Origin of the sequence: Actinomycetospora aurantiaca (assembly GCF_037401875.1) — a bacterium.
GTDB classification, from domain to species: Bacteria; Actinomycetota; Actinomycetes; order Mycobacteriales; family Pseudonocardiaceae; genus Actinomycetospora; species Actinomycetospora aurantiaca.
The window spans coordinates 1-46,105 of the sequence record NZ_JBBEGN010000029.1; the positions used below are offsets into that span (position 1 = coordinate 1).

General features: G+C 74.7%; 47 protein-coding genes. 28 read left to right on the forward strand and 19 right to left on the reverse strand.

From position 1 onward, the window contains the following. From WCD74_RS28955 to WCD74_RS28965, 3 genes are all read right to left on the reverse strand, one after another. A partial coding sequence (locus WCD74_RS28955) for a pyridoxal phosphate-dependent decarboxylase family protein (RefSeq protein WP_337698396.1) occupies nucleotides 1-1,391 on the reverse strand: 1,391 nt, incomplete at its 3' end. Beyond that, complete coding sequence (locus WCD74_RS28960; protein ID WP_337698398.1) at nucleotides 1,384-2,670, reverse strand: MFS transporter; 1,287 nt, start codon at nucleotides 2,668-2,670, stop codon at nucleotides 1,384-1,386. The genes WCD74_RS28955 and WCD74_RS28960, both read right to left, overlap by 8 nt. Before the next feature lie 8 nt (nucleotides 2,671-2,678). After that, nucleotides 2,679-3,161, reverse strand: a complete 483-nt coding sequence (locus tag WCD74_RS28965) for a flavin reductase family protein (RefSeq protein WP_337698399.1) — start codon at nucleotides 3,159-3,161, stop codon at nucleotides 2,679-2,681. Nucleotides 3,162-3,330: 169 nt separating this feature from the next. Between WCD74_RS28965 and WCD74_RS28970 the strand changes: the two genes are divergently transcribed. The 9 genes from WCD74_RS28970 (at nucleotide 3,331) to WCD74_RS29010 (ending at nucleotide 10,664) form a co-directional block, all read left to right on the forward strand. Then, nucleotides 3,331-4,053 (forward strand): alpha/beta fold hydrolase, encoded by a 723-nt coding sequence (locus WCD74_RS28970; RefSeq protein ID WP_337698400.1) that lies wholly within the window; start codon nucleotides 3,331-3,333, stop codon nucleotides 4,051-4,053. Further along, nucleotides 4,050-5,240, forward strand: coding sequence for an FAD-dependent monooxygenase (locus WCD74_RS28975; RefSeq protein ID WP_337698401.1), 1,191 nt, complete (start codon nucleotides 4,050-4,052; stop codon nucleotides 5,238-5,240). Before WCD74_RS28970 ends, WCD74_RS28975 begins: the two co-directional genes overlap by 4 nt. Next, nucleotides 5,237-6,103 carry a dioxygenase family protein gene (locus tag WCD74_RS28980; RefSeq protein WP_337698402.1) on the forward strand — a complete coding sequence of 289 codons (867 nt, stop codon included), beginning with the start codon at nucleotides 5,237-5,239 and terminating at the stop codon, nucleotides 6,101-6,103. The genes WCD74_RS28975 and WCD74_RS28980 overlap by 4 nt, the downstream gene beginning before the upstream one ends. A gap of 3 nt (nucleotides 6,104-6,106) precedes the next feature. After that, nucleotides 6,107-7,021, forward strand: a complete 915-nt coding sequence (locus WCD74_RS28985) for a LysR family transcriptional regulator (RefSeq protein WP_337698403.1) — start codon at nucleotides 6,107-6,109, stop codon at nucleotides 7,019-7,021. Continuing rightward, entirely contained in the window at nucleotides 7,018-8,118 is a 1,101-nt protein-coding gene (locus WCD74_RS28990; protein WP_337698404.1) for a mandelate racemase/muconate lactonizing enzyme family protein, read from the forward strand. Before WCD74_RS28985 ends, WCD74_RS28990 begins: the two co-directional genes overlap by 4 nt. Nucleotides 8,119-8,127: 9 nt before the next feature. Further along, complete coding sequence (gene catC, locus WCD74_RS28995) at nucleotides 8,128-8,406, forward strand: muconolactone Delta-isomerase (protein WP_337698405.1); 279 nt, start codon at nucleotides 8,128-8,130, stop codon at nucleotides 8,404-8,406. A gap of 61 nt (nucleotides 8,407-8,467) precedes the next feature. Beyond that, nucleotides 8,468-9,226 carry a 3-oxoadipate enol-lactonase gene (gene pcaD / locus WCD74_RS29000; RefSeq protein WP_337698406.1) on the forward strand — a complete coding sequence of 253 codons (759 nt, stop codon included), beginning with the start codon at nucleotides 8,468-8,470 and terminating at the stop codon, nucleotides 9,224-9,226. Next, nucleotides 9,223-10,026, forward strand: a complete 804-nt coding sequence (locus tag WCD74_RS29005; RefSeq protein WP_337698407.1) for a CoA transferase subunit A — start codon at nucleotides 9,223-9,225, stop codon at nucleotides 10,024-10,026. The genes pcaD and WCD74_RS29005 overlap by 4 nt, the downstream gene beginning before the upstream one ends. Continuing rightward, a complete protein-coding gene (locus tag WCD74_RS29010; protein WP_337698408.1) occupies nucleotides 10,023-10,664 on the forward strand; it encodes a CoA transferase subunit B in 642 nt (213 codons plus the stop codon). The genes WCD74_RS29005 and WCD74_RS29010 overlap by 4 nt, the downstream gene beginning before the upstream one ends. 83 nt (nucleotides 10,665-10,747) lie before the next feature. On the opposite strand, the gene WCD74_RS29015 is transcribed toward WCD74_RS29010, so the two are convergent. Together WCD74_RS29015 and WCD74_RS29020 are read right to left on the reverse strand one after the other, a co-directional pair. Further along, nucleotides 10,748-11,413: a class I SAM-dependent DNA methyltransferase gene (locus WCD74_RS29015; RefSeq protein ID WP_337698409.1), complete on the reverse strand. Its 666-nt coding sequence runs from the start codon at nucleotides 11,411-11,413 to the stop codon at nucleotides 10,748-10,750. Nucleotides 11,414-11,442: 29 nt separating this feature from the next. Beyond that, nucleotides 11,443-12,330 carry a hydroxymethylglutaryl-CoA lyase gene (locus tag WCD74_RS29020; protein ID WP_337698410.1) on the reverse strand — a complete coding sequence of 296 codons (888 nt, stop codon included), beginning with the start codon at nucleotides 12,328-12,330 and terminating at the stop codon, nucleotides 11,443-11,445. A gap of 166 nt (nucleotides 12,331-12,496) precedes the next feature. On the opposite strand from WCD74_RS29020, the gene WCD74_RS29025 reads away from it, so the two are divergent. Together WCD74_RS29025 and WCD74_RS29030 are read left to right on the forward strand one after the other, a co-directional pair. Next, the gene (locus tag WCD74_RS29025) at nucleotides 12,497-12,925 is read left to right on the forward strand and encodes a CBS domain-containing protein (RefSeq protein WP_337698411.1); all 429 of its coding nucleotides are present in this window, start codon (nucleotides 12,497-12,499) and stop codon (nucleotides 12,923-12,925) included. Between the two features lie 91 nt (nucleotides 12,926-13,016). Further along, complete coding sequence (locus WCD74_RS29030; RefSeq protein ID WP_337698412.1) at nucleotides 13,017-13,991, forward strand: aldo/keto reductase; 975 nt, start codon at nucleotides 13,017-13,019, stop codon at nucleotides 13,989-13,991. Nucleotide 13,992: 1 nt separating this feature from the next. Here the strand turns inward: WCD74_RS29030 and WCD74_RS29035 are convergent, their stop codons facing one another. From WCD74_RS29035 to WCD74_RS29060, 6 genes are all read right to left on the reverse strand, one after another. Then, nucleotides 13,993-15,732 (reverse strand): NAD-binding protein, encoded by a 1,740-nt coding sequence (locus tag WCD74_RS29035; RefSeq protein WP_337698413.1) that lies wholly within the window; start codon nucleotides 15,730-15,732, stop codon nucleotides 13,993-13,995. Nucleotides 15,733-15,742: 10 nt separating this feature from the next. Next, on the reverse strand, nucleotides 15,743-17,350 hold the full coding sequence (locus tag WCD74_RS29040; RefSeq protein WP_337698414.1) for an adenylate/guanylate cyclase domain-containing protein: 1,608 nt from the start codon (nucleotides 17,348-17,350) through the stop codon (nucleotides 15,743-15,745). Nucleotides 17,351-17,418: 68 nt separating this feature from the next. Further along, nucleotides 17,419-19,056 carry an adenylate/guanylate cyclase domain-containing protein gene (locus WCD74_RS29045; protein WP_337698416.1) on the reverse strand — a complete coding sequence of 546 codons (1,638 nt, stop codon included), beginning with the start codon at nucleotides 19,054-19,056 and terminating at the stop codon, nucleotides 17,419-17,421. Between the two features lie 55 nt (nucleotides 19,057-19,111). Beyond that, nucleotides 19,112-20,317 carry a fatty acid desaturase family protein gene (locus WCD74_RS29050; RefSeq protein WP_337698417.1) on the reverse strand — a complete coding sequence of 402 codons (1,206 nt, stop codon included), beginning with the start codon at nucleotides 20,315-20,317 and terminating at the stop codon, nucleotides 19,112-19,114. Nucleotides 20,318-20,369: 52 nt separating this feature from the next. Continuing rightward, nucleotides 20,370-21,482, reverse strand: a complete 1,113-nt coding sequence (locus WCD74_RS29055) for a ferredoxin reductase (RefSeq protein WP_337698418.1) — start codon at nucleotides 21,480-21,482, stop codon at nucleotides 20,370-20,372. A 131-nt stretch (nucleotides 21,483-21,613) separates the two neighbouring features. After that, nucleotides 21,614-22,363, reverse strand: a complete 750-nt coding sequence (locus WCD74_RS29060; RefSeq protein WP_337698419.1) for a MerR family transcriptional regulator — start codon at nucleotides 22,361-22,363, stop codon at nucleotides 21,614-21,616. 133 nt (nucleotides 22,364-22,496) lie between these two features. Here WCD74_RS29060 and WCD74_RS29065 point away from each other — a divergent pair, with 133 nt between their 5' ends. The 3 genes from WCD74_RS29065 to WCD74_RS29075 are packed head-to-tail and all read left to right on the forward strand — an operon-like array spanning nucleotide 22,497 to nucleotide 24,393. Then, complete coding sequence (locus WCD74_RS29065) at nucleotides 22,497-23,567, forward strand: M4 family metallopeptidase (RefSeq protein ID WP_337698420.1); 1,071 nt, start codon at nucleotides 22,497-22,499, stop codon at nucleotides 23,565-23,567. After that, nucleotides 23,564-23,875, forward strand: coding sequence for a protealysin inhibitor emfourin (locus tag WCD74_RS29070; RefSeq protein WP_337698421.1), 312 nt, complete (start codon nucleotides 23,564-23,566; stop codon nucleotides 23,873-23,875). The genes WCD74_RS29065 and WCD74_RS29070 overlap by 4 nt, the downstream gene beginning before the upstream one ends. Beyond that, the gene (locus WCD74_RS29075; protein WP_337698422.1) at nucleotides 23,872-24,393 is read left to right on the forward strand and encodes an SMI1/KNR4 family protein; all 522 of its coding nucleotides are present in this window, start codon (nucleotides 23,872-23,874) and stop codon (nucleotides 24,391-24,393) included. The genes WCD74_RS29070 and WCD74_RS29075 overlap by 4 nt, the downstream gene beginning before the upstream one ends. 2 nt (nucleotides 24,394-24,395) lie before the next feature. On the opposite strand, the gene WCD74_RS29080 is transcribed toward WCD74_RS29075, so the two are convergent. Beyond that, nucleotides 24,396-24,824, reverse strand: coding sequence for a GNAT family N-acetyltransferase (locus tag WCD74_RS29080; RefSeq protein ID WP_337698424.1), 429 nt, complete (start codon nucleotides 24,822-24,824; stop codon nucleotides 24,396-24,398). 192 nt (nucleotides 24,825-25,016) lie between these two features. On the opposite strand from WCD74_RS29080, the gene WCD74_RS29085 reads away from it, so the two are divergent. The 5 genes from WCD74_RS29085 (at nucleotide 25,017) to WCD74_RS29105 (ending at nucleotide 28,778) form a co-directional block, all read left to right on the forward strand. Continuing rightward, nucleotides 25,017-25,487, forward strand: a complete 471-nt coding sequence (locus WCD74_RS29085; RefSeq protein ID WP_337698425.1) for a hypothetical protein — start codon at nucleotides 25,017-25,019, stop codon at nucleotides 25,485-25,487. A 110-nt stretch (nucleotides 25,488-25,597) separates the two neighbouring features. Then, nucleotides 25,598-26,158, forward strand: coding sequence for a YceI family protein (locus tag WCD74_RS29090; protein WP_337698426.1), 561 nt, complete (start codon nucleotides 25,598-25,600; stop codon nucleotides 26,156-26,158). 108 nt (nucleotides 26,159-26,266) lie between these two features. Further along, nucleotides 26,267-26,761, forward strand: a complete 495-nt coding sequence (locus tag WCD74_RS29095) for an inorganic diphosphatase (protein ID WP_337698427.1) — start codon at nucleotides 26,267-26,269, stop codon at nucleotides 26,759-26,761. Further along, entirely contained in the window at nucleotides 26,758-27,432 is a 675-nt protein-coding gene (locus WCD74_RS29100; RefSeq protein ID WP_337698428.1) for a DUF308 domain-containing protein, read from the forward strand. Before WCD74_RS29095 ends, WCD74_RS29100 begins: the two co-directional genes overlap by 4 nt. Continuing rightward, complete coding sequence (locus WCD74_RS29105) at nucleotides 27,429-28,778, forward strand: carboxylesterase family protein (protein WP_337698429.1); 1,350 nt, start codon at nucleotides 27,429-27,431, stop codon at nucleotides 28,776-28,778. Before WCD74_RS29100 ends, WCD74_RS29105 begins: the two co-directional genes overlap by 4 nt. On the opposite strand, the gene WCD74_RS29110 is transcribed toward WCD74_RS29105, so the two are convergent. Continuing rightward, on the reverse strand, nucleotides 28,745-32,275 hold the full coding sequence (locus tag WCD74_RS29110; RefSeq protein ID WP_337698430.1) for an indolepyruvate ferredoxin oxidoreductase family protein: 3,531 nt from the start codon (nucleotides 32,273-32,275) through the stop codon (nucleotides 28,745-28,747). The two genes, WCD74_RS29105 and WCD74_RS29110, sit on opposite strands and share 34 nt — an antisense overlap. Before the next feature lie 155 nt (nucleotides 32,276-32,430). Between WCD74_RS29110 and WCD74_RS29115 the strand changes: the two genes are divergently transcribed. Both WCD74_RS29115 and WCD74_RS29120 read left to right on the forward strand, forming a co-directional pair. After that, nucleotides 32,431-32,913, forward strand: a complete 483-nt coding sequence (locus WCD74_RS29115; protein ID WP_337698432.1) for an Lrp/AsnC family transcriptional regulator — start codon at nucleotides 32,431-32,433, stop codon at nucleotides 32,911-32,913. Nucleotides 32,914-32,990: 77 nt separating this feature from the next. Then, entirely contained in the window at nucleotides 32,991-33,188 is a 198-nt protein-coding gene (locus WCD74_RS29120) for a hypothetical protein (protein WP_337698433.1), read from the forward strand. A gap of 10 nt (nucleotides 33,189-33,198) precedes the next feature. Here the strand turns inward: WCD74_RS29120 and WCD74_RS29125 are convergent, their stop codons facing one another. After that, nucleotides 33,199-33,957 (reverse strand): Clp protease N-terminal domain-containing protein, encoded by a 759-nt coding sequence (locus WCD74_RS29125; RefSeq protein WP_337698434.1) that lies wholly within the window; start codon nucleotides 33,955-33,957, stop codon nucleotides 33,199-33,201. A gap of 363 nt (nucleotides 33,958-34,320) precedes the next feature. Between WCD74_RS29125 and WCD74_RS29130 the strand changes: the two genes are divergently transcribed. After that, the gene (locus tag WCD74_RS29130) at nucleotides 34,321-35,226 is read left to right on the forward strand and encodes a helix-turn-helix domain-containing protein (RefSeq protein ID WP_337698435.1); all 906 of its coding nucleotides are present in this window, start codon (nucleotides 34,321-34,323) and stop codon (nucleotides 35,224-35,226) included. A gap of 33 nt (nucleotides 35,227-35,259) precedes the next feature. Further along, on the forward strand, nucleotides 35,260-36,237 hold the full coding sequence (locus WCD74_RS29135) for a phosphotriesterase family protein (RefSeq protein WP_337698436.1): 978 nt from the start codon (nucleotides 35,260-35,262) through the stop codon (nucleotides 36,235-36,237). Between the two features lie 45 nt (nucleotides 36,238-36,282). Here WCD74_RS29135 and WCD74_RS29140 read toward each other — a convergent pair whose 3' ends face one another. Beyond that, nucleotides 36,283-37,077, reverse strand: coding sequence for a MerR family transcriptional regulator (locus WCD74_RS29140; protein WP_337698437.1), 795 nt, complete (start codon nucleotides 37,075-37,077; stop codon nucleotides 36,283-36,285). A 78-nt stretch (nucleotides 37,078-37,155) separates the two neighbouring features. Here WCD74_RS29140 and WCD74_RS29145 point away from each other — a divergent pair, with 78 nt between their 5' ends. After that, nucleotides 37,156-37,518: a nuclear transport factor 2 family protein gene (locus WCD74_RS29145; RefSeq protein WP_337698438.1), complete on the forward strand. Its 363-nt coding sequence runs from the start codon at nucleotides 37,156-37,158 to the stop codon at nucleotides 37,516-37,518. Nucleotides 37,519-37,531: 13 nt separating this feature from the next. Continuing rightward, entirely contained in the window at nucleotides 37,532-38,314 is a 783-nt protein-coding gene (locus WCD74_RS29150) for an SDR family oxidoreductase (RefSeq protein ID WP_337698439.1), read from the forward strand. Between the two features lie 7 nt (nucleotides 38,315-38,321). On the opposite strand, the gene WCD74_RS29155 is transcribed toward WCD74_RS29150, so the two are convergent. Genes WCD74_RS29155 through WCD74_RS29165 form a run of 3 tightly spaced genes read right to left on the reverse strand, consistent with a single transcriptional unit; the run spans nucleotide 38,322 to nucleotide 41,259 of the window. Beyond that, nucleotides 38,322-38,999, reverse strand: coding sequence for a LutC/YkgG family protein (locus WCD74_RS29155; protein WP_337698440.1), 678 nt, complete (start codon nucleotides 38,997-38,999; stop codon nucleotides 38,322-38,324). Beyond that, nucleotides 38,999-40,453 (reverse strand): LutB/LldF family L-lactate oxidation iron-sulfur protein, encoded by a 1,455-nt coding sequence (locus WCD74_RS29160; protein WP_337698446.1) that lies wholly within the window; start codon nucleotides 40,451-40,453, stop codon nucleotides 38,999-39,001. The genes WCD74_RS29155 and WCD74_RS29160 overlap by 1 nt, the downstream gene beginning before the upstream one ends. Before the next feature lie 17 nt (nucleotides 40,454-40,470). After that, nucleotides 40,471-41,259, reverse strand: a complete 789-nt coding sequence (locus WCD74_RS29165; protein ID WP_337698441.1) for a (Fe-S)-binding protein — start codon at nucleotides 41,257-41,259, stop codon at nucleotides 40,471-40,473. 331 nt (nucleotides 41,260-41,590) lie between these two features. Here WCD74_RS29165 and WCD74_RS29170 point away from each other — a divergent pair, with 331 nt between their 5' ends. After that, on the forward strand, nucleotides 41,591-44,251 hold the full coding sequence (locus tag WCD74_RS29170; protein WP_337698442.1) for a LuxR C-terminal-related transcriptional regulator: 2,661 nt from the start codon (nucleotides 41,591-41,593) through the stop codon (nucleotides 44,249-44,251). Here the strand turns inward: WCD74_RS29170 and WCD74_RS29175 are convergent. Continuing rightward, nucleotides 44,248-44,631: a helix-turn-helix transcriptional regulator gene (locus WCD74_RS29175; RefSeq protein ID WP_337698443.1), complete on the reverse strand. Its 384-nt coding sequence runs from the start codon at nucleotides 44,629-44,631 to the stop codon at nucleotides 44,248-44,250. The two genes, WCD74_RS29170 and WCD74_RS29175, sit on opposite strands and share 4 nt — an antisense overlap. Nucleotides 44,632-44,683: 52 nt before the next feature. Here WCD74_RS29175 and WCD74_RS29180 point away from each other — a divergent pair, with 52 nt between their 5' ends. Together WCD74_RS29180 and WCD74_RS29185 are read left to right on the forward strand one after the other, a co-directional pair. Then, entirely contained in the window at nucleotides 44,684-45,040 is a 357-nt protein-coding gene (locus tag WCD74_RS29180) for a DUF6841 family protein (RefSeq protein WP_337698444.1), read from the forward strand. An 80-nt stretch (nucleotides 45,041-45,120) separates the two neighbouring features. Then, nucleotides 45,121-46,105: DUF222 domain-containing protein (locus WCD74_RS29185; RefSeq protein WP_337698445.1), on the forward strand; the 985-nt coding region annotated here is incomplete at its 3' end.

The following is a 46,105-nucleotide window of genomic DNA, read 5'->3' on the forward strand; positions in this document are numbered from 1 at the left end:
CGCGTCAGCCGGTCCAGGAACGCGATCAGCAGCGCCTCCCGCAATCGCGGTGGCGCGGCGTCGAGCAGGGCGTTGACCGGCGCCATGCGATCGGGGACGGCGGCTCCCTCCAGGCCGGCGAGCGCGAGGAGCCCGTCGAAGTCGGCGTCGTCGAGGGTCGCCGGGTCGAGGGCCGCCGCGGCCGCGCGCAGCTCGGGCGCCACCGCCACCGGCCCGGCCGCGACCGCGGCGTCGACCGACTCCCGCAGCGCCGCCACCAGGTCGTCGAGGCCGGACGCGGTGGCCGCGCTGATCGTCAGGTGCAGGGTCGCCGGCAGGTCCCGGAAGGCCATCTGCGGCTGGACGAACCAGCCCCGGGCGGACAGCTCGTCGGCGAGGGTGAAGACGTCCAGGGCGTCGTCGGTCGCCACGGCCAGCAGCGACGAGTCCGGCTCGGCGGCCAGGCGCAGGTGCCCCGTCGCCCGCACGGCGTCCGCGACCGCCGCGGTCGTCGCGAGGGTCGTCGCCACCAGGGACCGGTAGCCCTCGACCCCGATGTGGCGGGTCACCGCCCACGCGGCCGCGAGCGGACCGCCGGAGCGCGTGGACTGCATCGTCGCGTTGAGCATCGTGTAGCCGGGCCAGTCCGCACTGGCGAAGAACTGCGGCCGGCGCAGCGCCGGGTCCCGGTGCAGCAGCAGCGACACGCCCTTCGGCGTGTAGGCGTACTTGTGCAGGTCCGCCGACAGGCTGGTGACGCCGGGAACGGCGAGATCCCACGGCTCCGGGTACGCGCTCCACGGCAGCACCCAGCCGCCGATGCAGGCGTCGACGTGGCAGCGGACCCCGCGGTCGGCGGCGAGCGCGGCCACCTCCGCGACCGGGTCGACCACCCCGTGCGCGTACGACGGCGCCGAGACCGCCACCAGCACCAGCCGGTCGGCCACAGCGTCCGTCGCCGCCGCCATCGCGTCGGGGGCCGCCCGCATCGTCGTCGGGTCCACGTCGACCGCCACCAGCTCCACCCCGAAGTAGTGGGCCGCCTTGTGGAACGCACCGTGTGCCGTCGTCGGGACGACCATCGCCGGCCGGTCCACCCCGGCCGCGTCCCGCGCGGTCTGCACCGCGAGCAGGATCGACTCCGTGCCCCCGGAGGTCACGGTGCCGACGGCCGTGTCCGGCGCGTGGAACAGCGGCCGCGCGAACGCCACCAGGTCGCGCTCCATCGCGGCGAGGCTGGGGAAGGCGGTCGGGTCGAGTCCGTTGGTGGCCCCGAAGGATGCCAGCGCCGCCCGCCCCACGGCGTCCGCCTCGGCGAGGCCGGAGTCGTAGACGTAGGCGAGCGTGCGTCCGCCGTGCGTGGGCAGGTCGTGGGCGCGGAGGGCCTCGAGCTCGGCCAGGACGTCACCCATGAGAACCCCCGTAACGACCGATCGGCATCAGGCTCACCGCGACGAGCACCGCGGGCACCACCGAGAACCCCAGCGCAATCGCGAGCAGCGCGGACGGTGACTGCGCAGTCCCGCCGGTGGAGGCGACGTAGCCACCCGCCGCGAGCACGAGGCCGTAGAGCCCCGGCCCGAGCGCCAGCCCGAGGGTCTCGCCCGCGGTCCACAACCCGGTGAAGACCCCGGTGCGGTTGACCCCGGTCGCCCGCGTGGCCGCGGCGGCCACGTCGGGCAGCATCGCGAGCGGGCACAGCTGCGTCCCCGCGTAGCCGATCCCGGCGACGCCGGCCGCGACGTACGCGAGCGCGGCGACGTCACCTGCCGTCGTGACCAGCGCCAGGGACCCGACCACCAGCAGGACCGTCGAGGCGACGTACCCGGAGCGTTTGCCCCACCGCCGCGACCAGCGCTCCCACAGCGGGCTGACCAGCAGCGCCGGCCCGACGAACGCCGCGAACAGCACCGACGACGCGGCCGGGTCCGCCAGCAGGTACCGCGCCACGTAGGCCACCCCGGCGAGCAGCGTGCCCACCCCGAGCGCCTGCGCGACGAACGCCAGCAGCAGCCGGCGGAAGTCCGGGACGGCGAGCGCGACACGGAGCTGGGCGCGCAGCGGGCCGGTCGGCGCGTCGGTCGGGTCCTCGGCCACCCCGCACGTCGCCGCCCAGGCTCCGAGCGTGCCCACGAGCAGGAGCACGCCGACGTAGACACCCATCACGCGGTGGCCGGCGGCGTCCACGACCAGCGGCGCCGTGCCCCCGGCGAGCAGGATCGCCACCGCGATCACCGCGACCCGCCACGACATCATCCGCGTGCGCTCGTCGGCGTCCGGCGTGATCTCGGCGGGCATCGCGTTGAACGGCACCTGGAAGAAGGCGTAGGCGGTCGCGCACAGCAGGAAGGCCACCACCACCCAGGTGGCGGCGAGCGCGGGCGGCGCCGTCGGCCCGGCGAAGATCAGGGCGAACGTCACCGCCAGGGCGACCCCGGCCCGCAACAGAAACGGTCGCCGCCGGCCGCGGGGCGAGGTGCTGCGGTCGCTGATGCGGCCCGCGACCGGATTGAGCACCACGTCCCACGCCTTGGGCACGAACACGATCAGTCCGGCGACGGCGGCCGCGACGCCGAGCGTGTCGGTGAGGTAGGGCAGGAGCAGCAGACCGGGCACCGTCCCGAACGTCCCGGTCGCGACGCTGCCGAGCGCGTATCCGCGGCGGACCCGGGCGGGCAGGACCGCGGCCACGGTCGGGGCTAGAGCGCGGCGTCGGTGCGCGCGTAGGCGCCGCGGTGGAACACCAGGGGCGGGAGTTCGGCGGTCGCGAGGTCCTGCACGGCGCCGATGACGATGAGGTGGTCGCCGCCGTCGTGCGAGGCGTGCAACGTGCAGTCGATCCACGCGGTCGCCCCGTCCAGGATCGGCGACCCCGACGGCGAGGACGTCCACCCCACCCCGGCGAACTTGTCCGTGCCCGACTTCGCGAACTGCGTCGAGAGCCCGCCCTGGTCCTGGGCGAGGACGTTCACGCAGAACCGCCCCGTGCCCTCGATCCGCGGCCACGACGACGAGTTCCGGCCCGGCAGGATGAGCACGAGCGGCGGGTCGAGCGACAGCGACGAGAACGACTGACAGGTGAACCCGGCGGGCTCGCCGTCGACGAGGCCGGTCACGATCGTGACGCCCGACGGGAAGTGCCCCAGCACCGAACGCATCGTGGTCGGGTCCGTGCTCGCCATGAGCGCCATCCTCCCCCGATCACCTCGCCCCGTCACGCCGAGCCCCGGGGCGAGCACCGGGAGATCGAGATGTGGTCGGTCTCAATCGTCCTCGACTTTGCGCTTTTTCCTCCTGGATGAGCTGTGTCACGCTGGCTCGCAAGACCTGCACGACGAGGAAGGGTTCACCGTGGAGACCTTCGTCCTGATCACCGGCGCCTGGCACGGCGGCTGGAGCTGGCGCCCCGTGGCCACGAAGCTCCGGGCGGCGGGACACCGCGTGTACACGGCGACGCTGCCCGGGCTCGACCTCGGCGACGACCCGCGCGGCGTCACCCTGACCGACTGCGCCGACGCGGTCGTCGGCCTCGTCGAGCGCGAGGACCTCACCGACGTGACGCTGCTCGGGCACAGCTGGGGCGGCTTCGTCCTCTGCGGGGCCGCACCCCGACTCGCGCCCCGCCTGCGTCGCAACGTCTTCTGGAGCGCCTTCGTCCCGCAGGACGGCGAGTCGCTCATGGACGCGGTGCCCCCGCACTACGCGGACCTCTTCTCCGCCCAGGCCGCCGCGAGCGGTGAGCAGAACACGGTGTCGCTGCCGTTCGAGGTGTGGCAGGGCGCGTTCATGCAGGACGCGAGCGAGGACGCCCAGCGCGCGGTGTTCGGCCTGCTCGCCCCGCAGCCGATGGGCACCTTCCGCGAGGAGCCGAACCAGAAGCCGTTCTTCGACCTCGACGTCCCCAGCGCCTACGTGCTCTCCGTCGACGACGTCGCGCTGCCGCCCGGCGAGTACGGCTGGACCCGCTTCCCGGAGCGCCTGGGCGTCACCGCGATCGAGGCGCCCGGCAGCCACGAGGCCAACTTCACCCGCCCCGGCGAGCTGACGGACGCGTTCCTGAAGGCCTGCGCGTGAGGGTCGCCGTCGTCGGTGCGGGGATCGGCGGCCTGACGCTCGGGCTCGCGCTGCGCGCCCGCGGCATCGAGGTCGACCTCTACGAACGCGCCGCCGAGCTCCGCGAGGTCGGCGCGGCGGTGGCGCTCTCGGCGAACGGCACGCGCGAGCTGGTCCGGCTCGGCGTCGGGGACGCCCTGGACCGGGTCTCGACGATGCCGACCGAGCTGATCTACCGCGACGGCCGGACCGGCGAGCGGATCGCCGCCCATCCCGGCGGCGCGACCTACCGGGAGCGCTTCGGTGCGCCCTACTGGGGCATCCACCGCGTCGACCTCCAGCAGGGCCTCGCCCGCGCGTTCGGTGAGGACCACCTGCACCTGTCGCGGACGGTCGCCGGCATCGGTGACGACGGCCGCTCGATCGCCTTCGCCGACGGCTCCACCGTCACGGCCGACGTCGTCGTCGGCGCCGACGGCGTGCACTCGGTGGTCCGCGAGTACGTCGTGCCGGGCGAGGGCCCGCGGTACTCCGGCACCAGCGCCTTCCGCGGGCTCGTGCCCCGCTCCGCCCTGCCGTCCCTGCCCGACCCGCTGGCCATCCAGTTCTGGGTCGGCCCGCACGCCCACCTGTTGCACTACGCACTCGGTGGAGGAGAGCGCGGCAGCAACGACGGAGACACCGTCAACTTCTTCGCGGTGCTCTGCGGCCCGGACACGTGGGACGGGGGCAACAGGGAGGTCCCCGACGGCGAGCTGCTCGCCGGCTTCGCGGGCTGGCACCCCGCCGTCGTCGAGATGCTCGCCGCCGTCCCGCAGAGCCCGCGCTGGCCGCTGCTCTCCCAGCCGCACCTGACCCGCTGGACCCGCGGACGCGTCGTGCTGATCGGCGACGCCTGCCACGCGATGCTCCCCCACCACGGCCAGGGCGCAAACCAGTCGATCGAGGACGCCGTCGTGCTCGCCGACCTCCTCGCCGCGCACGACCCCGACGAGGCCCTCGCGGCCTACCCCCGACGACGCCGGGCCCGCACCCGTGCCGTCTCCACCAGCGCCTGGGAGACCGGGACGCTCCTCCATCTCCCCGACGACGACGTCGACGGCCTGAAGGCGCGCGACGCGCGCTTCGCGGGCTACCTCGACGCGAACGCCTGGGTCCACGAGTACTCCGCCAGTGCAGTCACCCCCACCACGAAGGACACCGCATGACCACCACCGAGGACCAGTCCGTGTCCGACGCCGCCACCGCCGGCTCGCACGCCACCGACATCGCCCGCTCCGGCGCGGCCACCTTCCGCACCGGCGGCGGCGACGTCGACCAGGCCCGCGTCGCCACCGTCGTCGGCGCCGCGCTCGAGGGCATCCGCTCCGCGATCCGCGAGCACAAGGTCACCTACGACGAGTTCGACGCCTTCAAGCGCTGGCTGATCAGCGTCTCCGACACCGGCGAGTGGCCGCTGTTCCTCGACGTCTACCTGGAGTTCGAGGTCGAGAAGGTCGCCGCCGAGACCCAGGACGGCTCGGTCGGCACGATCCTCGGCCCGTTCTGGCTCGACGGGCAGGCCCAGCTCGACTCCCCGGCCACCCTGCCGATGCGCGACGACGAGCCCGGCACGCCGATGATCCTGGCCGGGCAGGTCACCGACACCGACGGGACGCCGCTCGCCGGCGCCAAGGTCGACATCTGGCACACGGACGAGGAGGGCTGGTACTCCGGCTTCGCCGCCAAGCCGCCGGCCGGGAACCTGCGCGGCGTCGTCACCACCGACGACCAGGGCCGCTACGAAATCCACACCCGCAAGCCCGCGCCCTACACGATCCCGCTGGACGGTCCGACCGGGCAGATGACGCTCGCCGCCGGCTGGAGCCCGTGGCGCCCCGCGCACATCCACCTGCTGGTCACCGCCCCGGGCCACCGCACGCTGACCACCCAGCTGTTCTTCACCGGCGACCCCTACCTCGGCAACGACGTCGCCTCGGCCGACAAGCCGGAGCTCACCCTCGACCCGCAGCCCACCGGCCACGGCGACGAGATCCGCTCGGACCGGGACTTCGTCCTCGAGGCCGAGTAGCACGTGGACCTCCGGCAGCTGCGCTACTTCGTCACCGTCGCCCGCACCCGGCACTTCGGGCGGGCGGCCGGCGAGCTGCACATCGCCCAGTCGCCGCTCTCGCAGGCGATCCGGCAGCTGGAGTCGCACCTCGGCGCCCCGCTGTTCGAGCGGACCACCCGCCGGGTCGACCTCACCGCCGCGGGCGAGGCGCTGCTGCCGGAGGCGGTCCGCATCCTCGAGTCGGTGTCCGCCGCCCGGGACCAGGTGTCGCGGGTGGCGGCCGGCGACCTCGGCGCCCTGCGGATCGGGACGACGGCCCTGGCGACCTACCGGCACGTCCCCCGGCTGGTCCGGCGCCTGGCGGACGAGCTGCCCGGGCTGTCGCTGACCTTCCGCACCGAGATGCTGACGCCCTCGCTGGAGTCCGCGCTCGCCGACCACCGGATCGACCTCGCCGTCCTGCGGCCCCCGGTCTCCGACGACGCCCTCGCCGTCCACCTGCTGGCGCGGGAACGGCTCGTGCTGGCGGTCGGCGCCGGTGTCGGGGTCGGACCGGCCGAGGGCCCGGTCGACCTGGCCGACCTGGCCGACGCGGACTTCGTCGTCTACTCCGCCCCGGGGTCGGTCGTGGGTGCCGCGGCCGACCGGGCCTGCCGCGCCGCCGGCTTCGTCCCCCGCCACACCCACGAGGCCGACCAGACCTCGATCGTGCTCGCCCTCGTCGCCGCCGGCGTCGGGGTCGCCCTGCTCCCGGAGTCCGTGCTCGCCGTCTCCGTCGCCGGCGTGGGATACCGGGAGCTCCGCTCACCCGCGCCCGTCACCGCGGACGTCGCCCTGGCGTGGCGCCGCGACGACCCCTCACCCGCGCTCGCGAAGGCCGTCGGCGTCCTCACCGCCGACCCGGCCGACCCCCAGCCTGGAGACCCGCCGTCATGAAGATCCGTACCGTCGAGGCGATCCCCCTCGCCGTGCCGTACCGGCGCCCGTTCGCCTTCGCCAGCGGCTCGGTGACCGCGGCGGACCACGTGCTCGTCCGGATCACCACCGACGACGGCCTCGTGGGCGTCGGCGAGGCCCCACCCCGGCCCTACACCTACGGCGAGACCGCGGCCTCGGTGGTCGCGGCCGTGCGCGACCTGTTCGCGCCCGTGCTCCTCGGCGCGGACCCGTTCGCCCGGGAGCGCATCCGGGCCGACCTGCACCGGACGGTCGCGAACAACGCCGCCAAGGGCGCCGTCGACACCGCGCTGTGGGACATCGTCGGGCAGGCCTGCGGGCAGCCGGTGCACGTCCTGCTGGGGCACGCGGCCGACGACGTGGCGGCGGCGCACATGATCGGACTCGGCACCCCCCGCGAGATGGTCGCCGACGCGGTCGAGATGCGCGACGGGTACGGCGTCGAGGCCTTCAAGGTCAAGGTGGGTCGCGGGCTCGGGGTGGACCTCGCGGCCGTCCGGGCCCTGCGCGCCGAGCTCGGCGACGCGGTCGAGCTCTACGCGGACGCGAACCGCGGGTGGGACGCCGACACCGCGATCGTCGCCGCCCGCCGCCTGGCCGACCACGGCGTGACGATGCTCGAGGAGCCGAACCCCGCCGACGACGTCCTCGGCCGGCGCCGGATCGTGCGCGCCTCCCCGATCCCGGTCGTCGGCGACGAGTCCACGATCACCCTCGGCGGCGTCGCCCGCTCCCTGCTCGACGGGGACGCCCAGTCGATCAGCGTCAAGGTCGCCCGCACCGGCTTCACCGACTCCGCCAAGATCGTCGGGCTCTGCGAGGGCCTGGGCGTGACGACGATGATCGGCAACCAGATCGACGGGATGGTCAACACGGTCGCATCCGTGGCGCTCGGGTGCGGCCTGACCGCGCTCGCCCGGCACCCGGTGGAGGTCACGAACTTCCTGCTCATGACCGACGACGTCCTCACCGAACCCCCGGTGATCACCGACGGGCGGATCGCGGCCCGGCAGGCCCCCGGCCTCGGCGCGACGATCGACCCCGACAAGCTCGCCCGCTACCGCGCCGACCAGTAGGAGCCCGACGTGCAGTTCCTCGTCCGCATGGACGTCCGCCTGCCCCACGACATGCCGCCCGAGGTCGCCGACGACCTCCGCGCCCGGGAACGCGACCGCGCCCACGAGATCCAGCGCTCGGGGAAGTGGCCGGAGCTGTGGCGGATCGTCGGGCAGTACGCCAACTACAGCCGCTTCGACGTCGACTCCGGCGACGAGCTGCACCAGCTGCTCTCCAGCCTGCCGCTCTTCCCCTACATGCAGATCGAGGTGACCGCGCTCACGCGCCACCCGTCGAAGCTCGACTGACGCTGCCGGTGATCGGAAGAGCCCGTGTCCTACTCGCGGGTCATGAGAGAGGGTGGCCGGTGTGCGTCTCCACCTGACCGACGAAGGACCGCGGGACGCTCCCGTGCTCGTCCTGCTGTGCTCGCTCGGCTCCACCGTCGACATGTGGGCCCCGCAGCGCCGCGAGCTCGCGGACACCTACCGGGTGCTCACCCTGGACACCCGCGGGCACGGCGCCTCCCCGGTGCCCGACGGTCCCTACACCGTGGAGGAGCTCGCGGACGACGTCCTCGAGACCCTCGACGGACTGGGCGTCGGCCGCGCCGTGTTCGCCGGGGTCTCGCTGGGTGGGGCGATGAGCCAGGCGATCGCCTTCCGCGCCCCCGAGCGGGTCGCCGCGCTCGGGCTGCTGTGCACCTCCGCGCGGTTCGCGAACCTCGACACCTTCGCCGAGCGCGCCCGCGTCGCCCGGGCCGAGGGCGTCGCCGGTCTCGCGGACGGCGTGGTCGCGCGGTGGTTCACCGACGACGTCGCTCCCGAGGTCCGGGACCGGATGCGCGACATGATCGCTGCGACCCCCGCCGAGGGCTACGCCTCCTGCTGCGAGGCCATCGTCGCGTGGGACTCCCGCGACCGGCTCGCCTCGATCGCCGCCCCCACCCTCGTGATCTCCGGCGCCGAGGACCCGGCGACGCCCCCGGACCACGGTCGGGCGATCGCCGACGGCATCCCCGGCGCGCGCTTCGAGATCGTGGACGACGCGGCGCACCTGGCCTCGTACCAGCGGCCCGAGGTCGTCACCCCGCTGCTCGCCGAGCTCCTGAAGGGAACTACTGCATGAGTGAGATCGACAAGGTGGTCGCGAGCGCCGACGAGGCGGTGGCCGACATCGCGTCCGGCGCCTCGTTGGCGGTCGGCGGTTTCGGCCTGTCGGGGGTGCCGATCGTGCTGATCGACGCGCTGAACCGCACCGACGCGACCGACCTGAAGGTCGCCTCGAACAACTGCGGCGTGGACGGCTGGGGCCTGGGCGTGCTGCTCGAGCAGCACCGCATCTCCCGGGTGGTGGCCTCCTACATCGGCGAGAACAAGGAGTTCGCCCGCCAGTACCTCGGCGGCGAGATCGAGGTCGAGCTCAACCCGCAGGGCACCCTGGCCGAGCGGCTGCGCGCCGCGGGCACCGGCGTCCCCGCCTTCTACACCCCCGCCGGGGTCGGGACGATGATCGCCGACGGCGGGCTGCCCTGGCGCTACGACGCCGACGGGAACATCACCGTCACCTCCCCGGCCAAGGAGGTCCGCGAGTTCGAGGTGACGCTGGCCGACGGCACCCGGGTGCGCAAGCCGCACGTGCTGGAGACCGCGCTGGACATCGACTACGGCATCGTCCGCGCCCTGCGGGGCGACCGGCAGGGCAACCTGGTGTTCAACAAGTCCTCGCGGAACTTCAACCCGCTCGCCGCGATGGCCGGCCGGGTGGCGATCGCCGAGGTCGAGGAACTCGTCGAGCCCGGCGAGATCGACCCCGACGAGGTCCACCTGCCCGGCATCTTCGTCCACCGCGTGGTCGAGCTGACCGCCGAGGAAGTCCAGCGCAAGCACATCGAGAAGCGCACGACGCAGGAGACGATGAACCGATGAGTCTCACCCGCGAGCAGATGGCCGCCCGCGCGGCGAAGGAGCTCCGCGACGGCTCCTACGTCAACCTCGGCATCGGCCTGCCCACCCTGGTCCCGAACTACGTCCCCGAGGGCGTGGGCATGGTGCTGCACTCCGAGAACGGGCTGCTCGGCGTCGGTCCGTACCCCTACGACGCCGACGTCGACCCGGACCTGATCAACGCCGGCAAGGAGACCGTCACGACGCTGCCCGGCGCCAGCTTCTTCGACTCGGCGCTGAGCTTCGGGATGATCCGCGGCGGCAAGGTCGACACCGCGATCCTCGGCGCCATGCAGGTCTCCCAGACCGGCGACATCGCCAACTGGATGATCCCCGGCAAGATGGTCAAGGGCATGGGCGGCGCGATGGACCTCGTGCACGGCGCCAAGACCGTCATCGTGCTCATGGAACACGTCGCCAAGGACGGCTCGCACAAGATCGTCGAGAAGTGCGACCTGCCGCTGACCGGCCAGGGCGTCGTCCAGCGCATCATCACCGACATCGCCGTCCTCGACGTCACCGAGGCCGGCCTGGTCCTGCGCGAACTGGCCGACGGCGTCACCGAGGACGAGGTCCGCGAGAAGACCGGCGCCGAACTCACCGTCGACCTAGCGGGCTGAGCAGGCCACCCCGGTTCTGCACGAACGGGTCGTTCGTCACGGTAGAAGGTGACGAACGGCCCGTTCGTACGTTCCGGGGGACCTCAAGCCACCCGCAGGACCACCATGCGGGCGCCGACCCCGGCCGCCTTGCGGTAGTCCACGAGGTCGGTGGACACGATCTCGATCATCGCCATCTGGGCGAGCCGGTCGACCTCGGCGCGGTAGCCGCCGGAGTCCCAGATGTCGTCGAGCACCGTCGCCACGATCGTCCCGCCCGGCCGGCTCAGCCGGACGAACTCGCCGAAGGCACCGGGCCCGACGTGGCCGTGGGTCAACGTGCCGACGCAGACCACGACGTCGTAGGAGTCCGCGGGCACCGGCAGCGCGCGCGAGAGGTCCGCGGGCGCGAGCCGCCGGTAGGCCCCCGTCGCCTTGGCCTTCTCCAGCATCCCGGGCGAGAGGTCGACGCCGTCGACCGTGGTGGCCCCCAGCGCCGCGAGCTCCACGCCCACCAGGCCGGTGCCGCACCCGGCGTCGAGGATCTCGCCGCCGACCCCGGCGGCGTCGGCCACGGTGCGGGCCGCGATCACCGGCGCCACGTAGCCCTGCGCGTCCCCGGCCAGCTCGGTGTCGTAGCTCTCCGCCCACTCGTCGTAGAGGTCGCGCGCGGCGTCCGGGTCGGCGAGCGTGTAGGCGCGCCGCATGTACGCGCTGCCGGCGGTGTTGGTCTCGAGCGGGTCGGGCGCACCGGCTCCTGTGTCGGCCATGCCCTCCATCCTCGCGTACCGGGCGCGGATCAGCCCGGGAACGCGCCCGCCCGAGGCAGCAGCGCCGGCACCCGGTAGCCCAGCGCGTCGGAGAGGTACTCCGCGATCGGGATCAGCGCCGCGAGGTCCAGCCCGGTCCGGACGCCCATCCGCTCGAGGGTGTAGACGAGGTCCTCGGTCGCGATGTTGCCCGTCGCGGCCGGGGCGAACGGGCAGCCGCCGATGCCGCCGTTGGACGAGTCCAGCCAGTCCACGCCCCACTCGTACGCGGCGACGGCGTTGGCGAAGCCGGTGTTGCGGGTGTTGTGGAAGTGCGCCCGGGTGATCACGTCCGGGGCCACCTCGCGCACGCCGTCGAGCAGGGTGCGCACCTGCGTCGGCACCCCGACCCCGATCGTGTCGGCGATCGCGATCTCCTTCGCCCCGGCCGCGGCCGCGCGCCGCGCCACCTCGACGACGCGGGCCGGGTCGACCTCGCCGTCGAACGGGCAGCCGAACGAGGTCGCGATCGTCACGGTCGCGAACAGCCCGGCCGACGCCGCCTCGGCCAGGACCTCCTCGGCCACCGCGGTGAGCTCCGCGGTCGTGGAGTTCTGGTTGGCCTTGGCGAAGCCGTCGGAGGCCGGCACCACGACGTTGACCTCGTCGACGCCTGCGGACACCGCGCGGTCGTAGCCGCGCCGGTTGAGCACCAGGCCGATGTGCGAGACGCCCTCCGGCCGCGGCACGCGCTCCATGACGGCCTCGGCGTCGGCCATCGCCGGGACCAGCTTCGGGTGGACGAACGACGCCGACTCGATCCGGGTCGCGCCGGCCCCGATCGCCTGCGTGATCAGCTCGACTTTCGCGCCCGTCTCCAGCACCGCGCGCTCGTTCTGCAGGCCGTCCCGCGGGCTGACCTCGACGATCCCGACCATGCCGCGTCCTCCCGTCGTGGGTGCACCGTCACCCGACCCTAGTCCCGGTCCGGCGTGTGGGCCGGTGGCCCGTGGCCGTCCGTGAACCCCCGTCGGGAGCCTTTCCGACGCGAACCGGACATGAGATCGTCGTCACTCCGCCGGTCGCCGGACGAGGGAGTCGACGATGCGTATCCGGGACGTCCTGAACACGAAGCCCGCCGGGGTGCTCACGGTCGGACCGACGACCCCGGTGCCGTCGCTGCTCGCGGCGCTCGCGGCGCGCGGGGTCGGCGCGGCGGTGGTGGTCGACGCCCAGGAGGCGGTCGTCGGGATGGTCTCCGAGCGCGACGTCGTGCGGCACCTGCACCACCGCGGGGCAGGGGTGCTCTCCGACACGGTCGAGACGATCATGACCGGGCCGGTGACCTCCTGCGGTCCCGACGACGAGGTCGACTCGCTCGGCGGGGTCATGACCGAGCGACGGATCCGCCACCTCCCCGTGCTCGAGGACGGGAGGCTGACGGGCATCGTCAGCATCGGCGACGTCGTCAAGGTCCGCCTCGACGAGCTGGAGGCCCACCGCTCGCAGCTGGAGGCCTACATCAACGGCTGATCCGGCCGGGCCCACCGCTCCACCTGCGCACGTCGCCGTACTGTGCCGAACATCGCCGGTCGGGGACAGGAGTCGCCGGGTAGCCGTCCGCATGAAGACGACGAGGCTCGGCAAGACGGAGCTCGAGGTGTCCCGCATCGCCTTCGGCACGTGGCAGGTGTCCGGCGAGTGGGGCTCCTACGACACCGACCAGGCCCAGCGCGCGATCCGCCACGCGCTCGACCTCGGGGTGAACTTCTTCGACACCGCGCAGGCCTACGGGTTCGGTGAGGCCGAGGAGGTGCTGGCGAACGCCCTGCGCAGCGAGCTCGACTCGCGCCGCGACTCCGTGGTCATCGCGACCAAGGGCGGCATCAACCCGGGCAGCGACAAGCCGCGCGACTCCAGCCGCGAGTACCTGCGCGCCGGGGTCGAGTCCAGCCTGAAGGCGATGAAGATCGACCACATCGACCTCTACCAGATCCACTGGCCGGACGACGGCACGCCGTTCGCCGACACCGCCGGCTACCTGCAGGAGATGGTCGACGAGGGCAAGATCCGCCACGTCGGCGTCTCGAACTTCGACGAGCGCCAGATGGCGGCGTTCGACCAGCAGCGCCCGGTGGAGACGCTGCAGCCGCCGTACCACCTGTTCCGCCGCGGGATCGAGCGCGACGTCCTGCCCTACGTGCGCGAGAACGACATCGGCACGCTGGTGTACTCGCCGCTCGGCTCCGGCCTGCTCACCGGCACGATGGACTCGTCGACGACGTTCGAGGACTCCGACTGGCGCTCGCAGGCCTCGGCCTTCCACGGCGAGCAGTTCGAGACCAACCTCGCCGTCGTCGAGCGGCTGAAGGAGTTCGCGGCCGACAAGGGCGTCGAGGTCTCGCAGCTCGCGATCGCCTGGGTACTGGCCCAGGAGGGCATCGACGTCGCGATCGTCGGCGCCCGCTCCGACCGAAACATCGAGCGTTCGCTGGCCGCGGTCGACGTGGACCTCTCGCCCGACGACCTCGCCGAGATCGAGCGCATCACCGCCGACGGTGTGCAGGTCTCCGGCGCGTCGCCGGAGGGCGTGGCGTAGCTCAGCGCCCGACGGCCGTCCGGGAGTCGCAGCGCTCCAGCACCGTCCCGAGCCCGCCGCGCGTGGCGACGACCACCAGCCGGTCGCCGACCTTCAGCGCACGGCGCGGCCGGGGCGGCATCTCCAGCACCGCGTCCGGCCCGGCGCCCCGGAACACCCCGACGACGCGGACCTCGCCGGGCTCCGCGAGCACGGAGACCGGCAGTCCGGTCACGAGCGACGCCCGGCCCACCGCCACCTCGGCCATCAGCAGGATGCGGCGGCCCACCGGGATGGTCGCGAGGACCTGGCCGTCGCGCAGGGCGGCCGCGAACACCGGCGCGGCCACGTAGGACACGCTGCGCGAGATGGCGTTCATGCTGCGCTCGACCCGGCCGGCGAGGTCGTCGTCGCGCAGCCGCAGCACCACGCGCACGGCCCGCTGGACCGAGCGGGCCGTCAGCGCCGCCTGCAGGTTCGTCGCGTCGTCGCTGGTCACCGCAACGAGCGCGCGGGCGTTCTCGACGCCCGCCTCGCGCAGCACCCGCTCCCGGGTCGCGTCGCCGAACACCACAGGCACCCGGGCCCGGGCGGCCGCCCCCACCCCCGCGGTGTCCTCGTCGCGCTCCACCGCGACGACCGGCACGCCGCGCTCGCGCAGGGTGGTGACGATGCGCTGGCCCACGTTGCCCAGGCCGACCACCACCACGTGGTCGCGCCGCGGTGCCCGGCGGGCGGTCCGGTCCACGGTCCGGGCGCTGACCGCGCTCTCGACCACCACCGCCGTCACGAGCGGGATGATCGCGATGCCGACGACGGTGACGAAGGCCTGGATCACCCGGACCGCGACGCTCGCCCCGGTGTCCGGCTGCGCGGCCCCCGCGGAGTCCAGCACCGCGAGGTACACGGCGTCGCCGAGGGAGTAGCCGCCGACCGTCGCGAAGGCCATCGTGCCCGCGACGAACAGCCCGACCAGGGCCAGCGTGGCGCGGGCGAGCCGCCGCGTCAGCGACCCGCGGACGAGCACCACGCTCCGCTCGACCGCGTTGCGCAGCCGCTCGGTCCGCGGCCGGGAGAGCTGGTCGGTCACCCGCGCCCGGGACTCGGCGCGCGCGAGCACGAAGTCGGCCGGGTCGGAGTCGTCGGGCAGGAGCCGGGGACCGCCGCGCGCGCCGGTCTGGGAGTTCGCGGCGAGCCCGCAGACGAGCGCCGCCTCCCGCACCTCGCGGCGCCCGGCCACCACGAACGTCCGCCCGGCGAGCCGCACGTGCTGGCGGGTGTTCCGTCCGATCGCCTGCGCCACGAACGACGGCGCGGCGGTCTCGGACACCGAGAGCACCGTCGCCGTCGGGAGGATGCCCTCGATGCGGGCCCCGAGCCCGGTGTTGAACAGCCGCACCACCAACCGCACCGACGGGTCGATCTCCTGCACGCGCAGGGCCCGGTGGATGTTCGTGACGTCCTCGCGGTCGACCAGTGCGACCGCGGTCGCCCCGAGCACCCCGGCGGCGAGGAACGTGCCGTCGTCGTCGTCGGACCGGCCGCCCTCGACCACCCGCACCCCGGGCGCGGCCTCGATCCGGGCGACGTAGCGCCCGGTCCGGTCGGCCACCACGACCACGATCTCGGTGCCGTGCCCGCGCTGGCGCCGGAGGGCCTCCACGATCCGGAGGGTCAGCAGGTTGTCGCCGCAGATGACGAAGCGCTCCGAGCGCGTCCCCCGCCCGCGCGCCCCGGACGGTGCCGCCCCCGCGCTCGTCACGAGCGGGACCCTAACGGTGCGTGACCTCGCCCGCGGCGTGATCGACCCGGTCGGCGCGCCCGACGTGGTGGTCGCGCGGCACTGCCACCTCGGTGTCGGCGATCCGCCCCCGCAGCCGCTCCGCGGACACGACCACCCAGCGCCGGGCCTCCTCGTCCCCGGCCCGCTCGAGCGCCGCGCCGGACGCGACCACCCCGCGCCAGCTCGAGCCCGTGCCGGCCGCGCCGCGCTTGGCGAGGTCGCAGAGCCGCGCGGCCTCGTTCACCGGGTCGCCGATGACGGTGTACTCGTAGCGGCGGGCGTCGCCGACGTTGCCGGCCACCGCCTCGCCCGCGGACACCCCGATCCCGGCGTGCGCGCCCACCCGCTCGAGCCGCCCGGCGAGCTCGCGTGCGGTCGCCAGCGCGCCGGCCGCCGCGTCGCCCACGTCCTGCGGCGCCCCGAACACCGCGAGCGCCGCGTCGCCCTGGAACTTGTTCACCCAGCCGCCGTGGCGCTCCACGGCCTCGACCACCTCGGTGAAGAACACGTTCAGCCGCTCCACGACCTCGGTCGGGGGGCGCGTCGCGGCGAGCGCGGTGGAGCCCACGAGGTCGACGAACAGCACCGCCACCTCGCGGACCTCCCCGCCGAGCTCCGAGGTCCCCGTCATCGCGGCGTCGGCGACGTCCCGGCCGACCTGCCGTCCGAACAGCTCCCGCATCCGGTCGCGCTCGCGCAGCCCCGCCACCATCGTGTTGAAGCCGGACTGCAGCAGCCCCAGCTCGGTGGTGTCGGAGACCTCGACGACGGTGTCCAGGTCGCCCTGCTCGACCCGGCGCAGCGCCCGGCGCACCGCGGTCACGGACGCGACGATCGAGGTGGACGACAGTGCCGTCACCAGGAACCCGACCGCGAACGCCATCGACGCCAGGACCAGCGTCACCCGGCCGAGACGGTCCACGGTGAAGTAGTCGGCATACACGAGCGAGGTCCCGGCGGCGATCATGACGCCGAGCAGGGGCACCCCGGTGCCCATCACCCAGGCGCCCAGCGAGCGGACCGCCACGCCGGGCAGGCCCCGCTCGGTCGGCGGTTCGCGGACGAAGACCTGCGCGACCTCGCGGCGCAGCGCCAGCTCGGAGCACCGGTAGGCCACCGTGACCGTGGCGATGCCGCCCAGCGCGATCATGCAGGCCACGGCGAGCGCGAGCGTCGTGGAGTACGCCGCGTCGACCACCGCGAACAGCCCGACCCCGATCGTCCACGGCACGGCCTGCACCACCGCGAGCCGGACGGGCGCCCGGAGCACGACCCGTCGGGCACGCCGGTGGTGGCGCGCCACGGCCTCGGCGCCCGCGGCCGGGCCCGGTGGATCGGGGACCCGCAACCACGCCCAGCCGAACCCGAAGGCGGCGAGCCCGGCGAGCGGGGCGTAGAGCCCCAGCAGGACGAGGTTCGCGCGCAGCGCGCTGGTCTCGTCGTCGACCAGCGCGCGGAAGGGCAGCACCCACGCGGCCAGCCCGACGAGGATCGCGGCGCCGAGGACGTTGGACACGACGACGAGCGCCCCGACCAGCACCTTGGTCGCCCACGCGACCTGGTGCGGGGCCTCCTCGTGCGCTCCGGCGCCCGTCACGTCCCCGACGGTAGCCACGGCCCGCTCACCCGCGCGGGTGATGTGGCCGGATCGACCCGGTGGCGCCCTCAGGCCTGGGCCGCCATCCCGCCGCTCCCCCGGGCGGCCTCCCCGGCCTCGTCGGTCCCGTCGGTGGCGGCCACGGGGTCGCAGGGGTCGTGGGACGCGAGCCGGTCGGCGGGCGCGGAGTACTCGGTCTCCTCGTGGCGGCCCCGCAGGCACTGCCGTCCGACCACCTCCCAGCGCGCCCGCTCCCCCGCGTCCGCGCGCGACACCGCCGCCCCGGAGGCCGCGACGCAGCCCGGCACGGTCTTCGCCAGGTCGGTGAGCCGGGCGGCCTCGTTCACCGGGTCGCCGATGACGGTGTACTCGTAGCGCCGGGCGTCTCCGATGTTGCCGGCCACCGCCGGACCGGCCGACACCCCGATGCCCGCGGACACCGTGCCCAGGGCGTCGAGCCGTGCCGCCAGGTCGCGGGCAGCGGCGAGGGCGCACCCGGCCGGGTCGGCGACGGCGCTCGGCGTGCCGAAGACCGCGAGGGCCGCGTCGCCCTCGAACTTGTTGATCCAGCCGTGGTGGGCCTCGACGGCGTCGACCACCCGGGCGAAGAACGTGTTCAGCACGTCCACGACCTCGTGCGGCGGCCGGTCGAGCGCCATGCGGGTCGACCCCACGAGGTCGACGAAGAGCACCGCGACCTCCCGGACCTCGCCGCCGAGCTCCAGGTCGCCCTCCATCGCCGCCTGCGCGACGTCCTCGCCCACGTGCCGGCCGAAGAGCGCCCGGATGCGGTCCCGGTCGCGCAGGCCCGTGACCATCGTGTTGAACCCCGCCTGGAGCAGACCGAGCTCCGTGGCGTCCGTGACCGGCACGGTGACGTCCAGCTCGCCGGACTCGACGCGCCCCAGCGCCCGCCGGACCGCGACGACCGGTCCCGCGATCGAGTTGGCGGTGAGCGCGGTGAGCAGGAAGCCCACCGCCAGGGCGATCGCGGCCAGGACCAGCACCACGGTGCCGAGCCGGGTGACCGTGTAGTAGTCCGGCACGATGAGGCTGGTGGCGGCGATCAGCGCCACCCCGACCACCGGGACCCCGGTGCCGAGCACCCAGCCGCCGACCGACCGCACGGCGACCCCGGGGAGGGTGAGCCCGTTCGGCGGGTCCTGGGAGAGCACCCGGGAGACCTCCCGGCGCAGCGCGATCTCGGTGAGCCGGTAGGCGACGGCGACCGTCGCGAGGCCCCCGAGGGCCACCACGCAGGCGACGACGAGGGCCAGCCGCGGCGAGTAGGCCGCGTTCATGCCCGCGAAGAGGACGACCGCCACGCACCAGGGCACGGCCTGCACGACGGCGAGCCGGAACGGCGCGCCGACCACCACGGCGCGGGCACGACGACGGTGCAGGCGCCACGCCTCGTCGTCGGCGTCCCGATCGGGGGGCGGGGGCACCCGGACCCAGGCGAGCCCCCAGGCCACGCCGACGACCACGGCGACCAGCAGGTAGGCGCCGAACAGCCCGACGTTGCGGGAGATCGCCCCGCTCTCGTCGGTGACCAGCGCGCGGGTGGGCAGGACCCACCCGGCGAGCGTCAGGACGATGGCCGCACCGACCACGTTGGACACGACGACGAACGCGCCGGCCGTGGCCTTGCTGAACCAGCGCACGTCCTGGCTCGACGCGTCCGCGTCCTGCGCGGGGGTGTTCACCGTCCCCACCTTACCGGTACTCGGAGTACCGGTAAGGTCGGATGAGGCCCGTCACCTATCCGGGCATCCCCGGGGTCGACGGCGGCGCCGGCGGCAGCGCCGAGTCCGGAGCGCCCTCCGGCTTGATCTTGCCGCCCTGGCGCGGCAGCCCGGCCTCGATGCGGCGCTCGTTCGCCTCGCGGATCTTCTTCGCCGGCAGCGAGAGCCGCCAGATCGACCGCGTGGCCTGCCAGAACTGCCGCGGGAACGAGCCCGTCGTGTAGGGCAGGTCGTACTTGTCGCACAGCGCCCGGACGCGCTCCGCGATCTCGGGGTACCGGTTCGACGGCAGGTCCGGGTACAGGTGGTGCTCGATCTGGTAGCCCAGCGACCCGGACATGACGTGCATCAGCCGGCTGCCGGTGAAGTTCGCCGACCCGAGCAGCTGGCGCAGGTACCACTCGCCCTGCGTCTCGTTCTCCAGCTCCTCCTCGGTGAACACCTCGGCGCCGTCCGGGAAGTGCCCGCAGAAGATGATCGCGTAGGACCAGACGTTGCGGATGATGTTCGCGGTGAAGTTCGCGGACGCGGTGTGCACCGCGTTGGGGCCGGTCAGTGCCGGGAACAGCACGTAGTCCTTGCCGACCTGACGGGCCTGCTTGCGCAGGATGTCGAGGAACTTCTTCTTGAACTCCTCCGGGTCCTCGAGCCTGAGCTTGACGAGGCCGTCGATGTCCAGGTCGTGCAGCGAGACGCCGTACTCGAAGAAGGTCATCAGCAGCGTGTTCACCACGGGCTGCGTCAGGTAGTACGGGTGCCACGGCTGGTCGGAGCGGACGCGGAGGATCTCGTACCCCACGTCCTTGTCCTTGCCGATCACGTTCGTGTACGTGTGGTGCAGGTAGTTGTGGGAGTGCTTCCACTGGTCCGCGGGGCAGACGTTGTCCCACTCCCACGTCGACGAGTGGATCTCCGGATCGTTCATCCAGTCCCACTCGCCGTGCATGACGTTGTGGCCGATCTCCATGTTCTCGAGGATCTTGGCCACGCCCAGGGTCAGCGCACCGGCCCACCACAGCTCCCGCCGGTGGCTGCCGAACATCATCACGCGGGCGGCCACGTTGAGCCGCCGCTGGATCGTGATCAGCCGGCGGATGTACGCGGCGTCGTCGTCCCCGCGCGACTCCTCGATGTCGGAGCGGATCTGGTCGAACTCCCGGCCGAGCGCCTCGACGTCGGCCTCGGAGAGGTGTGCGAACTCCTTGACGTCCCGGATCGCCACGCTGTCTCCCTCGGATCGATTGCGGTGGTCGGTGACTCGGTACTCGTGCAGGTCAGGCGTCGACGACGCAGTCGCCGGCCGCCGCGGTCACGCAGGTCTGGATCTTGACGGCGTCCCAGCTCTGCCCGCCGGTCCCGTCGGCCCGGTGCTCGGTGCCGTCGCGCAGGTCGCGCACGGTGCCGGAGCGCAGCGGCACGACGCAGGTGTGGCAGATGCCCATGCGGCAGCCGAACGGCAGCTGCAGGCCGGCCTGCTCCCCGGCCTCGAGCAGCGTCGTCGCGCCGTCGATCTCGATCTCGGCGTCGGAGGACGAGAACGTCACCGTGCCGCCCTCGGCCTCGCCCCCCGCGAGGTTCGCCGAGAACCGCTCCACGTGCAGCTGGTCGGAGGCGTCGGCCTCCTCCCACACCCGCTCGGCGTCGTCGAGCATCTCGTTCGGACCGCAGACCCAGGCCTCCCGCTCGGCCCAGTCCGCGCACACCTCGTGCAGCGAGTCCAGGTCCAGGTGACCGTCCTCCTGCGTATGGCGGCGGATCACGGTGAGCGTCTCGTGCCGGTCCTCGAGCTCGTGGAGCTCGTCGGAGAACAGGAAGTGCTCCGGGTCGGGCGCGGAGTGCACGACGACGACGTCGGGCATGGTCGAGCGCCGGTCGAGCGTGCGCAGGAAGGCCATGATCGGGGTGATGCCGGAGCCCGCAGTCAGGAAGAGGATCTTCTTCGGCGGCGGGTCGGGGAGCACGAAGTCGCCCTGCGGCGGGGCCAGCCGGACGATCGTGCCCGGGGCGACGCCGCGGACCAGGTGCTGGGACAGGAAGCCCTCGGGCTGGGCCTTGACCGTGACCGACAGGTGCCCGGCGTCGCGCTTGGGCGGGGAGGTCAGCGAGTACGACCGCCAGTGGAAGCGCCCGTCGACCTGCACCGCGATCCCGACGTACTGCCCGGGCTGGTGGTCGAACGACCAGCCCCAGCCGGGCTTGATGACCAGCGTCGCGGCGTCGTCGGTCTCCTGCACGACCTTGACGACCTTGCCGCGCAGCTCACGGGCCGACCAGAGCGGGTTCAGCAGGGTCAGGTAGTCGTCGGGCAGCAACGGAGTGGTGAACCGGGAGGCCGCGGAGCGCAGCCGCTGGACCGGTCGGGGGAGTTTCGCCGACGCCTCGTTCACGACCGCCTCCGTATCGCCACTGACCCCGTCGCCGTGTGCGTCCCCCCGGGTGACCCGGAGGTGGTGGCGCGGGGATGTCCTGTGTGAGGCAGATCAAAACATCTCGCGGAGTCATATGACATCCCGGGATGTCAGATGGTGCCGACGTCGCCGTCCTCGAGCACCTGCGAGGCCTCGCGCACCAGTTCGCCGACCGCGCGGGGCATGGTCTCCCGGAACGCCGACATCACGGTCCGGGCGGCGATGGGCTGCAGGCTCGCGACCGCGTGGCGCACGTTCTCGAGCCCGTCGAGGGGCAGGCCGGCGGCGACGAACTCCTGCCAGACGGTCCGGCGGAAGAGGTCGACGAACCCGTCGGCGACCTCGTCGAGGTGGGCGAGGACGGTCTCGCGGGTGCGCAGCAGCGCCTCGACCGGCAGCCCGAGCGCGGCCGCCTCGACCCCGGCGCGGACCATCTCGGGGCTGTGGACGCGGATGTGGTCCCCGCCCATCTCCTCGACCATCCCGGCCTCGACCAGGGCCTCGAAGGACGCGGGCTCGCCGCCCACCCAGGACGCGAACTCCTCGCGGGTGAGCTCCACCGGCGGCTCGGCGCGCCACGGCGTCATCATCTCCAGGTACTGCGCGAGCGCGCGCTCGGCCGACTGGTTGGGGGTGGCCTCGACGAGCCGCTCGATCGCGGCGAGCGAGAACCCCTCCGCCTGCAGGTGCGTGATCAGCTCGAGGCGGGCGAGGTGCTCCGCGCCGTAGAACCCGGTCCGTCCCTGCATCCGCGGCGGCGGGAGCAGGCCGCGGGCGGCGTGGGCGCGGACGTTGCGGACCGTCATCCCGGCGTGGGCCGCCAGACGGTCGATCGTCCACTCCGCCACCGCGCCCACCACGTGAGACCACGCTACGGACGTCCGGCGCCGCGGTCGATTCATGTTACCGGGGGTACCGCGTAGCCAGTACCGGTGTGCGGGTCTCCTGGTCGGCGGTGCCGCGGCGGCGAGCGGCCGTGGGAGATTGCGCTCCATGGTCCTGTGCGCGATCGCCCCGCCCTCCCTGCTGCTCCGCCTGGCGGACGCCGGGTCGCCGTCCGCCCGGGAGGCGGCCCTGGAGACGCTGCGGGTCTCGGAGCGCCTGCGCGGGCGGCGGCTCGCCGTGGCGCAGGCGCTGCGCGCGCAGGGCCGGGCGGTGCCGCCGGACCGGCCCGGGGTCACCGCGAACACGGTGTTCGACGTGGCGGGCGGCGAGGAGTCCGCCCTGCCCGGGACGCAGGTACGCACGGACGGCGACCCGCCGTCGTCGGACACCGCGGTCAACGAGGCCTACGACCACGCCGCCGCCACCGTGGCCTTCTACCGCGAGGTCCACGCCCGGGAGTCGATCGACGGGCGCGGACTGGACCTGGTCTCGTCGGTGCACTTCGGGCAGCGCTACGACAACGCCTTCTGGACCGGCGAGCAGATGGTCTACGGCGACGGCGGGGGCGGCACCTTCGTCGCGGGTGCGCTGACCCGCTCGCTGGACGTGATCGCCCACGAGCTGACCCACGGCGTGACCCAGTACACCGCGAACCTGGTCTACGAGGCCCAGAGCGGGGCCCTCAACGAGTCGTTCTCCGACGTCTTCGGGATCCTGGTCAAGCAGCGCGTGGGCGGGATCGACGCTGCCGCCTCGGACTGGCTGATCGGCGCCGGCGCGCTGGAGCCGTCGCTGGGGACGGCCCTTCGCAGCATGCTGGCGCCCGGCACGGCGTACTCCGGGGACGACCAGCCCGCGGACATGGACTCCTACCGCGAGCTGCCGGTCGACGACGACCCGCGCAACGACAACGGCGGCGTCCACATCAACTCCGGCATCCCCAACCGGGCCTTCGCCGAGGCCGCGCGCGCCCTGGGCGGGAACGCGTGGGAGACGGTCGGCCCGGTCTGGTACGCGGTGCTCACCGAGCGGCTGCGGGCGGACGCGCAGTTCGCGGACGCCGCGTCGGCGACCATCGCGGTCGCCGCGGAGCGCTACGGCGACGGGTCCCGCGAGCACGACGCGGTGCGCGGCGGCTGGGACGCGGTGAAGGTCGTCCCCGCCCCGGATCCCCGATGAGGGTGACCGTGGTGCGCTCCGGCGGGGTCGCCGGCATGGTCACCACCACCACCCTGGACGCGGCGGACCTCGACGACCCCCGCACCGCCGAGCTCCGCTCGCTGGTCGCCGCGTGCTCGTTCCGCGAGCGCTCGGGCCCGGTGGCGCCGGCCCTGCGCGACGGCTTCGCCTACGAGGTCACGGTGCACGACGACGACGGGTCGTCGCGGGGCGTCCGGTTCGTCCAGGGCACCTCGCCGGAGGGCATGGACGCCCTGCTGCGGTGGGTCGAGGACTGCCCGGCCGGACGGCGGGAGACGGGCCGGTGACGAACGGACGGCAGCCGCTCTCCAGTCGGCCGCGGGGCACGGCGCGCGGCGGCGTCACCGACGACGAGCTCCGCGCCGCCTGGGCCCGCTGGCTCGGCGCGCTGCGCAACCGTGGGTGCGACCCGGCGCCGGTCCTGCGCCCCGGCGCCGCGCCCAGCACGCTCGCGGTCGCCGAGCAGGCGGTCGGCGCCCTGCCGGAACCGGTGCGGGCGCTCTACGCACTGAACGACGGTCAGGAGGACGCCGCCGGTCCGCTCGTGTTCCCGGCGCACGCCTTCTGCTCGCTCGACCGTGGGACGCGGGCGGCCCGGGGGGACGACCCCGGCCTCTGGCCGCTCGCCGAGGACGCCGTGGGCCACCACCTGCTGGTCGAGCGGGAGACCGGGCGTGTCGTGGTCGCGAGCGGGTCCGGCTACCGGGAGCTCGCGCCGGACCTGGTCGCCTACCTGGGCCTGCTGGCCGACACCGAGCTCGACCTCCCGGACGCCGGCTCCTGGGACGCACCCGGCCTGCGGTGACCTCACGCGGCGGCCGGCCGGAGCATCGGCACGTGCGGGATGCCGTCCTCGTCGTAGCCCGGGCCGGACACCGTGAAGCCGAACCGTTCGTAGAACCCCTGCGAGCGCACCTGCGCGCCGAGCACCACCGCGCCCGGGAGGATGGCCAGCGCGGCGCCGAACAGGGCCGCGCCGGCCCCGGTCCCGCGGAACGCGGGGGCGGACACGACCCGCCCGATCCGCGTGGTCCCGTCCGGCTCGGCCAGCACACGCAGGCACGCGGTCAGCTCGCCGCCGTCCGCCCGTGACCACCAGTGCTCCGCCTCGAGGTCCCGGCCGTCGAGCTCGGGGTAGGCGCAGCGTTGCTCGACGACGAACACGTCGACGCGCAGGGCGAGCACGGCGTAGAGGTCGCGGGGGTGCATGTCGTCCAGGCGGGCGCGGTGGATCACCCCACGAAGGGTGGCACCGGCCCCGTCCGCCGGTGTAGGACTCCCGTGTGGGCACCGAGGATCTGGAGCGGTTCTGGCCGAGCCGTCGCCTCGACGCCTTCGACGAGTTCTGTCGCCCGAGCGCCTGACGTCCCCCGCCGGACGTCCGCACGCCCCTGCCGGCATCCCACTCGTCCGAAGGACCTCCTCGCCATGACCGTGCTCAGCGCCGACCCCACCACCGTCCCCGCCGCGTCCCCCACCGGGACCGTCGTCCTCGACCCCGTCCGCCACGGCCTGGTCGACGCCGCCGGCGGCAGCCGCGACCTGGACGCCATGCTCGACGAGGCCCGCGCGGCAGAACGGGACGGCGCCACGTCCGTCGTCGTCCCCACCGCGGGTGCGGGCGCCCCCGCACCCCGCCACTGGCCCGCCACCGCGCAGGCCCTCGCGGTCCTGCTCGCCACCACCCGCGTGCGGGTGGTCGTGCCGCTGCGGGCCCGGGCGTGGTCGGTCGACGCGGTGGCGCGCTTCGCCACGAGCGCGACCGGGCTCGCCGGGGACCGGCTCGTCGTCCGGGTGCTCGGCGCCGGCGCGGAGCCGTTCGCGACGCGGCTGCGGGCGGCCTGGCCGGGCACGGTCGTCGTCGGCGAGGCGGACCCGGCGGATCCGGTCGCGGCCTGACCATCCCGTGGGGGCGGAGGCGCCCACCACACCCCTGACACTTGAAGATTGAAGCGATAGTGCTACGCTCAGGCCTATCAGTTGATGCTTCAAGTGTCCGGGAGGACGCCATGACCGAGACCGCCGCCCCGCAGCTCGCCCTCGCCGGCAGCTACCAGATCGACCCCGCCCACAGCCGCATCGGCTTCACCGCGCGCCACGCCATGGTCACGAAGGTGCGCGGGTCGTTCGGGGAGTTCCGCGGCACCGCCGTCATCGACGAGGCGAACCCCGCCGCGTCGTCCACGGAGATCGTCATCGCCGCCGCCAGCTTCGACTCCAGCCAGGAGCAGCGCGACGGCCACGTCCGCAGCGGCGACTTCCTGAACGTCGAGGTCTACCCCGAGATCACGTTCCGCTCCACCGCGGTCGAGAAGGTCGGCGACGACGTCTGGCGCATCACCGGCGACCTGACGATCCGCGACGTCACCAACTCGATCACCGTCGACTTCGAGCAGAACGGCGTCGCCAAGGACCCGTTCGGCAACGAGCGCGCCGGCTTCGAGGGCTCGACGACGATCAACCGCAAGGACTACGGCATCACCTTCAACGCCGCCCTGGAGACCGGCGGCGTGCTGGTGAGCGACAAGGTCGGCCTCGAGTTCGACATCTCGGCGATCAAGCAGGCCTGATCCCGGCCTCGCGGGAGCGGTGACCCCGGCCGGGCCCTCCTGTGGCCCGGCGGGGTCCCACCCGCCACACTGGCCCCCCACGGTCGGGCGAGGTGAGAGGGGCGGGTCGTGGATTTCGACGTCTTCGTCGAGGTACCCCGGGGCAGCCGGAACAAGTACGAGCTGGACCACGAGAGCGGCAAGCTCCGGCTCGACCGGACCCTGTTCACCGCCACCCAGTACCCGGCCGACTACGGGTTCATCGAGGACACCCTCGGCCAGGACGGCGACCCGCTGGACGCCCTCGTGCTCGTGCAGGAGCCCACCTTCCCGGGGTGTCTGGTGCGCAGCCGCGCCATCGGCATGTTCCGCATGACCGACGAGGCGGGTGGCGACGACAAGGTGCTCTGCGTGCCGGTGGACGACCCGCGCCTGGAGCACCTGCGCGACATCCACCACCTCGACCAGTACCACCGCATGGAGATCCAGCACTTCTTCGAGGTCTACAAGGCGCTGGAGCCGGACAAGTCCGTCGAGGGCCACGAGTGGGTCGGGCGTGCCGCGGCCGAGAAGGAGGTCCAGGCCTCCGTCGAGCGGGCGACCGAGGCGGGCTTCACCACGTGACCGCCGCCGACCGCCGGGGCCTGCTGGGCGGTCCGCGGCGCGACGGGCCCGTCCCCAAGCTCACCGTCGTCGGGGTGATCTGGCTCTTCGTCGGCGTCGTCGCCCTGATCACCGCGATGCTCATGCCCTCGCTGTCCATCGCGGTCTTCGGGGTGCTCTGCCTGGTCGGCGGGGCCGCCCTGTTCTTCGGCCAGCGCGCCCGGGAACGGTTCGAGCAGGACGAGGGCCTGCTCGGCACCGACCCGGCCGGCGTCGACCCGGAGCCCGCCGCACCGGCCGACGACCCCGTCGACCCGGTCGACCCCGGGGACGACCGCCACGCCACGCGGGTCATGTCGACCGGCGGCGAGGACGACACCGACATCATCGACGCGGAGTACTGGGAGCCGTCCCCGTCCGACCAGGACGACGGCACCGGCTACGACGACGACGAGACCGCCTACCAGCGACGCCGCCAGGAGGAGTTCGCCCGCGAGGCGCGCGAGTACGAGGCCGGGACCTCGACCGGTACCGGAGACGCGGACGGGGACGACTCGACGGAGCAGTTCGGGGCCGCCGACGACCGGCCCGACCGCGAGACCGCGAAGACCGGCGAGACCGACGAGACCGACGGGCGGGACGACACCGACGACGCCGACGACACGCGCCGGTCCGGGAGTGCCGACCGGTGAGCGTCGCGACCGAGGCCGGGGCACCCGTCGTCGTCACCCCGTCCGGGCCGGTCCGCGGCCGGGTCCACGCCGACGGCGGCGTCGTCGAGTTCCTCGGCCTGCGCTACGCGCAGGCGGAGCGCTTCGGCGCCCCCGTGCCCGAGCCCGCCTGGGACGACGTGCGCGACGCCCGGAACCCCGGCCCGCAGTGCCCGCAGCTCGCCTCGCGCATGGACGCGATCGCCGGGCCGTCGAACGCCGACGAACTCGGCCAGGACGAGGACTGCCTGCGCCTGTCCGTCCGCGCCCCCGCCGACGTCCGCCCGGACGAGCGGCTGCCGGTGCTCATGTGGATCCACGGCGGCGCGTACGTCATCGGCGGGGTGGACCTGTCCTGGTACGACACGGCGCGCCTGGTCCGCGAGGGCCGCGTGGTGGCGGTCGGCGTCGGCTACCGGCTCGGCGTCCTCGGGTGGCTCCGCTCGCCCGGGGTGTCGCCGGGCAACCTCGGGCTGGCCGACCTCGCCGCGGCCCTGCACTGGATCCACCGGCACATCGCGGCGTTCGGCGGTGACCCGGACGCGGTGACGCTGGTCGGGGAGTCCGCCGGCGCTCACGCCATCGCCTGCCTGATGGGCGCCCCGGACCTGCGGCCGCTGTTCCACCGGGTGGTCCTGCAGAGCGGCCAGCTCGGGCTGGGGCTGGGCACCGAGCGCTCGGCGGCCCGTGTCGCGGGCTACGTCGACGACGCCCTCGACGGCGCCGACCCGCGCACGGTCGGCGTCGACGCCCTGCTGGAGGCCCAGCGCCGGGCGATGGTCCGCCACGCCGGGCCCGGCGGGATCAACTCGTCGCCGGCGTTCACCCCCGTGGCCGGGATCGCGCCGTTGGTCGGGGTGTCCGCCGCAGACCCGTGGGTCGCGGCCGCGCACTCGGGTCACCCGATGATCATCGGGACCACCCTCGACGAGGCCAACACCTTCGTCCACATCGCGCCGCCGCTGCGGAGGCTGCGACGACGGTTCCCGACGGCGGTCGGGGTCGGGTCGCGGCTCGCCACCCACCGCGTGTTCACCTGGCCCGCGCAGCGCCTCGCCACCCGCGCCGCCGCGGCGGGGACCACGGTGAGCACCTACCGGTTCACGTGGTCCGCGCCGGACTCCGACCTCGGGGCCTGCCACGCGATCGAGCTGCCGTTCCTGTTCGGCGGCCGGGAGGCGTGGCAGGAGGCCCCGATGCTGGCCGGGGCCTCCTGGGACGACGACGTCGAGCCCCTCGGCCGGTCGCTGCGCCGGTGGTGGCTGGACTTCGTGACCGGCCGGGAGAGCGCTGCTCAGACGCCCTCGAGCGCCAGCGCCTCCCGGTAGCGGGCGACGTTGGCCAGCTTGACGTCCTCGTAGCCGCGCACCATGTCCGGCAGCGCGGCGATCGTGGCCGCCCGGTCGACCTCGCCGCCCGCCGCCATCGCGACGAGCTGCGGGACCAGTGCCCGGTACTCGGCCACGAGCTCCCGCTCCACCCGCCGGACCTCGGCCCGGCCGAACGGGTCCAGCGCGGTCCCCCGCAGCCGGCGCATCGCCCGCAGGGAGACGTACCCGGGTCGGAACCACGGGCCGAGCGTGAGCTTGCGCCGCAGGCCCATGGCCCGCAACGACGGCGGGTGCAGCTTCCACGAGATCCGGGCGTCGGCCCCGAACTCCGCGCGGACCGACGCCCCGAACGCCGGGTCGAGCGAGAGCCGGGCGACCTCGTACTCGTCCTTGTAGGCCATCAGCTTGTGCAACCCGACGGCGACGGCCTCGGCCAGCTCGGCCGGGCCGTCGACGAGGCCGCGCACCACGTCGGCGTAGGACCGTGCGTAGGCCGCGTCCTGGTAGGCCACCAGCTCCGGCACCCGGATCCCGACGATCCGCTCGAGCTCCGAACCCGCCGGCGCCCCGACCGACGCGACGATCTCCGCGGCCGCCGCCGCACCCGCCGTCGTCAGCCCCGGGACGCCGATCGCCGCCGGACGGGTCACCGAGTCGACCACCGCTCCGAAGGCGGCGGGGTCCGCGACCGACTGCCGGCCGCGCCGGAACGCCTGGACGTTCTTCTCGACGGCGGCCCCGTTGAGCTCGAACGCCGCCTCCACCGCGGAGGCCGGGAGCGGGAGCGCGCCGAGCTGATAGGCCGCGCCGAGCAGGATCGTCAACGAGAACTGATCGTCGCCGAAGAGCGCCTCGGCCAGCGCCCGCGCGTCCAGCACCGCCCCGACGTCGTCGCGCACCGACGACCGGATCCGCCCGAGCACCGCGTCGACGGCCGGGTAGGTCACGGTCGGGTCGACGACCTGGTCGCCGGTCGGGACCTTCGCGCTGGAGACCACGCCGACCGTGCGCGACGACGACGCCGCCTTCAGGTACGCCGGGTCGGCAGCGACCAGGAGGTCCGCGCCGAGGTAGAGGTCGCACTCCCCCTCGGCCGCGCGCCCGGCCAGCTCGCCGTCGCCGATCTTGACGTCGGAGACGACCGCACCGCCCTTCTGCGCGAGCCCGGTCTGGTCGAGACCCCGCGTCGGACGGCCCGCGATCCGGGCCGCCGCCGCGAGGACCTGGGCGATCGTGGTGACGCCCGTGCCGCCGATGCCCGCGAGCCGGACCACGGCGTCGTCGGGAACGGTCCGTCGTGGCTCTCCCAGCACGTCCGCGGCCAGCAGCTCGACCTGCGCGACCGGCCGCGCCCCGCCCGGCTCGACGACCGTGAACGCGGGGCAGTCGCCGTCCAGGCAGGAGTAGTCCTTGTTGCACGACGCCTGGTGGATGCGGGTCTTGCGGCCGAACTCGGTGTCGACCGGCGTCACCGACAGGCAGTTGGAGGCCTGCCCGCAGTCGCCGCAGCCCTCGCAGACCCGCTCGTTGATGACGACGCGGGTGCTCGGGTCGGCGAGCTTGCCGCGCTTGCGCTTGCGCCGCTTCTGCGCCGCGCACTCCTGGTCGTGGATCAGCACGGTGACGCCGGGCGTGGCCGCGAGCAGCTCCTGGGCCTCGTCGATGCGGGAGCGGTCCCAGACGACGACGCCCTTCGCGAGCTTCACCCGCCGGTAGCGGGCGACGTCCTCCGTCGTGACGATCACCCGCGCGACGCCCTCGTCGAGCAGCACGCGCACCAGCTGCGGCATCGACAGCTCGCCGACGGCGTCCTGCCCGCCGGTCATCGCGGCCGCACCGTTGCGCAGCAGCCGGAAGGTCACGTGTGCCTTCGCGGCGACGGCCGCGCGGATCATCAGGCTGCCGGAGTGGTGGAAGGTGCCGTCGCCCATGTTCTGCACCCAGTGGGCGGCCTTCGCGGGGTCGGCGAACGGCTCGGTCCCGAGCCAGTGCGCGCCCTCGCCGCCCATCTGCGTGATGCCGGTGACCTCGCCGACCTGCGCCTCCGGCATGAGCATGACCATCGTGTGGCAGCCGATGCCCGCGCCGACCAGCGAACCCTCCGGGGCGGAGGTGGTCGACGTGTTGTGCGGGCAGCCGGAGCAGTAGTACGGGTTGCGGGTGGCGCCCGCGAGCGGCAGGTCGATGCGGGTGCGGACCTGGCGGCGGGCCTCGGTCCAGGCCGTGACGGACGGGACGTCGGCGAGTCGCGTCGCCAGGCCCTTCGCGACGGCGTCCGGGTCGAGGTCGCCGTGCTCGGCGAACAGGTCGCGTCCTCCGGGGCCCCGCTTGCCGTGCACCGCGGGAGCACCGGTGCGCCCGTAGAGCCGGTCCTTGATCTGCGTCTCCAGGAAGGCGCGCTTCTCCTCGACGACGACGATCTCGTCGAGACCCTCGGCGAACCGGTCGACGACCCCGCCCTCGAGCGGCCACGGCATGCCGACGCGCAGCAGCCGGACGCCACGACGGGCCAGCTCGGTGTCGTCCAGACCGAGCGCGGTGAGCGCCTGCCGGAGGTCGAGCCAGCTCTTGCCGGCGGCGACGATCCCGATCCGCGCCGGGCCGGACCCGACGATCGTGTTCAGGCCGTTCGCGGCCGCGTAGCGGCGGGCGATCACGAGGCGCTTGCCGTGCAGGTCGCGCTCCAGCGGCGCGAGGCGGGGCCCGAGCAGCTTGGCGTGCGGCTCGTGGCGGAAGGGGGTGCCGGCCCCGAACGTCAGGTCGGGGGTGACCGGCAGGACGCGGTCGGGCGCCACGAGCGCGGTGCCGGAGCCGTCGGCGACCGCGGTGACCATCTTGAGCCCGACCCACAGGCCGGAGAGGCGGGAGAGCTCGACGGCGTGCCGGCCGAGGTCGAGGACGTCCTGGACGTCGGCCGGGTAGAGCACCGGGACCGCCATGTCCGCGAGGGCGGCCTCGGAGGCGCACGGGACGCTGGAGGACTTGGCGGCCGGGTCGTCGCCGACGATCGCGAGGGCACCTCCGTAGCGGGAGGTCCCGGAGAGGTTCGCGTGGCGCAGGGCGTCGGTGGCGCGGTCGAGGCCGGGGGCCTTGCCGTACCAGTAGCCGGTGACGCCGTCGGCGACGTCGTCGCGCAGCGCCCCGGTGGACGGCGCCAGCTGCGTGCCCTGCACCGCGGTCAGGGCGATCTCCTCGTTCAGCCCGGGGGCGAGGACGACGCCGTGCGCGTCGAGCAGGTCGCGGTGGCGCGCGAGCTCCAGGTCGTAGCCCGCGAGCGGTGAGCCCTCGTAGCCGGAGACGTACCCGCCGGTCCGCAGCCCGGCGGCGGCGTCGGCCCGGCGCTGGTCCATCGGGAGCCGGACCAGGGCCTGGACGCCGGTCAGCGCCACGGTGCCATCGGTCTCGGTGTAGCGGTCGCGCAGGGTCAGTCCGCGCGGGGAAGGGGCCACCGGCTCCGGTCGGGACGCGGGGCGGGCGGGAAGGTCGAGGGTCATGGGTGGCGACCTCCTCGGGATGCTCGTGTGGTCGATGAAGCTAGCCACCTACTCGCCAGTGGTCCAAGCAAACTGTTGATCACTGGTCCGTTGGTACAGTCAGGCGCCTCGAAGTCCGGCCGCACCCGGGCCGTTGGACCAGCGGAGGGACGCGCGTGACACTCGACGACCTCGACCGGGCGCTGCTGCTCGCGCTGCTCGAACGGCCCCGGGTGGGGCTCCGCGAGCACGCCCGGACGCTCGGCGTCGCGCGCGGCACCGTGCAGGCGCGCTTCGAGCGGCTGCAGGAGGCGGGCGTGATCACGGGGTTCGCGCCCCGCGTGGCGCCCTCGGCCCTCGGCTACGGGGTGCTCGCCTTCGTCACGCTGCACATCGCGCAGGGCCGGCTGGACGCGGTCGCGGAGCACCTGGCGTCGATCCCGGAGGTCGTCGAGGCGCACTCCATCACCGGCGACGGCGACCTCTGGTGCCGGGTGGTCGCCCGCTCGAACGCCCACCTCGAGCAGGTGATCCAGGGCGTGCTCGCGTCGCCGGGGGTGGAGCGCACCCAGTCGGAGATCTCGCTGACCGAGCGGGTCCCGGCCCGGGTGCTGCCACTCGTGCGCGCACTACCGCGCGGCGCCGCCCGTCGCCCGTAGGGCGACCCGTTCGTGCGACCGGCGTCACGTCCGGCCGACCGGGGTATCGCACCGGTGGAGCACCCGAGGAGGACCCGATGACCAGCCCCGCCCTGCGCCCCGCCGCCCTCGACGAGACCGCGCTCGCCGACGTCCGCCGCCTCGAGGAGACGCTGGGCACGCCCGTCGTCGCCTACGAGGCCGAGAGCCCCTACGCGCCGCTCACCGAGGAGCAGCTCGCCGAGGTGCGCCGCGTCGAGTCGACGCTGGGCGTGCGCCTGCTCGCGTTCCGGTAGGCACGCCCGCTCACGTCGCGACCAGGAGCGGCGAGGTCCAGGCGTCGGTCCGGTCGGAGGAGTCGGGATGGTCGGGGGCCCGGCCGGGCGCCGGGAGCATCACGGTGACCGGGGCGACCGCGCGCGGCAGGAGCCGGGTGGGTGTCGCGTGGTCGTCGCCCGGGACGAGCACGTCGACGAGGTCGTCGAGGTCGACCCCGCGCTCGACGAGGAGTTCCGCCACCCGCGGCGTGCGCGCGACCGCGACGGCCACGTCCGCCGCCGAGACCGACCGATGCCCGGCGCGCGCCCGGTGGACCAGCCGCTGGAGCACGGTGCGCGCCACCGCGCTCAGCTCCGGACCGTCGGCCGGGGTCGTCGGGTCCTCGTCGGGCGGCCCGGCCGCGACGGCGAGGACCGCCGTCCCCACCCCGCGCATCCCGAAGACCCGCCCGATCTCGGCGTCCGAGCGCACGACGGCGAGCAGCACGTGCAGCGTGTCCACCCGGTGGTGTCCGAGGGCCAGGGCCTCGCGCCGGGCACCCGCGAGCAGGCCGGCGAACTCGTCGGCGCCGCCGGCGGGCTCGACACCGCCCGGGCCCGGCACCGCCGCCAGGCACCCCTGCCCGAACGCCGTGGCACCGGCGAGCGGTGGCCGCGGCGCCGGGCTGGGGCGGCCGGCGCCTCGGACGACGATCCCGCCACCGTCGGTCACCTCGTCGGCGTACGCGGCGGGGAGGACCTCCCCGAACCGCGTGCTGACCTCGTCGAAGATCGGCGTCACGGTCATCGCTGCGGCCCCTCTCCCCACCTCGGTGCGCCAGGTATAGCCACGCCGGGCGGAGATCCGGTGGAGCCGACCGGGCCGTCGGCGCGCACGGGGGATCCGTCGATCGAGTGACCCGGCGTCGCGACGTGACGGGTCGACCCGATCCGGTGGGACACCGCCCCGCACCGCACCCTCCGCTCGGCCCAGCGTGGTCGCCGTGGGCCCCGGGCCGTCACCCCGTCGAGCGGTCCCGGCCGCCCGGCGTCACACCTTCCGGTGGGATCGGGCCCCGTCGCGTGGGGAGCAGCCCCGTCGGCCGTCGGGCGTTGGTCGTGTGTGAGGCTCGGGGCGATCTCCTCGACGACCACGAGGCGGGAGGTGGGCGTGCGGCACTCGGCCGGACGGCGGGCGGACGGCGGCGCCCCGGACCGGGACCGCACGCGCGCGGTGACGACCGTCCTGGCGGCCGTCCCACCGCCCGCCCGCGACCGGGAGGCCGGCGCCGAGGCGGCGGCGATGGTGCGCTGGGCCCGCGCGGACGACCGCGCCGGGGTGCTCGCCGCCGAGCTCGACACCGCGGCGGCGGCCTCCCGCCTGGTCAGCCTGCTCACCCGCCTCGGGGCCGTCGACGGGACCGTGCGCGGGGACCCGACCGAGCACCGCTGGCGCGTGGAGGTGGCGACGCCGCGCGGCTCGACCCCGGACGGGCTGACCGTGCGCCTCGGGCTCACCGACGCCCGGGGGCGTGCCCTCGCGGCGCCGCCGGCCTGGCTGACGGGCGGGTCGCTGCCGGGGGCGGTGGCGACGTGGCGGGGCGTCCTGCTCGCACGCGGCGGGCTCACCGCGGACGGCGTCGCCCTGGACTGCCCCACCCCGGCCGCCGCCCTGACCCTCGCCGAGCTGGGGCTGCGCCTCGGGGTCCGTGCCCGCCGGGACGGGAGCCGGGTGCTCGTCGAGGCCGCGGAGACCGCCCTCCTGCTGACGACGTGCGGCGGCCGGGCGACCGCCGCGGCGGCCGGGCTGGACGACACCGCACCCGGGTCCGCCAACGACGACCGCGCCACCGTCGCCGCGTCCCGGGCGACGGCCGCCACCGAGGAGGCGTTCGCGACCCTCGACCGGGCCGGGGTGGCGATCCCGCAGCCCCTCGCGGCCGCGGGCGCCCTGCGCCTGGCCCACCCCGACGTCGGGCTCCCCGAGCTCGCGGCGCGCGCCGACCCGCCGCTGTCGAAGGACGCCCTCGCCGGCCGCCTGCGCCGGCTGGCCGCGCTCGCCGCCCGGCACCGCTGAGCGCACCCGCACGGCCCGCGCGACGATGGCGCGATGGTGGACACGGTGCGCGGCCCCGTCGACGTGGCCGACCTCGGGACGACCCTCATGCACGAGCACGTCTTCGTCCTGACCCCGGAGCTGCTCGCGAACTACGGCGCCGACTACTGGGACGAGGAGGTCCGGGTCGCCGACGCCGTGGCGAAGCTGCGGCGGCTGCGGGACCTCGGGGTGCGCACGATCGTCGACCCCACCGTCGTCGGGCTCGGCCGGTACGTCCCGCGCGTGGCCCGGGTGAACGCCGAGGTGGATCTGAACATCGTCGTCGCCACCGGGCTCTACACCTTCGCCGAGCTGCCCCGACAGCTCCAGAACCGCGGCCCCGGGACGCTGCTCGGCGGCGACGACCCCCTGCCCGCGATGTTCCTGCGCGACGTCCGCGAGGGCATCGGCGACACCGGCATCCGTGCCGGGCTGCTCAAGGGCGTCGTCGAGGAGACCGGCCTGACGCCGGACCAGCAGCGCATCCACCGCGCGATCGCCGCCGTGCACCGCGAGACCGGCGTCCCGATCATCGTCCACACCAACGCCGAGCACCGGACCGGCACGCTTGCCCTGGACTTCCACGAGGCCGAGGGCGTCGACCTGACCAAGGTCGTCGTCGGGCACGCGGGCGACTCCAACGACCTGGACTACCTGCGCTCGCTCGCCGACCGAGGCGCGCTGCTGGGCTGCGACCGCTTCGGGCTCGACCGCTACAACACCACCGACCGCCGGGTCGCCACGGTCGCCGCGCTGTGCGCCGAGGGGTACGCCGACCGGATCTCGCTCTCCCACGACGCGTCCTGCTACATCGACTTCTACGCCGGGGACGAGGCGCAGCGGACCCTGCGGGAACAGGCCCCGAACTGGCACTACGAGCACATCAGCCGCGACGTCCTGCCCGCCCTGCGCGCGGCGGGTGTCACCGAGGAGCAGATCACGACGATGATGGTCGAGAATCCCCGCCGCTGGTTCACCCCGGGCGGCTGAGTCACGGGCCGGCGTCGATCGTCTCGTCCATGGCGCCCACGACGATCACCCGACCCGGAAGACCGGCCAGCCGATCTCGGTGCGCCACGCGGCCGGATCGGGATCGTCACGCGGCCCGACCAGGTAGCGCTCCCGCACCGGCCCGGCCACCGCCATCGCGTTCTCCACCACCCAGCTCCCGAGCCGGCCGTAGGTGACCTCGATGCCGTCGTGCTCGCCGACGTGCGTGGTGACGGCCAGCTCCACGGGCGGCAGGTCCGCGGGGTGGACGCGTCCGGTGCGCGGCGGCGCCGCGGTCGGCAGGTACAGGAGGGCGTGACCGCGCTCCTCCTGGAAGAGGGCGTTCTCGTAGGTGCCGCCGAGGGGCCCGGCCGCCGCCGGGCCGACGGCGGCGTCCAGCTCGGCGACCGCGCCCGCGAACCAGCTCTCCACCTCATGGGCCCCGAGGACGCCCTCCACCGCCGCGACCGTCCGGGCGGGCTCGGCGCGCAGCTCGACGTCGACCGGCGCGGGGTCGGGCCGGAGCAGGCGACGGAGCGAGACGACCGCGGCCCGCGTCCGGGTGAGCTCGTCCTCGAGGCGCTCCAGGTGGTCGGCGACCAGCGTCGCCCGGACCTCCGGGTCGGGGGTCCGCAGAATCCGCCGGACGTCGCCCAGGGGGACGTCGAGCTCCCGGAGCCGCTGGATGACCTGCGCGGTCGGGATCTGGTCCACCGCGTAGTAGCGGTAGCCGGTGGCCTCGTCCACGACGGCGGGTTCGAGCAGGGTCGCCTCGTGGTAGCGGCGCAGGGTCCGCACGCTCAGGTGGGTCAGCTGCGAGAACTCCCCGATGGTCAGCACCCCTGCAGCCTGGACCCTCCCCCGGGGAGAGGGTCCAGCCCTTGACCCTCCCGCGCCGCGAGCTCGCACGGTGGCCTCATGACACAACACACCGACCTCCCCTCCGAGGCCCTCCCGACCACGGTGCGGGACTTCATGGCCGCCCACGCCGCCGGCGAACACGACACCGCCTCGACGTTCTTCACCGAGGACGTGGTGCTCGTCGACGTCGGCGACACCATCCGGGGCCGCGAGCAGGTCCACGCGTTCCTGCGGGAGGCCGGAGCCCGGTTCCGGACCACGACCGAGCAGATCGGCGCCCGCCGCGTCGACGCCGCCCATGCGGTGGTCACCGTGCGGCTCACGGGCGACTTCCCGGGCGGGGTCGTCGAACTCGACTACCGGTTCACGCTGCGGGACGGCCTCGTGGCCGAGCTCGTCATCGCCGGCCACGACGTCTGAGCGGACGGACACCATGGGAACGGATCGCGACCGTCTCGACGGGCGCCGGGCGCTCGTCACCGGCGGATCGAAGGGCGCGGGCCGCGCCGTCGTCGAACGCCTGCGGGAGATGGGCGCCGACGTGTGGACGACGGCCCGGACGATGCCCGACGGGTACGACCGGCCCGACCGCTTCGTCGTGGCGGACACCGCCACGGCGGCCGGTGCCGACGTCGTGGCTGCGCGGATCGCCGAGGACGGGCCGCTCGACGTCCTGGTGCACGTCGTCGGCGGGGCGTCGACGCCGCCCGGCGGGTTCGCGGTGATCAGCGACGACCAGTGGCTCGTCGAGCTGAACCTCAACCTCCTGAGAGCCGTCCGGCTCGACCGGGCCCTGCTACCGGGGATGGTGGAGGCCGGCTCGGGCGCGGTCGTGCACGTCACCTCGATCCAGCGGGAGCTGCCCCTGTACGACGCGTCCCTGGCGTACGCGGCGGCGAAGGCCGCGTTGCGCACGTACGGCAAGGGGCTCGCCAACGAGCTCGCGCCCCGGGGCATCCGGGTCAACGCGGTCAGCCCCGGCGGGATCGAGACCGAGGCGTACGAGGACTTCGTGGACCGGCTCGCCGAGGGCAACGGGCTGACCCGGGACGCCGCGAAGCAGTCCGTCCTCGACTCCCTCGGGGGCGTGCCGCTGGGACGGTTCGCGCACCCCGGGGAGGTCGCGGACCTGGTCGGCTTCCTCGTCTCGGACCGCGCCTCGGCGATCGTCGGCGCCGAGTACGTGATCGACGGCGGAACCGTCCCGACGGTCTGAGCGCCGGTCAGGGACCGACCAGCACGACGTCGAGCCGGCGCGGGCCGTGCACGCCCTCGACCCGGTCGAGCTCGATGTCCGACGTGGCCGAGGGGCCCGAGACGAAGGTCAACGGCGACGACGGGTCCAGCCGGGCGATCGCCTCGGGCACCGAGCACACGACGTCGGCGGCGCGGATGACGCACACGTGATGGTCGGGGACCAGCGAGATCGCGCGGCGCCCCTGGTCGTCGGACGCGGCGGCGAGCACGAACGTGCCCGTGTCCGCGATCGCCACGGCGGCGCCGGTGACCACCGCGTCGGTGGAGTCGAGGTCGGCGACCGTCAGCGGCGGACCGTCCCGGCGGACCTCACCGGCGTGGTCGGCGAGCCACGCCTCCGGCAGGCCGGGCGGGACCACGACGCTCGTCGCGCCCGCGTCGGCCAGCACCTTCGCCACGGCCCGCGCCACCTCGGCGTCGGTCCCGACCCGGTGCACGACCGCCTTGTAGTCGGTGAGCGTCTCGTCCAGCCGGTCCAGGACCTCCGCGCTCCCCGGCGCGAGCCGACCCGTCGTCGCGAAGTCCCGGTTCACGACGACGGGTGTGGCCGGGTTCCCGGCCTCGCGCGCGGCCCGGAGCCGGGCGAGGACGATCTCCCGGGTCGAGCTCCGCTGCGCTCCGTCTTCCGTCCCGCGGGCGTCCATCACCCCTGCCCGTGGGTGCGCGACCACCACTGCCGGAACGTCTCCGGCGGCGGCGCCGGGAGGTCGCGGGCGTTCGTCCACCCCGACATCGGCCACGGCAGCGCGGTGATCCGCTGCTTCCGCCCGGCGAGCACCCGCCCGACGCCGAGCGCCCGCTCGGCCAGCCGGAACCGGGCCGGCGTCGCCATGGCGACGGCCATGGCGCGCATGGTCGCGTCCTGCGCCGTCGGACGGGTGTGCGCGGCGACCGCCGCGGCCCGCTGCTGCACGAGCAGGTGCGGGATGTCGATGCGCACCGGGCAGGCGTCGAAGCACGCCCCGCACAGCGACGAGGCGTAGGGCAGCGAGGCGTTGACGTCGTCCGGGCCGGAGATGCCGGTCAGCTGCGGGGAGAGCACCGCCCCGATCGGCCCGGGGTAGATCGAGCCGTACGCGTGGCCGCCGGTGCGCTCGTAGACCGGGCAGACGTTCAGGCAGGCCGAGCAGCGGATGCAGTGCAGCGCCTGGCGACCCTCCGGCGAGGCGAGGACGTTCGACCGCCCGTTGTCGAGCAGCACCAGGTGGAACGTCTGCGGTCCGTCGCCGGGGGTGACACCGGTCCAGGTCGACGTGTACGGGTTCATCCGCTCGCCGGTCGAGCTGCGGGGCAGGAGCTGCAGGAAGACCTCGAGGTCCGACCAGGTCGGCACGACCTTCTCCACGCCCATCACCGTGATCAGCGTGTCCGGCAGCGTCAGGCACATCCGCCCGTTGCCCTCGGACTCGACCACCGAGAGCGTCCCGGTGTCCGCGACGGCGAAGTTGACCCCGGAGATGCCCACCCTCGCCGTCAGGAACTTGCGGCGCAGGTGGGCCCGCGCGGCCATCGCGAGCCGCCGGGGCTCGTCGGTCAGCGACGGGTCGACGCCCGGCATCTCGCGCAGGAAGATCTCGCGGATCTCGGCGCGGTTGCGGTGGATCGCGGGGACGAGGAAGTGCGACGGCCGGTCGTGCGAGAGCTGCACGATCAGCTCGGCGAGGTCGGTCTCGAACGCCGCGACCCCGGCCGCCTCCAGGGCCTCGTTCAGCCCCGTCTCCTGGGTGGCCATGGACTTGACCTTGACCACCTCGTCGGCGCCCGTGCCCCGCACGAGGTCGACGACGATGCGGTTGGCCTCCTCGGCGTCGCGCGCCCAGTGCACCTGCCCGCCGCGCGCCGTGACCTGCTCCTCGAGCTGGACGAGCAGCTCGGGCAGGCGCGCCATGGTGTCGGCCTTGATCGTCTCGCCGGCCCGGCGCAGCGCCTCCCAGTCGTCGACCTCGCCGACGACGGCGGCCCGCTTCGCGCGGATCGTGCGCGTGGCGTGCCCGAGGTTGCGGCGCAGCTGGGTGTCCGCGAGCGCGCGGTGGGCGGCCTTCGGGAAGGACTCGGTGCCGCGCAGGTGCCCGTGCGGATCCGAGGCGACGGTCGGCATGCCCAGTTCGACGGTGGTCACCGGGACGCCTCCTCGAAGATCACGTCGGTCGAGGCGTCGTCGCGGTCCGTGCTCGCCAGGATCTCGGCCAGGTGCACCGTGCGGACCCCCGAGCGCAGCCGGGACAGGCCACCGCCGATGTGCATGAGGCAGGACGAGTCGCCGGCGGTGCACACCTCCGCCCGCGAGGTGAGCACGTTCGCCATCTTGTCCGCGAGCATCGCCGTCGAGGTCTCGGCGTTCTTCACCGCGAACGTGCCGCCGAAGCCGCAGCAGACCTCGGCGTCGGGCAGCTCCACCAGCTGCAGGCCACGCACGTGGCGCAGCAGCTCCAGCGGCTTGTCCCCGACGCGCAGCATCCGCAGCGAGTGGCACGTCGGGTGATAGGTGACGCGGTGCGGGTAGTAGGCGCCGACGTCGGTGACGCCCAGGACGTCGACGAGCAGCTCGGAGAGCTCGTAGGTGCGGGCAGCCCCGTGCTCGGCGGCGACGGCGAGGCCCTCGTCGCCGGCGCGTCGGGCCACCATCGCGTGCTGGTGGCGCACGCAGCCGACGCACGAGCCGGACGGCGCGACGATCGCCTCGACCCCGTCGTCGAGCGCCCGGCCGAACACCTCCACGTGGTGGCGCACCACCGGCAGCGCCGTGTCGAGGTAGCCGGTGTTGACGTGCATCTGTCCGCAGCAGGTCTGGTCGGCCGGGAAGACGACCTCGTGACCCAGCCGCTCCAGCAGCTGCACCGTCGCGATCGGGGCCTGCGGGAACATGGCGTCCCCCAGGCAGGTCGCGACGACGGCGATCCGCATGGGCCGTCCTTCCCGCCGGTGGTGGTCCTGCGAGTCTGCCCGGTCCGGCCGGGGAACGCTCACCGCCGGCTCGGGCGGTCCGTCCGGATTCGCCGGATCACGATGCCGTCCGCTCCTTCACCCCGATGGAGTACGAGCCGGACCGTGCGTAGACCGGTGATCACCATCCGCGTTCAGTAGTCGGACATCGGACTACGCAACGCGCCCGGCAGACCTTCCAGCACCACGGAGAGTTCGCAACAATCCGTTCGTCCGACCTCCCCCGACCCCGAGGCCGCCATGCCCCAGTCCCTGCGCCGGTCCGGTGACCGGTCCCGAGCGGACGGCTGACGTGGACGGGGGGCGTCTGCGGGTGGCGGGAGCCGCGGAGGGGGACGCGGCCGCCGACCCCATGGTGGCCGGGCTGCCCGGCGCGGTCGCGCTCCTCGCCGCGGTGCGCGCCCAGCCGCAGGCCCCGCTCACGGCGGCGGTGGTCGGCCCGGGCGGCGCGGGGAAGAGCGCGTTGCTGTCGGCGCTGGTGCGCTCGGCCCGCCGCCGCGGGATCGCCACGCGCCGCATCCGCTCCGGCGACACCGTGCCGTTCCCGTCCGACCAGGACGCTCTCCTGCTGGTCGACGACGCGCACCTGCTGGACGCCTCGACCCTGGCCGAGCTGACCGACGTCGCGGACGACCCGGACGCGCGCCTCGTCGTCACCGCGCGGCCGTGGCCGTGCCCGCGGGCCCTCTCGACGCTGTGGCTGGCCCTCGGCCGGTCCCGGGCACCGGTCACGCTCGAGCCGCTCACCCCCGCCGGGGTGGGCGAGCGCGCCTCCGCGCTGCTCGGGTCGCGGTGCCCGCCGGCGTTGGTCTCGACCCTGCACCGGCTCTCGGCGGGGTCCCCCGCCGTCGTCGACCGGCTCGTGACCCAGATCCGCGACTCCGGGGCCGCCGCGGTGTCCGCGGCGGCCGAGGCGGGGTCGAGCGAGGTGCCGCCCGGCGCCCTCGACCTGCTGCGCCACGAGATCCTGGGCCTCGACACGGAGGCGCGCCGGCTGCTGCTCGCCCTCGCCGTCGGGGCCCCGCGGGTGCCCGCCGCGCTGGCGGACGTCCTGGACGTGGACCGCACGACCCTCGACGACCACCTCGAGCGGGCCCGGGCCTCCGGTCTGCTCCTGCCGGTGCCCGGCACGACCGTCGAGCTCGGCGCCCGCGCGGAGGGGGTCGCGCCGCTGGTGCGGCGCAGCCTCGTCCGGCTGGGATCGGCCGACGAGCGGCTCGACCTGGAGCGGCGGATCGCCGAGCAGGCACTCGCCCGGGGTGCCTCGGTGCTCGAGCCCGCCCGGCGGCTGCTCGGGTCCGGGCTGCGCGGGGGCGAGCTGCCCCGGGTCTTCACCGCCGCCGGCGACGAGGCCCTCGCCTCGGCCCCGCACCTCGCGGGCGCGCTGTACGCGGACGCGGTCGCTGCGGGCGCCGCCCCGGACTCGGTCGTGCTGCGCCGCGCCGAGGCCGCCGCGCTGGCCGGCGACCTGGACACCGCGCTCCGGCTCGCGGACCCGCTCACGACGACCGGCGATCCCGACGAGCACGCGCGCGCCGTCACGGTGGTGGCGGCCGTCATGGCCCACCGCGGCATGGGCCGCGCGGCCGCGGAGATGCTGGCCGGGGTCCCGCGGCTGCACGCTCTCGCGGTCCCGGGCCTCGTGGGCGCCGGGGACGCGGCCCGGGCGACCGGCCTGCTCGACGCCGCCGGCACGTCGTCGGCCGGGGCGGTGTCGGCCGGCGCGGCGTCGGCCGGCTCGACCACGGTCCGCTCCGCGGTCACGCTCGCGGCCCAGGGGGTGCTGACGTCCCTGGGCCCCGGCACGGGGGCCGCCGCGGCCGCGCTGTCCGACCTGACCCGGGCGACCTCGCTGCTCGAGCCCGTGGGGGCCGGGGTCCTGCTCCCGGACCCGCCGTCCGCGCTGGCCGCCCTGGTCGCGCTGCACGCCGGGGACCTCGAGCTGGCCGACTCGGTGCTGCGTCGCGCTTGCGAGTCCACCACCGGTGGTCCCGCCCTCGTGCCGCGGCACCACCTGCTGCGCGCCTGGGTCGCGATGGTGCGCGGCGACGTCGTCGCGGTGCGCGAGCACGTCGCGCTCGCCCGCGGGCGCCGCGGCCTCGAGCCGCGCGACGAGCTGCCGGCCGCGGCGCTCGAGGTGGGGGTGGCGCGCCGGACCGGTGACTCCGCCGCCCTGCGCGCCGCGTGGGGGCGCGCCCGCGAGGCCCTCGTGCGCCACCCGGTCGACCTCTTCGTGCTGCTCCCGCTCGGAGAGCTCGCCGTCGGGGCCGCACGGCTGAAGGAGCAGGCCGCCGTCGCGAGCGCCTGGGACGCGGCCGACGGTCTGCTGCGCGCCCTGGGGGATCCGCCGCTGTGGCGGGCGACGACCGCCTGGTACGGGCTCGCGGCCGCACTGACCGCCGAGGACGTCCCGACCGCCGAACGGCACCTCGCCACACTCGAGGCCCTGGCCGACCGGCTGCCGATCGCCGCCACCCTGGCCGTCGCGGCGCGCACGTGGGTGCTGGCGCTGTCCGGCGAGATCGACCCGGTCGCCACCGAACAGGCGGCCCGCGGGCTGCACCGGCTCGGCTGGACGTGGGACGGGGCCCGGCTCGCGGGGGAGGCGGCGATCCGCACCCGCGACCGCCGGGCCATGGCGGCGCTGCTCGCCTGCGCCCGCTCGCTGGCCGACGCGGGTCGGCCCGCCGACGGGAGCGGGGTGGCGGTCCCGGTCGGGCTCCCGACGTCGGGCCTGGTCGGCGACCCCGGGGAGGTCTCGCTCTCCGAGCGCGAGCAGGAGGTCGCCCGCCTGGTGCTGGCCGGGCTGACCCACAAGCAGATCGGGGCGCGCCTCTACATCTCGGCGAAGACCGTGGAGCACCACGTCGCCCGCATGCGTCAACGGCTCGGGTCGTCCAGCCGCGGGGAGCTGTTCGCACAGTTGCGGGAGCTGGTGGGCGGCCCGGGCTAGGGATCGTCAGGAGGTCGGAGGGCCTCGACGAGCTTGCGGACGGCCGAGCCCGCCGACGGACCGGCCGTGGGCCCGAGGACCGCGAGGCTCGACAGCACCACGGCGAGCTCGGCGAGGTCGAGCGACACCGGCGTCACCGTGTGGGCGTCGAGCTCCACCCCGCCGTGCCGGCCGGTCGTGACGACGAGGGGCACGCCGATGTCGCGGAGCCGTTCGACGTCGCGGGCGAGGGTCCGCTCGGAGACGTGCAGCTCGTCGGCCAGCTCGCGGAGGGTCCGGCGACGGCGGGAGGCGTGCAGGTGCTCGACGAGCCACTGCTGGCGTTCCACGCGCCGCAGCCGCAGGTGGCCGTCACGGGAGGCGTCCGAGAGACGTGACATCCCCGCGAACCATGCCACGGGCGTGTCCGGGTTCGTGGTTAGCGTCGCCGTCATGACCGAGATCGAGTCCTTCTTCGACGGATACACGAAGGCGCTCCTCGCCCGCGACGAGCGTGCGGTGGCCGCCCTCTACGCGGTCCCCGCGCTCGTCCTGTTCCCCGGGCAGTCGGTGGCGGTGTCCGACGTCCGGCAGACCGAGGCGTTCTGGGCGTCGGCCTGGGACCAGTACGGGGGCGTGGCCGAGGCGTTGCCGGAGGTCGCGGTCATCGCGGACGCCGGCTTCAGCGTGTGGGCGGACGTGACGTGGCGGCACGACGGGGTGCCCTCGGAGCGGTTCGTCTACCAGCTCGTCCGGCACGAGGACGGGTGGCGCATCGCGGTGCTCACGGCGATGGCACTCGGATCGTGATCAGCCTGTGACCTTCCGGTCGGGCTCGTCCTGGGGTTCTGCGGGCGTGATTGTCGGGGGTTCGTACTAGTGTTCGAATCGTGACGGTGACCGAGCAGGGTGTCGGGGTGGGGTCGTTCGACGACCCGCTGCCCCCGGTCCCGCTCGGGGACCCGGCGGACTGCGTCGGGCAGGACGTCGAGCGGGGGCTTCTCGCGTGGCAGGCGCGGTTGAACCACACCGCCTGGCGGCGGTTGCGGTGGCTGTGGCACACCGCGCGGGCTCGGGCGGATCTGCTGGTGCGTGGGGAGCCGGACGCGCGGGCGGTCGCGGTGGCGGTGGGGTGGTCGGTGTCGATGGCCGCCGCGCGCCTGGAGCTGGCCGAGGGGGCGTTGGAGCGGCTGCCGCGGCTCGGGGAGGCGATGCGGGGCGGGGACCTGGAGGAGCCCAAGGCCGGCAAGTTCGTCGTCGGGCTGCGCGATGTCACCGACGCCCAGGCCCAGGTGGTGGTGGATCGGCTGGTCGAGGAGGCGCCGCGGTTGGGGGTGTGGGAGCTCGAGCAGGCGATCGCCGCGGCGGTCAAGGACGTCGACCCGCTAGGGGCGGAGAACCGGCGCAACGCCGCGGTGGCCCGCGCGCGGGTGACCGCGCGGACCGCGCCGTCGGGGGCGGTGGAGATCCATGGCTGGGATCTGGACCCCGTCCTGGCGGTGCCGGCCTATGAGCGGGTGGATGCGCTGGCCGAGGAGGTCGCGCGCCGGCTCGCGGCGGCGGGGCAGGACGTGGCGGCGGGGCGGGTGACCGCGCAGGTGTTCATGCGGCTGCTGCACGGCTGCCCGGCCGGGGCCGACGACCTCGCGATCGTCGAGTACGTCACCGCCGAGTTGACCACCCCACCCCATGGCCTCGACGACGGACCCGACGACGGCGGACCCGACGACGGGCCGGACGGGCCGGAGGACGGCCCCGACGAGGGGCCGGATGGCGGTGGCAACGGACCGGAGGACGGTCCGGACGACGGCGACCCCGAGGGCGGGCCGGAAGGCCCCGACGGATCCGGCGACGGCCAGGACGGTGGTCCTGCTC

Bases quoted from the DNA above. Each gene is read 5' to 3' on its own strand.
- WCD74_RS28965 (WP_337698399.1), bottom strand. From the start codon at position 3,161: ATGGCGAGCACGGACCCGACCACGATGCGTTCGGTGCTGGGGCACTTC.
- WCD74_RS28980 (WP_337698402.1), top strand. From the start codon at position 5,237: ATGACCACCACCGAGGACCAGTCCGTGTCCGACGCCGCCACCGCCGGC.
- WCD74_RS28990 (WP_337698404.1), top strand. From the start codon at position 7,018: ATGAAGATCCGTACCGTCGAGGCGATCCCCCTCGCCGTGCCGTACCGG.
- WCD74_RS29005 (WP_337698407.1), top strand. From the start codon at position 9,223: ATGAGTGAGATCGACAAGGTGGTCGCGAGCGCCGACGAGGCGGTGGCC.
- WCD74_RS29010 (WP_337698408.1), top strand. From the start codon at position 10,023: ATGAGTCTCACCCGCGAGCAGATGGCCGCCCGCGCGGCGAAGGAGCTC.
- WCD74_RS29015 (WP_337698409.1), bottom strand. From the start codon at position 11,413: ATGGCCGACACAGGAGCCGGTGCGCCCGACCCGCTCGAGACCAACACC.
- WCD74_RS29020 (WP_337698410.1), bottom strand. From the start codon at position 12,330: ATGGTCGGGATCGTCGAGGTCAGCCCGCGGGACGGCCTGCAGAACGAG.
- WCD74_RS29025 (WP_337698411.1), top strand. From the start codon at position 12,497: ATGCGTATCCGGGACGTCCTGAACACGAAGCCCGCCGGGGTGCTCACG.
- WCD74_RS29030 (WP_337698412.1), top strand. From the start codon at position 13,017: ATGAAGACGACGAGGCTCGGCAAGACGGAGCTCGAGGTGTCCCGCATC.
- WCD74_RS29065 (WP_337698420.1), top strand. From the start codon at position 22,497: ATGGTCCTGTGCGCGATCGCCCCGCCCTCCCTGCTGCTCCGCCTGGCG.
- WCD74_RS29070 (WP_337698421.1), top strand. From the start codon at position 23,564: ATGAGGGTGACCGTGGTGCGCTCCGGCGGGGTCGCCGGCATGGTCACC.
- WCD74_RS29085 (WP_337698425.1), top strand. From the start codon at position 25,017: ATGACCGTGCTCAGCGCCGACCCCACCACCGTCCCCGCCGCGTCCCCC.
- WCD74_RS29090 (WP_337698426.1), top strand. From the start codon at position 25,598: ATGACCGAGACCGCCGCCCCGCAGCTCGCCCTCGCCGGCAGCTACCAG.
- WCD74_RS29110 (WP_337698430.1), bottom strand. From the start codon at position 32,275: ATGACCCTCGACCTTCCCGCCCGCCCCGCGTCCCGACCGGAGCCGGTG.
- WCD74_RS29120 (WP_337698433.1), top strand. From the start codon at position 32,991: ATGACCAGCCCCGCCCTGCGCCCCGCCGCCCTCGACGAGACCGCGCTC.
- WCD74_RS29125 (WP_337698434.1), bottom strand. From the start codon at position 33,957: ATGACCGTGACGCCGATCTTCGACGAGGTCAGCACGCGGTTCGGGGAG.
- WCD74_RS29135 (WP_337698436.1), top strand. From the start codon at position 35,260: ATGGTGGACACGGTGCGCGGCCCCGTCGACGTGGCCGACCTCGGGACG.
- WCD74_RS29145 (WP_337698438.1), top strand. From the start codon at position 37,156: ATGACACAACACACCGACCTCCCCTCCGAGGCCCTCCCGACCACGGTG.
- WCD74_RS29150 (WP_337698439.1), top strand. From the start codon at position 37,532: ATGGGAACGGATCGCGACCGTCTCGACGGGCGCCGGGCGCTCGTCACC.
- WCD74_RS29155 (WP_337698440.1), bottom strand. From the start codon at position 38,999: ATGGACGCCCGCGGGACGGAAGACGGAGCGCAGCGGAGCTCGACCCGG.
- WCD74_RS29160 (WP_337698446.1), bottom strand. From the start codon at position 40,453: ATGCCGACCGTCGCCTCGGATCCGCACGGGCACCTGCGCGGCACCGAG.
- WCD74_RS29165 (WP_337698441.1), bottom strand. From the start codon at position 41,259: ATGCGGATCGCCGTCGTCGCGACCTGCCTGGGGGACGCCATGTTCCCG.
- WCD74_RS29175 (WP_337698443.1), bottom strand. From the start codon at position 44,631: ATGTCACGTCTCTCGGACGCCTCCCGTGACGGCCACCTGCGGCTGCGG.
- WCD74_RS29180 (WP_337698444.1), top strand. From the start codon at position 44,684: ATGACCGAGATCGAGTCCTTCTTCGACGGATACACGAAGGCGCTCCTC.